General features: G+C 38.4%; 53 protein-coding genes and 3 tRNA genes (1 of these 56 running past the window's edge). 6 read left to right on the top strand and 50 right to left on the bottom strand.

What is annotated here, in order from left to right:
• Window positions 1-2: 2 nt before the first annotated feature.
• A complete protein-coding gene (pta, locus tag NFR27_RS01350; protein WP_251441660.1) occupies window positions 3-1,004 on the bottom strand; it encodes a phosphate acetyltransferase in 1,002 nt (333 codons plus the stop codon).
• Window positions 1,005-1,290: 286 nt separating this feature from the next.
• Here pta and NFR27_RS01345 point away from each other — a divergent pair, with 286 nt between their 5' ends.
• Genes NFR27_RS01345 through bioF form a run of 3 tightly spaced genes read left to right on the top strand, consistent with a single transcriptional unit; the run spans window position 1,291 to window position 3,806 of the window.
• Window positions 1,291-1,794 (top strand): hypothetical protein, encoded by a 504-nt coding sequence (locus NFR27_RS01345; RefSeq protein ID WP_251441659.1) that lies wholly within the window; start codon window positions 1,291-1,293, stop codon window positions 1,792-1,794.
• Window positions 1,784-2,575, top strand: a complete 792-nt coding sequence (locus NFR27_RS01340) for a 6-carboxyhexanoate--CoA ligase (RefSeq protein ID WP_251441658.1) — start codon at window positions 1,784-1,786, stop codon at window positions 2,573-2,575. Before NFR27_RS01345 ends, NFR27_RS01340 begins: the two co-directional genes overlap by 11 nt.
• A gap of 34 nt (window positions 2,576-2,609) precedes the next feature.
• Window positions 2,610-3,806: an 8-amino-7-oxononanoate synthase gene (gene bioF / locus NFR27_RS01335; RefSeq protein WP_251441657.1), complete on the top strand. Its 1,197-nt coding sequence runs from the start codon at window positions 2,610-2,612 to the stop codon at window positions 3,804-3,806.
• Here the strand turns inward: bioF and NFR27_RS01330 are convergent.
• From NFR27_RS01330 to NFR27_RS01320, 3 genes are all read right to left on the bottom strand, one after another.
• The gene (locus tag NFR27_RS01330; protein ID WP_251441656.1) at window positions 3,799-5,139 is read right to left on the bottom strand and encodes a purple acid phosphatase family protein; all 1,341 of its coding nucleotides are present in this window, start codon (window positions 5,137-5,139) and stop codon (window positions 3,799-3,801) included. The two genes, bioF and NFR27_RS01330, sit on opposite strands and share 8 nt — an antisense overlap.
• A gap of 468 nt (window positions 5,140-5,607) precedes the next feature.
• Entirely contained in the window at window positions 5,608-6,840 is a 1,233-nt protein-coding gene (locus NFR27_RS01325) for an alpha/beta hydrolase (RefSeq protein ID WP_251441654.1), read from the bottom strand.
• A 62-nt stretch (window positions 6,841-6,902) separates the two neighbouring features.
• On the bottom strand, window positions 6,903-7,637 hold the full coding sequence (locus tag NFR27_RS01320) for an MFS transporter (RefSeq protein WP_251441653.1): 735 nt from the start codon (window positions 7,635-7,637) through the stop codon (window positions 6,903-6,905).
• Window positions 7,638-7,850: 213 nt separating this feature from the next.
• Between NFR27_RS01320 and NFR27_RS01315 the strand changes: the two genes are divergently transcribed.
• Entirely contained in the window at window positions 7,851-8,726 is an 876-nt protein-coding gene (locus NFR27_RS01315; RefSeq protein WP_251441648.1) for a LysR family transcriptional regulator, read from the top strand.
• A gap of 60 nt (window positions 8,727-8,786) precedes the next feature.
• On the opposite strand, the gene NFR27_RS01310 is transcribed toward NFR27_RS01315, so the two are convergent.
• The 8 genes from NFR27_RS01310 to NFR27_RS01275 all read right to left on the bottom strand — a co-directional run bounded on the left by NFR27_RS01310 (window position 8,787) and on the right by NFR27_RS01275 (window position 19,015).
• Entirely contained in the window at window positions 8,787-10,097 is a 1,311-nt protein-coding gene (locus NFR27_RS01310; protein ID WP_251441646.1) for a purple acid phosphatase family protein, read from the bottom strand.
• Window positions 10,098-10,470: 373 nt separating this feature from the next.
• The gene (mglC, locus tag NFR27_RS01305; RefSeq protein ID WP_251441643.1) at window positions 10,471-11,478 is read right to left on the bottom strand and encodes a galactose/methyl galactoside ABC transporter permease MglC; all 1,008 of its coding nucleotides are present in this window, start codon (window positions 11,476-11,478) and stop codon (window positions 10,471-10,473) included.
• Window positions 11,479-11,490: 12 nt separating this feature from the next.
• Window positions 11,491-13,002, bottom strand: coding sequence for a sugar ABC transporter ATP-binding protein (locus NFR27_RS01300; protein ID WP_251441641.1), 1,512 nt, complete (start codon window positions 13,000-13,002; stop codon window positions 11,491-11,493).
• 66 nt (window positions 13,003-13,068) lie between these two features.
• A complete protein-coding gene (locus tag NFR27_RS01295; protein ID WP_251441640.1) occupies window positions 13,069-14,109 on the bottom strand; it encodes a galactose ABC transporter substrate-binding protein in 1,041 nt (346 codons plus the stop codon).
• A 67-nt stretch (window positions 14,110-14,176) separates the two neighbouring features.
• Window positions 14,177-15,361, bottom strand: coding sequence for an ROK family transcriptional regulator (locus NFR27_RS01290; RefSeq protein WP_251441638.1), 1,185 nt, complete (start codon window positions 15,359-15,361; stop codon window positions 14,177-14,179).
• A 20-nt stretch (window positions 15,362-15,381) separates the two neighbouring features.
• Window positions 15,382-16,536: a galactokinase gene (locus NFR27_RS01285; RefSeq protein ID WP_251441636.1), complete on the bottom strand. Its 1,155-nt coding sequence runs from the start codon at window positions 16,534-16,536 to the stop codon at window positions 15,382-15,384.
• Window positions 16,529-17,524, bottom strand: coding sequence for a galactose-1-phosphate uridylyltransferase (galT, locus tag NFR27_RS01280; protein ID WP_251441634.1), 996 nt, complete (start codon window positions 17,522-17,524; stop codon window positions 16,529-16,531). The genes NFR27_RS01285 and galT overlap by 8 nt, the downstream gene beginning before the upstream one ends.
• A 294-nt stretch (window positions 17,525-17,818) precedes the next feature.
• On the bottom strand, window positions 17,819-19,015 hold the full coding sequence (locus NFR27_RS01275; protein WP_251441632.1) for a helix-turn-helix domain-containing protein: 1,197 nt from the start codon (window positions 19,013-19,015) through the stop codon (window positions 17,819-17,821).
• Window positions 19,016-19,425: 410 nt separating this feature from the next.
• On the opposite strand from NFR27_RS01275, the gene NFR27_RS01270 reads away from it, so the two are divergent.
• The gene (locus NFR27_RS01270; RefSeq protein ID WP_251441630.1) at window positions 19,426-20,010 is read left to right on the top strand and encodes a hypothetical protein; all 585 of its coding nucleotides are present in this window, start codon (window positions 19,426-19,428) and stop codon (window positions 20,008-20,010) included.
• 144 nt (window positions 20,011-20,154) lie between these two features.
• On the opposite strand, the gene NFR27_RS01265 is transcribed toward NFR27_RS01270, so the two are convergent.
• The 8 genes from NFR27_RS01265 to NFR27_RS01230 form a co-directional block, all read right to left on the bottom strand.
• Window positions 20,155-20,937, bottom strand: a complete 783-nt coding sequence (locus NFR27_RS01265; RefSeq protein ID WP_251441627.1) for a cyclase family protein — start codon at window positions 20,935-20,937, stop codon at window positions 20,155-20,157.
• 157 nt (window positions 20,938-21,094) lie between these two features.
• Window positions 21,095-22,201, bottom strand: a complete 1,107-nt coding sequence (locus tag NFR27_RS01260; RefSeq protein WP_251441625.1) for an AAA family ATPase — start codon at window positions 22,199-22,201, stop codon at window positions 21,095-21,097.
• Entirely contained in the window at window positions 22,194-22,982 is a 789-nt protein-coding gene (locus tag NFR27_RS01255; protein WP_251441624.1) for a DUF6414 family protein, read from the bottom strand. The genes NFR27_RS01260 and NFR27_RS01255 overlap by 8 nt, the downstream gene beginning before the upstream one ends.
• 89 nt (window positions 22,983-23,071) lie before the next feature.
• Window positions 23,072-23,620: a hypothetical protein gene (locus NFR27_RS01250; protein ID WP_251441623.1), complete on the bottom strand. Its 549-nt coding sequence runs from the start codon at window positions 23,618-23,620 to the stop codon at window positions 23,072-23,074.
• A 44-nt stretch (window positions 23,621-23,664) separates the two neighbouring features.
• Complete coding sequence (locus NFR27_RS01245) at window positions 23,665-24,615, bottom strand: alpha/beta hydrolase (RefSeq protein WP_251441622.1); 951 nt, start codon at window positions 24,613-24,615, stop codon at window positions 23,665-23,667.
• Window positions 24,616-24,730: 115 nt separating this feature from the next.
• Complete coding sequence (gene iadA / locus NFR27_RS01240) at window positions 24,731-25,909, bottom strand: beta-aspartyl-peptidase (RefSeq protein ID WP_251441621.1); 1,179 nt, start codon at window positions 25,907-25,909, stop codon at window positions 24,731-24,733.
• A 20-nt stretch (window positions 25,910-25,929) separates the two neighbouring features.
• On the bottom strand, window positions 25,930-26,409 hold the full coding sequence (locus tag NFR27_RS01235; RefSeq protein ID WP_251441620.1) for a YjiG family protein: 480 nt from the start codon (window positions 26,407-26,409) through the stop codon (window positions 25,930-25,932).
• Window positions 26,409-27,062 carry a nucleoside recognition domain-containing protein gene (locus NFR27_RS01230; RefSeq protein WP_251441618.1) on the bottom strand — a complete coding sequence of 218 codons (654 nt, stop codon included), beginning with the start codon at window positions 27,060-27,062 and terminating at the stop codon, window positions 26,409-26,411. The genes NFR27_RS01235 and NFR27_RS01230 overlap by 1 nt, the downstream gene beginning before the upstream one ends.
• A gap of 290 nt (window positions 27,063-27,352) precedes the next feature.
• Here NFR27_RS01230 and NFR27_RS01225 point away from each other — a divergent pair, with 290 nt between their 5' ends.
• Window positions 27,353-28,819, top strand: a complete 1,467-nt coding sequence (locus tag NFR27_RS01225; RefSeq protein ID WP_251441616.1) for a catalase — start codon at window positions 27,353-27,355, stop codon at window positions 28,817-28,819.
• Between the two features lie 166 nt (window positions 28,820-28,985).
• On the opposite strand, the gene NFR27_RS01220 is transcribed toward NFR27_RS01225, so the two are convergent.
• The 30 genes from NFR27_RS01220 to NFR27_RS01075 form a co-directional block, all read right to left on the bottom strand.
• A complete protein-coding gene (locus NFR27_RS01220; RefSeq protein ID WP_251441614.1) occupies window positions 28,986-30,290 on the bottom strand; it encodes a YjiH family protein in 1,305 nt (434 codons plus the stop codon).
• 277 nt (window positions 30,291-30,567) lie between these two features.
• Complete coding sequence (locus NFR27_RS01215; RefSeq protein WP_251441612.1) at window positions 30,568-31,638, bottom strand: hypothetical protein; 1,071 nt, start codon at window positions 31,636-31,638, stop codon at window positions 30,568-30,570.
• Window positions 31,639-31,941: 303 nt separating this feature from the next.
• Window positions 31,942-32,661 carry a hypothetical protein gene (locus NFR27_RS01210; protein ID WP_251441611.1) on the bottom strand — a complete coding sequence of 240 codons (720 nt, stop codon included), beginning with the start codon at window positions 32,659-32,661 and terminating at the stop codon, window positions 31,942-31,944.
• A gap of 152 nt (window positions 32,662-32,813) precedes the next feature.
• Window positions 32,814-32,890: transfer RNA gene (locus tag NFR27_RS01205), tRNA-Arg, on the bottom strand.
• 129 nt (window positions 32,891-33,019) lie between these two features.
• Window positions 33,020-33,093: transfer RNA gene (locus tag NFR27_RS01200), tRNA-Gly, on the bottom strand.
• Between the two features lie 10 nt (window positions 33,094-33,103).
• Window positions 33,104-33,180: transfer RNA gene (locus NFR27_RS01195), tRNA-Pro, on the bottom strand.
• Between the two features lie 226 nt (window positions 33,181-33,406).
• Entirely contained in the window at window positions 33,407-33,670 is a 264-nt protein-coding gene (locus NFR27_RS01190; protein WP_251441677.1) for a VOC family protein, read from the bottom strand.
• Window positions 33,558-33,794: a VOC family protein gene (locus tag NFR27_RS01185; RefSeq protein WP_251441610.1), complete on the bottom strand. Its 237-nt coding sequence runs from the start codon at window positions 33,792-33,794 to the stop codon at window positions 33,558-33,560. Before NFR27_RS01185 ends, NFR27_RS01190 begins: the two co-directional genes overlap by 113 nt.
• 12 nt (window positions 33,795-33,806) lie before the next feature.
• Window positions 33,807-35,030 (bottom strand): chloride channel protein, encoded by a 1,224-nt coding sequence (locus NFR27_RS01180; RefSeq protein WP_251441609.1) that lies wholly within the window; start codon window positions 35,028-35,030, stop codon window positions 33,807-33,809.
• A gap of 98 nt (window positions 35,031-35,128) precedes the next feature.
• The gene (locus tag NFR27_RS01175) at window positions 35,129-35,503 is read right to left on the bottom strand and encodes a PaaI family thioesterase (RefSeq protein ID WP_251441608.1); all 375 of its coding nucleotides are present in this window, start codon (window positions 35,501-35,503) and stop codon (window positions 35,129-35,131) included.
• Window positions 35,504-35,598: 95 nt separating this feature from the next.
• Window positions 35,599-36,813: an o-succinylbenzoate synthase gene (gene menC, locus NFR27_RS01170; RefSeq protein ID WP_251441607.1), complete on the bottom strand. Its 1,215-nt coding sequence runs from the start codon at window positions 36,811-36,813 to the stop codon at window positions 35,599-35,601.
• Window positions 36,814-36,973: 160 nt separating this feature from the next.
• Window positions 36,974-38,425: an o-succinylbenzoate--CoA ligase gene (menE, locus tag NFR27_RS01165; RefSeq protein ID WP_251441606.1), complete on the bottom strand. Its 1,452-nt coding sequence runs from the start codon at window positions 38,423-38,425 to the stop codon at window positions 36,974-36,976.
• 17 nt (window positions 38,426-38,442) lie between these two features.
• Window positions 38,443-39,285: a 1,4-dihydroxy-2-naphthoyl-CoA synthase gene (menB, locus tag NFR27_RS01160; protein WP_251441605.1), complete on the bottom strand. Its 843-nt coding sequence runs from the start codon at window positions 39,283-39,285 to the stop codon at window positions 38,443-38,445.
• A 125-nt stretch (window positions 39,286-39,410) separates the two neighbouring features.
• On the bottom strand, window positions 39,411-40,325 hold the full coding sequence (menH, locus tag NFR27_RS01155) for a 2-succinyl-6-hydroxy-2,4-cyclohexadiene-1-carboxylate synthase (RefSeq protein WP_251441604.1): 915 nt from the start codon (window positions 40,323-40,325) through the stop codon (window positions 39,411-39,413).
• Window positions 40,315-42,066: a 2-succinyl-5-enolpyruvyl-6-hydroxy-3-cyclohexene-1-carboxylic-acid synthase gene (gene menD, locus NFR27_RS01150; protein ID WP_251441603.1), complete on the bottom strand. Its 1,752-nt coding sequence runs from the start codon at window positions 42,064-42,066 to the stop codon at window positions 40,315-40,317. The genes menH and menD overlap by 11 nt, the downstream gene beginning before the upstream one ends.
• 15 nt (window positions 42,067-42,081) lie before the next feature.
• Complete coding sequence (locus tag NFR27_RS01145) at window positions 42,082-43,245, bottom strand: isochorismate synthase (protein WP_251453874.1); 1,164 nt, start codon at window positions 43,243-43,245, stop codon at window positions 42,082-42,084.
• Between the two features lie 104 nt (window positions 43,246-43,349).
• Window positions 43,350-43,646: an ArsR/SmtB family transcription factor gene (locus NFR27_RS01140; RefSeq protein WP_251441601.1), complete on the bottom strand. Its 297-nt coding sequence runs from the start codon at window positions 43,644-43,646 to the stop codon at window positions 43,350-43,352.
• Window positions 43,647-43,719: 73 nt separating this feature from the next.
• On the bottom strand, window positions 43,720-44,346 hold the full coding sequence (locus NFR27_RS01135; RefSeq protein WP_251441600.1) for a hypothetical protein: 627 nt from the start codon (window positions 44,344-44,346) through the stop codon (window positions 43,720-43,722).
• Entirely contained in the window at window positions 44,336-45,829 is a 1,494-nt protein-coding gene (locus NFR27_RS01130; RefSeq protein WP_251441599.1) for a DUF2157 domain-containing protein, read from the bottom strand. Before NFR27_RS01130 ends, NFR27_RS01135 begins: the two co-directional genes overlap by 11 nt.
• A gap of 61 nt (window positions 45,830-45,890) precedes the next feature.
• Complete coding sequence (locus NFR27_RS01125; RefSeq protein ID WP_251441598.1) at window positions 45,891-46,340, bottom strand: universal stress protein; 450 nt, start codon at window positions 46,338-46,340, stop codon at window positions 45,891-45,893.
• Window positions 46,341-46,456: 116 nt separating this feature from the next.
• Window positions 46,457-47,695, bottom strand: a complete 1,239-nt coding sequence (locus NFR27_RS01120; protein ID WP_251441597.1) for a hypothetical protein — start codon at window positions 47,693-47,695, stop codon at window positions 46,457-46,459.
• A 16-nt stretch (window positions 47,696-47,711) separates the two neighbouring features.
• Window positions 47,712-48,470: an amino acid ABC transporter ATP-binding protein gene (locus tag NFR27_RS01115; protein WP_251441595.1), complete on the bottom strand. Its 759-nt coding sequence runs from the start codon at window positions 48,468-48,470 to the stop codon at window positions 47,712-47,714.
• 11 nt (window positions 48,471-48,481) lie between these two features.
• A complete protein-coding gene (locus NFR27_RS01110) occupies window positions 48,482-49,135 on the bottom strand; it encodes an amino acid ABC transporter permease (RefSeq protein ID WP_251441594.1) in 654 nt (217 codons plus the stop codon).
• A gap of 118 nt (window positions 49,136-49,253) precedes the next feature.
• Window positions 49,254-50,063 (bottom strand): amino acid ABC transporter substrate-binding protein, encoded by an 810-nt coding sequence (locus NFR27_RS01105; protein ID WP_251441593.1) that lies wholly within the window; start codon window positions 50,061-50,063, stop codon window positions 49,254-49,256.
• Window positions 50,064-50,485: 422 nt separating this feature from the next.
• Window positions 50,486-50,974 carry a hypothetical protein gene (locus tag NFR27_RS01100; protein ID WP_251453871.1) on the bottom strand — a complete coding sequence of 163 codons (489 nt, stop codon included), beginning with the start codon at window positions 50,972-50,974 and terminating at the stop codon, window positions 50,486-50,488.
• 114 nt (window positions 50,975-51,088) lie between these two features.
• On the bottom strand, window positions 51,089-52,075 hold the full coding sequence (gene trpS, locus NFR27_RS01095; RefSeq protein ID WP_251441591.1) for a tryptophan--tRNA ligase: 987 nt from the start codon (window positions 52,073-52,075) through the stop codon (window positions 51,089-51,091).
• 223 nt (window positions 52,076-52,298) lie between these two features.
• On the bottom strand, window positions 52,299-54,131 hold the full coding sequence (glmS, locus tag NFR27_RS01090; protein WP_251441590.1) for a glutamine--fructose-6-phosphate transaminase (isomerizing): 1,833 nt from the start codon (window positions 54,129-54,131) through the stop codon (window positions 52,299-52,301).
• 333 nt (window positions 54,132-54,464) lie between these two features.
• Window positions 54,465-55,820 carry a phosphoglucosamine mutase gene (glmM, locus tag NFR27_RS01085; protein ID WP_251441589.1) on the bottom strand — a complete coding sequence of 452 codons (1,356 nt, stop codon included), beginning with the start codon at window positions 55,818-55,820 and terminating at the stop codon, window positions 54,465-54,467.
• Window positions 55,820-57,445, bottom strand: a complete 1,626-nt coding sequence (locus NFR27_RS01080; protein ID WP_251441587.1) for an NAD(P)/FAD-dependent oxidoreductase — start codon at window positions 57,443-57,445, stop codon at window positions 55,820-55,822. Before NFR27_RS01080 ends, glmM begins: the two co-directional genes overlap by 1 nt.
• Window positions 57,429-57,671 carry the final stretch of a CdaR family protein gene (locus NFR27_RS01075; RefSeq protein WP_251441585.1) on the bottom strand. It continues 714 nt past the right edge of the window, so 243 of the gene's 957 nt are visible here — the last part of the coding sequence; its start codon lies beyond the right edge, outside the window — the gene reads right to left on this strand; the stop codon is at window positions 57,429-57,431. Before NFR27_RS01075 ends, NFR27_RS01080 begins: the two co-directional genes overlap by 17 nt.

Raw genomic sequence — 57,671 nt, 5'->3', positions numbered from 1 at the left:
AATTATTCAGCACTTTCAGCTGCTGCAATAGCTACTACATCAACAATATCAGTAGCAAAGCAACCACGAGATAAGTCATGAATTGGAGCACCTAGACCTTGAATCAATGGACCAAGTGCTGTAGCACCAGCAAAACGTTGTACTAATTTATAGCCAATGTTAGCTGCCTGAAGATCAGGGAAGATAAGAATATTAGCTTTACCTGCTACTTTGCTACCAGGCGCTTTACGTTCTGCAACAGAAGGCTCAATGGATGCATCCAATTGTAATTCTCCATCAAAGTCAAAATCTACATTGCGTTCTTTTAACAATTCAACAGCGGCCACAACTTTGTCAACTTCTGGGGAGGACGCAGAACCCTTAGTGGAGAAGGATAAGAAGGAAACACGAGGATTTGCCATGTTACCAACTTTGCGAGCTTTTTCAACAGAGGACATAGCAATATCTGCTAATTGTTCAGATGTTGGGTTAGGAATTACGCCGCAATCAGAGAATACGAGCATACCTTCATCACCATATTGTTTTTTGTCAGTAAATACAAACATAGAACTAGATACAGTTTTAAGACCTGGTTTAGTTCCTACTACTTGTAAAGCAGCACGTAATACATTAGCTGTTGGGCTAGCAGAACCTGCTACCATGCCGTCAACAACACCAAGATGTACTAACATAGCACCAAAGAATAAGCAGTCCCCAAGCATAGTTGCTTTTGCTTTTTCTGGAGTCATGCCTTTTTTAGCACGTTTTTCAACAAAAATATCAATCATTTCTGGTAAACGATCATACGTTTCAGGATTGATAATTTCAGCACCATCAATGTTGAAACCTTCTTTTTGTGCTAATGCTTTAACATCATCAGGATTACCAACCAATACTGGTGTAGCAAAGCCTTCTTTAAGAATCAATGCTGTTGCTTCTAATACACGAGCGTCTTCGTATTCTGGTAATACAATTTTTTTACCTAATGGTTTTACTTTTGCTTTTAAATTTTGTACTAATTCCACAATATCGTCCTCCTTGACTGTGAACAACCTGACCACGCAGGTTAGTTATTACTGTTTTATTATACCAAATTCGCAAGAGAGATTAAAGGGCTAGAGGTTATATTACTTTTTGTAAATTATCATGACTATTTGAGATACATAAAATTCCTACTAAATAAATTGAAATTTACAGGTATTTAACAGTAACGTATAATAAAGCCAATAAAGGTTAACCATAAAAATCAACAAGGTTAACAATGCAGATTAGGGATTAGGTATCAAAGAGACTATGAAGGGAAAAACCATTATGAAACAAATATCGATTCGTTCCATCTGTGAAATTGGCATTTTAGCTGCTATGATTGGCATTACAGGAGCTATCAAGCTTCCAAATGTCATCCCTGGTGTTGATTTTCAGCTATCTGCCCCATTAGCGGTTGCAATCTGTGCCGTCTTTGGCTTCAAACGATATATTATAGCAGGCTGTTTAGCCAGTCTTTTATCTTTATTATTAGGCACCCAAAACTTACTCAACGTGGCTATTGCCATGCAATTCCGTCTTATTGCCGGTGCCGTCCTGTATTTAGGCCGTAATACGATTTGGTCACAAATCATCGCAGGCCCTATCGCCTCTATTATGGCACGTCTAACCTTAGGTCTTATTTTTGGTAAATTAGCATATGCTATGATTCTCATGGCTATACCAGGCTATATTTTTACCGCTATTTGTTCACCCCTTTTAGTAAAAGTCCTTAGTAAAGTACGGCGAGCCGTTCCAGCTGCAGTAGGAGGTTCCACTCATGTACTATAGCATTCGCATGCGAGCAGCCCAAGGTGGGGCACACGAAAAAGGAGGGCATCATATTTCGGGGGCCGAACGAATTGTAAGGGAAAATGAATTAGAACAATTAGCATCTGAACTAGTACACCGAGCGCTCCATCACAGCAAAGGCCGTGCTGATTTTATTCGTCTCACCATCGACACTATCGATACTAAAAGTATTCAATATATTCCCGCCCTTACAGTGAAAACAACGCAAGCTAAATCGGTCATAGACGCCTATGCTATAGCTAACCAATTATTAACGAAACATGGAATTACAGCTGAAGCGCTACAACAAGGGCTTCATTTACTCAAAACACAGACAGAAGCTATGCGTGGCGCCATGCTCTGCAACGCCCTTACAGGCGAACGTATGGATATCTTAGGTAATCGTGGCCTACGAGTAAGTCGCATGGCCTTTGCCGATGAAACTAATGCTTGTAACTATTTTAAATCCCAAGGGCATGAAGGACTCCATTTTCAGGAAGCCCTAGTCCTAGCTAGCAAAGTTCTCAGTGCCCCCCAAGTAGTCGGGGAATTTTGCATTTCTGATGATCCCGACTACACCACTGGTTATGTAAGCTATGGCAACTCCTATCACCGTTTAGGTCCACTTAAAGAATTAGGCGATATTCGTGGCGGCCGAATATTTTTTGTCAAACCAACGACACAAGTAAGTGAATTGCAAAGCTATCTAGAAAATACAACAGTATTAGTAACGGTCCCTTCTGATAGTGTTAACGATTTAATACCGCCTGCTGCCCTTTAATTTTTTTATAATTTTAATAATTACGAGGTGTATTATGCTTTCATCTACGCTGCAGGAATTTTATGAATCACAACTAAATCAACTAACTAGCACTAACCAATTACGCCATTGCACAGCCTATGAGCCCATTGATAGTACCCATGTCCGTCTCCAAGGCAAGACTTATCTAATGATGGCCTCTAATAATTATTTAGGTCTCACTCATCATCCAGAAGTGCTTGCCCATGCAAAAAAAGCCCTTACCAATTATGGTACGGGCTCTGGTGGTGCGCGCCTTACATCAGGAACATATCCTGCACTCTCTCAATTAGAGGCACAACTTGCTAATTTTAAAGGTACAGAGCAAGCACTTATATTCAACACAGGCTATATGGCCAATGTAGGTACTATTTCAGGTTTAATGTCTAAAGGGGATCATATTCTAAGCGATGCCTTAAACCACGCCAGTATTATCGACGGTTGTCGCCTCAGTGGGGCTCATATACATATATATAATCATAATGACTGTAATCACCTTGAATCACTACTAAAATCACTACCGCCTACTGGCAAACGACTAATTGTGACAGATGGCGTTTTCAGCATGGACGGTGACATAGCGCCTTTACCAGACTTAGTGACCCTTGCCAAACGCTATGAAACCTTGCTCATGGTAGATGACGCTCACGCTACCGGGGTTATTGGCTCTGGTCGAGGCACCGCACATCATTTTAATTGCAGTCAAGAGGTCGACATTCAGCTCGGCACACTTAGCAAAGCCTTAGGCAGCGAAGGCGGTTTTGTCTGTGCCAATGAGCTCATCATTAATACGCTTATTAATCGGAGCCGTAGTTTTATTTTCTCCACCGCCTTAGTACCAGCGGCTATTGGCGCCGCACAGCAGAGTCTCACCCTATTATCGCAAGATGCTTCCATATACCAGCGACTACAACATAACATAGAGTATATGACTCAAGCTCTATTACAGAAAAGAATCACTGTGGCTCATAAAACAACAGCCACCAGCCTAGCAGCACAGTATCAACCAACACCTATTTTCCCTATCATCGTTGGCTCTGCCGAAACAGCCCTAAAATTATCTCAGGAACTATTTGAACGAGGTATTATTTTAACAGCTATTCGTCCGCCAACAGTACCACAAGGCGAAAGTCGTTTGCGCCTAACGGTAACGGCCGCTCACAAAGAATCGGATTTACAATATGTAGCCGATACCCTAAGCGAACTTATTTAGTGAGGGTAATGGTATCAAACTGTGTACCATCTGATAAATAAGCATCTACCGTAAGCGAATCCGCTTGCTTACGCAATACCAAATAATTATCGGCCTCTAAATATGGCGATTTATATTCATCTAAAGGATGATCAAGCCAAATATTTGCATATTTCACATCACCGGCTACCCCAGTAATAATATAATAAGGGCCTGTTTCACTGCGCTGAAAATTCTCTACATGACCACGACGTCGATACATGTGATAGTGAGCCGATAATACTAAGTCCACATTGTACTTTTCAAAGGTTGGCATAAACATGTAACCCATTTCATTAATACCGGCCGTTCTATTAGGAGCCTTCGTATGAGGGTAAGTAAATGCATCACGATGCATAAGCACGACTTTCCATGGCTGTTTTGTATCTGCCAAATCTTGCTCTAACCAAGCTAATTGTTCTGCTTGTACCGCATCACGATACATTTCATTCATCTCTTGAAACTGTGTATTCAACACAACAAAATGAACATCCCCATAATCATAGGAATAAAAAGCACGCCGTGATGAATCACCAGCAGCTGTACTTTCTAAGCCTACCGTAGGTGCTTTAAACTTGAAAAAAGCATCATAGGCGGTAGGCTCTTTCATTTGCCAATCTAAGGAATAATATTCATGATTTCCTATAACACCGGAAAAAGGAATATTGCTTATCATAGGTTCTACCGCATCAAACCAAGCATCCCACTGCGAAGCAGATTCACCATTGTCTACTAAATCGCCCATATTAATGAATAAGCCCGCCTCTGGATTATTAGCATATGCCGTTTTTACCAATTCATGCCACCCACGATAATCAGCTGACTGCGAATCAGGAAAAACTAAGGCCGTAAATGTATCATTAGCAGCTGTTTTTAATATGCGCCAATCTTTAGTCACTATATTTTGCCCAACTTGGTATTCATACGTTTTATTCGCTGCTAAGCCTGTTAATTCTGCTCTATATAAATAACGAATTGTATCATCTTCCTCAAATCGTACCCTTGTGGCTGCTACCGTCTGAATTTCACTGTCTGAAGCACCGGCTAGCTTATATAATACAACGGGGTCCTCTATAGGCTGTCTTGTTTCCCACATAATAATTCGTGAATGAGCCATATCAGGCGTAACTAATTGCCGCACATAACGAGCTTCAACACCAGCGTGTGGCATATACTGATAATACAAACTGCGACTTTGTCGCATAATATGAGCGCCCCAAGCAGTTGATGATACAATGGTGCCTAGCACCACAACTAACGCAATTACAGCAGACAGCCAAATGAACCACGGTTGTCTTTTTTTATGTCCTTCCATGTTATAGCCCCTCCAACATTCTCTTTATCTCTACTATTAACCTAATGGAATATATACGGCTAAATATTTCCTAGATCCACAATTAGATTAACTCAATACAATTAACTTTCAGTATATCGAATATACTCCATTTAATTGTATTATATAATTTAGAGTTAACTTCAAGTCAAGGCATTTTTTTACTACTTTGAGAATGTAATCGTAACATTCCCATCACCAAGCAATTCTTCCCAATCCATAGGATTAACCGCTTCACCTAAATCCGTATAAACATAGGAGCAGACCAAGATTGTCCGCCAAGACCACTTACAATCATACTCACTAGGACCATAATTTTAATAATTATTCTATTCATAGCTACTTATCTGTCCTCCTACTATTAAAGTTATTAATTTAGTAGCAACACACTAATTTCTAAAAAAATACTACTCATAAGTACTTAAATACCTACAAGTAGTATTTTATAAATTACTTCAAGTTTTTATGGAAGAATTCTGTAATTTCTTTAAATGGAATTACATCTGTCTTATCATATAAATCTACATGAGTAGCACCTGGTACAATAAGCAATTCTTTATTATCACCAGTTAATGCCTTCATTACATCTTCGGACATATAACGAGAATGAGCATTTTCACCAGTCACCAATAATACAGGACGTGGTGCGATTTCATCTAAATGCGCAGACATACTGAAATTCATGAAACCATACGGCATAATGTCTACCCAAGCCGTTGTAGAGTTAATGGAACGTGGATGATACCCTCGACCAGTGCGATAGAAATCAAAGAATTGTTTACCTACTGGATCCATATCTGGAGAAGCTACTTCTGGTAACAAATGACCATCTTCTAAGGTTATTAACTGTCCATCAATAATAGGTACCTCATGATAGCCAGGCGCCGTAGTACCTCTATCAACCATTTCCCAACGTTTATCCGCTAAGTATTGTAATACTTTATCACGATCATCCGCTGTATAATAATCATTTAAGCCTTGCCCAATCGAGCGGGACATATCATAAAGAACAGACGTAGCCACTGCTTTCACGCGTTTATCCATAGCCGCATCAGATAATGCCATACCGCCAAAACCACAAATACCCATAAGACCAATATTATCACGGTCTACATTGTCTAAAGTACCTAAAAAGTCAATGGCAGCACTGAAGTCTTCTGTATTAATATCTAGAGATGCCATATTACGTGGTGTGCCTCCACTTTCCCCCGTATAGGATGGGTCAAAAGCGATTGTTACAAACCCCTGCTCAGCTAATGCTTGTGCATATAAACCAGAAGTTTGTTCTTTAACAGCCCCAAAAGGCCCTGCAACGGCAATGGCTGCCATTTTACCAGTTCCAGCTTTAGGCGTATATAAGTCGGCTGCTAAGGTAATGCCATAACGATTGACAAAGGTCACTTTGCGATGATTTACTTTGTCACTTTTTGGGAAAATTTTATCCCATTTTGTTTCTAATTTTAATGCTTCTGGTTGATTCACCGGTGAATTAATTTTATCTTGTGCATCAGTTGTAGGCCTTACTTGTTGCTGTGCTTTAGCCACATGCGCTGCATTGCTCGCAATTGGCACATACTCTACCTCAGCTGCCAAAGCAGAATTATGACCACCACTCATACCATATACCGAGGCAACTACAGCTGCAATTACTGCTTTTTTCAAAAAAGATTTACTAAGTTTCATATATATCCTCCTTAAACACAATGACTATATAAATATTTAATAATTACGAACTTAAACGAGCTTCATATAGGCGCTGTCCTATAAAAATAATAGTAGCCACTACGACTAAACATATACCGCCATACATAATAGTTATATACACCATAAATAGAACCATTCAGTGCAATTACAAAGAAAATCGCTAGCCATAAAGAAACTTTACGCAACACCTGTAATTGTTCGCCATAAGAAATCTGCTCATGTGGTAATGAATCAGGAATCTGCCACAAGGTTAAAGCAAAAACTAAGGCGGTTACTAATGCCGAAAATAAAAAGGCAAAGCTCAAACCTAACTGAATTGTTAAAAAATTACTAATAGGGATACCTATAACCATACCAGCAGCCACACCCATATTAATCTTAGCCACTGCTTTTGGTGCATCTTTCTTTGCAACTGAACTAGCGGCCAAGGAAAATGCCATAGCACAATACACAGGATGTAGTAAGGCTGGCACTAAACGAGCTATAAATAAAGTCTCAAAATTAGGCGCCCACGCCGCCAAAATACTTGTGATCGTAAATACGGCTAATACGAATAACATTAGTGGTTTGCGTGGCCACTTTGATAGTAGTAAAGGCATCGTCGGCCCTGCTAAAGCGACACCTAAGGCAAAAACACTCAATAAGCTACCCGCCTGAATTAAGGAAATATTATATTGCGTGGCAATATACGGTAATACACCAATAATACCCATTTCTGTATTTAAAATACCGAACACGCCAATAGCTAGAATATAAACTAATTTAGACGATGTCATATCACCTCTCCTTTACAATTATTTACCTTGTAAATTTGCACTGCCTAGACCTTCTAATTTCTAATCTATACAGAAGCCGCTTAACAAAGTTTCGATACTTCTATTATATTCAGAGCAGTAAATATAGCAATTATTTATAATTTATATCTAGTTATGCTTTTAATCTATTTCTATTTAGTCTATACTATAAGTAACAAAAGAAAAGGAGGACCTATGGAAATACGTGTACTGCGCTACTTCTTAGAAATGGCTCGCGAAGGCAATATGTCACGAGCTGCACAAAAGCTTCATATTACACAGCCTACTATGTCAAAACAGCTTCGTGATTTAGAAAACGAATTAGGTGTTAAGCTCTACACGCGCACTAATTACAATATAGAGCTAACTGAAGCCGGCCATTTACTACAAAAACGTGCTCACGATATTGTAGATTTAACAGATAAAACTACCCTGGAATTCCAGAATTTAGCCACCCTAGCTGAAGGTACCATATATGTTGGCAGTGCTGAATCAGAATCGTTTACCACCGTAGCAAAAGCTATTAAAGAGCTACAATTAGTACATCCTAAAATTCAACTCCATGTTTTCAGCGGCAATATTCAAGATGTATTAGAACAACTCGATAAAGGCCTCTTAGATTTTGCTTTTATTATGGACTATCAAGACTCTACAAAGTATGAAAGCTATCCAATGCCTATGCCCGATCGATGGGGATTAATAGTTCCTCAAAATAATTCGCTGTCACAGAAAGACTATTTAACATTGCCAGAACTCATAGGTTTACCATTAATTTGCTCTCGTCAGAATATGATTATCGACTTTCCACGCTGGTTTGGTAATGCTAAATTACATATTGTAGCTACCTATAATCTACTGTATAATGCCATGATCCTAGTCCGTGAAGGCGTTGGCTACGCTCTTACCTATGATAAAATAGTCAATACGGCCTTAAATAGTGATTTAACCTTCATTCCCCTTAGCGATGTAAACATATCAACTATGTATTGCTTATGGCGAAAACAACACACCTTTAGTACAGCAGCTCAATTATTTTTAGATACCTTATCAAAACAAATCAAAAGCGTATAATAAAAGGACTGATACCCTCTCATTAAGGTATCAGTCCTTTTTAATTGCATTAGCATCACTTTATTTAGTTAACCGTAATTCATCAAATTGTACGCCATCATCCCAAAAGGCTTTTACTATCAAGTCATTGTTCTCTTTACTTAACACTAAATAGTTTGTTCTATCGTCTGATGGCGGCGCAAATTCATCGAGTGGATGAGGTTTCCAATGTTCATTATAAAAAACATCGCCCGCCACACCACTAACAATGTAATAAGGCCCTGTAGTGCTTCGACTATAATTAACAATATGACCATGACGCCGATACATATGATAATGGCCCGATAATACTAAATCTACATTATAGGCTTCAAATACAGGCATAAACATCCGGCCAATAACGGAAATGCCAGATTCACTACTCGGATTTTGAACCCGTCCATATTGCAATACATCACGATGCATTAGAACAACCTTCCAAGTTGCTTTAGATGCCTCTAAATCCGCTTTTAACCACGCCACTTGTACATCTTTCATATGTTCCCGCACCGCTTCAGGCACGGCTTCTAACTCTGTATCTAATACAACAAAATGAACATCCCCATAGTCAAAGGAGTAATATGGCTCACGTCGTAACGATGAATTTGCCTGTATAAAAGGAAAAAAATGCGCATAAGCTATAGGCGCACGTAATTTTAAATCCATCGTATAAAATTCATGTGACCCAATAACACCTGCGAAAGGCACTTCTGAAATCAGTGGCTCCACTGCTGTAAACCACTGATTCCATTGTGTCGCTGATTCACCATTTTCTACTAAATCACCTAGATTAGCAAAAAATTGAATATTAGGATTCTTTGTATAGGCCGTGTTTACTAAATTCGACCACTTCGTATAATCATTAGACTGTGAGTCTGGAAAAATAAGGGCCGAAAAATTAGCATTCTGCTTCGTACTCAACGAATGCCACTCATCATCAATATGACCTTCACGCCCCACTTGATACTCATATTCTTTATTGGGCTGTAAATCCCGCAAATCTACCCGATAAATATATCGCCGTTCCTTATCGTCTTCAAATAATTCTGATACAGCATACACCGTTTGAATGGTATCATCACTTTGCCCTTTTAATTTATACTTAACCACTGAATTGGCTTGTTGGGCTTTCGTTTCCCATAAAATAATACGCCGTGTACTCATATCAGGAGTCACTAGCTGACGTATATGTAATGGCTTGCTATCAGGAATTGGCATATATTTGTGGTATCCCGCCACAATTCGTTGCCAAATGCCTGCGTCCTTTTCATCTGCTCCACTATAGCTCCACCACACAAAAGCCATTATGAGGCACACAAAAATGGCGCTCACGGTTAATCCCGCACGCTTCATAGTCTTTTATTTCACTCCTATTTAATACTTTTCAAACTTGCCACCACAACACATACATAAATATACATACTATTTCCCGTTACAATACGCATATCTATATATACATTCAAATATCTCTATCATACTATACACTAATATCATTATATATCATTAGTTATATATAACGCAACATTTATAATAAACTTTCATTAATTACATATATATTCTTTCGCATACAACAAATACTGTAATAGATAGACAATTCACCTACTAAAATACCATATTTTTAATATAAAACATAAAAAAGAGAAACTAATGAATCGTAAAAATATTCATCAATTTCTCTTTTTTAAACATTTTGCAAAATAAACTTATTCAATCAGCTTATCAAATCTTATTTACGAGCTAAGTATTTACGTACGTCAACAGCTACTGCCACAACTATAATTAAGCCTTTAATGATGAGCTGCCAATATGGTCCCATACCTACGAATGTTAAGCCATAATTTATAACAGTAAAGATAAGTACCCCTGCAATAATTCCCGGCACAGTACCAATACCACCGGTAACAGATACGCCACCTACTACGGCAGCTGCGATAGCATCTAATTCATACATATTACCATAGTTATTGGTAGCCCCACCAGTACGAGCGGCTTCAAGAATACCACCAACACCATACAAAGCGCCCGCAATAACATAAATAGCAATTAAAGTGGCTGCCACATTAATGCCAGATACAACAGCGGCTTGCGGATTTCCACCAATGGCAAACATGTTTTTACCAAGTACTGTTTTGTTATATACAATCCACATAACAAAAGCAATAACCGCTGCAATCATAACAATATAAGGAATCGTAATAAAGCCTAAATCCAGTGATCCAGAGCCAAATATAGTAAACTCTGACCGCAAACCACCGATAGGTTGCGAATTATTTGGTTCCATATCAAAGTACAAAGAACATACCCCATAGGTCATAACCATCGTACCCAACGTAGCAATAAATGGTACTATTTTTAAATAGGCTACGATTAACCCTGAAATGAGACCTACCGTAGCGCCCACTGCGATAGCAATAATAATAGGTAAAAAGGTTGGCAACTCTGGCACCTGTGCAAAAAACGGATGCGGATAATTAGGCATCTGCGACAAGGATGCTGAAACAACCGCGGTTAAACCAACCACACGACCAGCGGACAAATCACAGCCAGCCGTGATCAAAATCATAGCCGAACCTAAGGCAATAATAACACGTGGTGATGATTGAATTAAAATATCACGAAAACTTGTCATCGACAAAAAGTTAGGACTATAAATTGAAATAGCCGCTACTAAAACAATCAATACAATATAAATAGCATTTTGCGTCATAAACTTGCTAATGCGTGATCCACTCATAGTTTTATCCTCCTATACTAAACCTGCCGTAGCAAGTTCCATGATTTTTTCTTCAGTTGCATCCTTCGCATCAATAATGCCTTCCATAATACCATTACTCATGACCATAATGCGGTCACTCATACCTAGTAATTCAGACATTTCCGAAGATATCATGATTACACTTTTACCTTGTGAAGCTAAACGATTAATAATCGTATAAATTTCATATTTAGCCCCTACATCAATCCCTCGAGTTGGTTCATCAAGCAGCAAAATTTCTGGATTTGTATTTAACCATCTTGAAATTAATACTTTCTGTTGATTCCCACCAGATAAGGATTGAATCCGAGTCTGTGTATCTGGAGTTTTAATACGCAGTGAATTAACCCCCTCTTGGGTGTCAATTTCACGCAATTTGTCATTTAATAGGCCCACCTTATTGCGATATTTTGGCATGCAAGCCATCGTATTATTATCTACAATATTAAGCATTGGGAAAATGCCAGTAGCCCGTCGTTCTTCTGTTAATAGGGCAATGTGATGTTTCTTAGCATCACGAGGGCTCTTAATCTTAACTTCTTTGCCATGAATAAAGATCTTGCCTGATGCTAAATGGCGTAATCCAAAGAGCGCTTCTATAACTTCCGTTCGTTGTGCCCCTACAAGACCACCAATGCCCAGCACTTCACCTCTACGCAACGAGAAATTCACATCTTTAAAGGAGTGATCTCGCACTGAGGTCATCCCTTCAACACGCAATACTTCTTCTCCTGGTTCATTCGTTTTCTCTGGGAAAAGCTGCGTCATTTCACGGCCTACCATCCGCTTAATAATTAAATCAGTCGTTAATTCTTCAGATGGCCAAGTTCCTATATAGTTACCATCACGCATAATCGTTACTTCATCAGATATGCGTAGGATTTCTTCCATTTTATGAGAAATATAGATGATAGCCACGCCTTTAGCTTTCAAGTTGGCAATAATTTTAAATAAGTGCTCTACTTCATCACTTGTAAGCGACGAGGTTGGCTCATCCATTACAATAATCCGTGCATTGTGTGATACGGCTTTGGCAATTTCAATACTCTGCAATTTAGAAACAGATAAATGTCCCGCTAACTCCTCAGGATCAATCGCCACATCTATCTCTTTAAACAGAGCTAAGGTATCCTCTTTCATTTTCTTATGATCCACTAATTTAAGCGGACCAAATTGCTTGGTTGGAAACCGTCCAAGCCATAAATTTTCCATTACATTTCGTTGTAGCACCGGATATAATTCCTGATGAATCATGGATATACCTAGCTCCAACGCAGTGCGTGAATCAGAAATGTCAACTGGTTCACCATCTAGTATAATTTGTCCCTCATCCTGTTTATATATACCGAATAAGCATTTCATCAAGGTCGATTTCCCAGCACCATTTTCGCCCATAAGCGCATGTACCGAACCTGGACGGAGCCGCAGAGATACATCATTTAGTGCCTTTACGCCGGGAAATGATTTAGTTATATGTTGCATCTCTAAAATATACTCACTCATGCTTGCCCTCCTACCAGTTATTAGTAAATGAGGGAGGCCTGCAACAAGCCTCCCCCCTCTTACTGACTATTTATCACCTAAGATTTGATCTGCATTGTCCTTTGTTACGATTTCGTAAGGAACCCAAATATATTGTTTGTCTACTAATTCAAATCCTACATTATCTTTTGTAGGAGTTTCACCTTTGGATAATACTAACATTAAGTTAAATACAGCATCCCCTTGTTTTTTTGCATTGTTAAGTACAGTACCTAATAAAGTGCCATCTTTTAATGCTTGTACTGCTGGTGCTGTCGCATCTACACCAACAACTGGCATGTATTTACCATCTTTAAAGTAGCCAGCTGCTTTTAATGCTTCAATAGCGCCTAAAGCCATATCATCATTATTGGAAATTACAGCATCAATTTTATCGCCATAGCTAGATAAGAAAGCAGCCATTTTTTCTTGACCTTTTACACGATCCCACATAGCTGTATCTTGTGCAATTTCTTCTACTTGAATACCTTCACTTTTGAGGGATTCAATTACATATTTAGAACGAAGTTCTGCATCTTGGTGACCTGGTTCACCTTTAATCAATACATAGTGTAATACATTGTCTTTGCTCTTATAAGCTTCTGGATGTTTTTTGAAGTAATCTGCTAAGATTTTACCTTGCATTTCACCACTTTGTTCAGCTTTAGCCCCTACATAGTATACTTTATCCCATTTTGCCATATCTTCTTTTAAAGGCTCACGATTTAAGAATACTACTGGTACATTAGCGGCTTTAGCTTTGTCGATAATCCCACCTGCTGCTGGACGGTCAACAATGTTAACACCAATTGCTTTATATTTCTTATTAAGGAATAAATCAACTTTTTCATTCTGTGTAGGTTGGGAGTTCTGGCTATCTACGATATCCACTTTTGCTTTCCCTTTAGCGTCTGCATCAATACGAGCACGCACGCCACTCATGAAGGTATCGTCAAATTTATAAATGGCAACCCCTACTTGTGGTAAATCGCCACCACCTGAACTACCAGAATCACTGCCACAACCACTCACTACCAACGCCCCTACTGCGAAGGTTGCTAACATTGCTGCTTTCCATGCCTTTTTCACGAGAAATTCCTCCTTTAAGATGAAACTGTAGACTCTATATTTCGCTATGAATTAGCGGTTCTACCAATTATCGGCCTCCATTGAGCCATACATCACTGGCACGGCGACTACTTAGAATATCTACCATGCCTAACAAAGTATAATAACTACCATTACCGGAATACACCAAATCCACAGACTGTGCACGATGTAAATTTTTCTCTAGCACCGTTCGTAAAATTGGATCCATAGTACCTACCGCATTGCCCATGGCACTACTCAAAATGATGCGTTGCGGATTAATCATGTTATATAAATTCGCTAAGGTAATTCCTAGATATTTCCCCACCCGATTCAAGGCTTCTAAACAAATCTCATCGCCTTCAACAGCGGCTTCATAAATAGGTTCCACACGGAATGCATCAGCTAAAATCTCTTGATTAGTCGCTACTTTAGATAGGCGACCTTTTTTAACTTCAGTCAATACATATTCCCGAATAGCCGTTTCAGAGGCTACCTCTTCTAATCGAGTAAAGGAATTCTGCTTAGTTTCGTCAATATCAATCACAGAATAGCCAATTTCACCAGCATAATCATTGTAGCCCCGATACAGCGAGCCATGATAAATCAAAGAAGCACCTAAGCCATAACTAAATTTTAAAACTAATAGATTTTCAATCCCTTTGCCACTGCCATAATAATATTCACCAGTTGATAAGCAGCGAACATCATTTTCTACATAAGTCGGCAATTGGAACCGTTCTTCTAAAATATATTTAAAAGGAATATTAGTCCATTTACCATTAGGTGAGTAAATGGATATACCTTTCTTAGAATCAACTGGGCCTCGCAACACTAAACCAATAGCAGCTATCGTCCAGCGCATATCTTCAATAATATCTTCAGCGCAATGATAAATTGTATTTAAAATTTCTTCTACGGTTAAACCAATAATAGACTGTTTCATCTGATGAAGTATAACCCCACCAGATTGCACAACATAACAAACTACATTGTGTGTACGCACATGAATAATGAGGAGCATCTCCTTTTGCTCATTAAATTTTAAGAGCATAGACGGGCGACCTAAAGCACTTCGTTCTTGACGATCCTCATAGATGAGACCTTTTTCTGCTAAGGTATTACAAATATTAGTCACTGTCGGTGGCGTAATTCCTGTATTACGTGCAATAATAGCCTTTGAAACAGAGCCATTACGGCGTATATAATTTAATATAATCTCATCATTATTCAATACCTGCTTAGATTGCATGCCTTCACCTCCTCAGGTATTTATAAACTGTAAACGCCATCACCTATTTCGGCATCGTATAAAGTAGGTTCTGTTCCAATAACCGCTTCATATAATTTAGGTACATTTTCTTTAAATGCCGCCACATCTTTAGTAGCCACCAAGGCAATTGCACAACCACCAAAACCGGCGCCTGTCATGCGAGAAGCTAAACAACCTGGTTGTTTGCGAGCAATCTCTACCATCGTATCTAACTCTAAGCCACTCACTTCATAATCATAACGCAACGATGTATGAGATGCCGTAATAATTTCAGCAATCTTTGCTGTATCACCAGCTTTTAAAGCCTCCATAAAGGCTAACACTCTCAGATTTTCTGTAATGACATGCCGTGCCCGACGACGTAATACATCATCAGCAATTAGATCTAAATCAGCTTCAGTTCCTAGCGCCAACGCTTCAAGCGGGTAATGTTTTTGAATCTCTGCCCACGCCGCATCACATTCTGCTTTACGCTCATTAAACTTAGAGTCTACTAAGCCCCGCTTTTTATTGGTATTCATAATAATAAGGTGATAATCACCCCAGTTGAGGGGCACATGCTTAAATTCCATAGCTGTACAATCGAGGAGTACGCCATGACCTTCTTTGCCATGACTAATAGCAAATTGATCCATAATCCCCACCTTGACGCCTACAAAGTTATACTCTACTTGTTGCGCCATTTCAGCAAGTTTAGTCCGATCAATAGGCGTTAATCCTAACTCGGTCCATAGCATATAACCAGTTAAATCTAAAATACAAGCCGAGGACGATAACCCCGCCCCTGCTGGCAAATTGCCACTGTAAAATAAATCCATACCAGACAATGTGTGACCTGCTTTTTTTAGAAACTCTATAATCCCAAGGGGATAATTAGCCCAATCATGGACTGGATCATATACAAAATCATCATGTATGTCGACCACCACTGTGGTTTCCATATTTTCAGAATAAAGACGAACTTTTGAATCGTCCCGTAGGCGCATAGCTCCCCAAATCCCACAGGTTAAGGCCGCAGGAAATACATGACCACCATTATAATCTTGATGTTCACCAATAATATTCACACGCCCAGGGGCGAAATAGCAATCAATGGGCTTTCCAGTATCTCCGAATTGCTCAATAAATTTAGCTATTAGTTCCGCTTTATTCATTATTCATATCTTCCTTTTCTAAAATTTGATCAACTAGCTTGCGTAGTACAGGGGCTGTTTCCTCTACTGCACTCGTATTGGCGGCCGCCCAAGCCCCCATTTCAGAAGATGCATAATATTTAATCTTATTAGCTTCTCTAAATGGTGGGTAAAACTCAATATGGAAATGGTAATAATCTTTAGCCTTAGCATATTCAGGACTATTCACTGGCATTTGATGATATACCATCATATATGGGAATGGCGCTTTGAATAATTCATCAAAAGCCTGTGTTACTACTTTTAAAATGCGTGCTAAATCTTCCCGTTCTTTAGCCGTACAATCTGATAGCATTCCCAAATGGCGCTTTGCTACGATAAATACACCATACGGATAATCTGTAAAGAACGGAATATAGGCAACAAAACTGTCATTTTCTGCAACAATACGTTTATCTGAATCTTTTTCTTCTTCGTTCATTTGGCAAAGTAAACAGCGTTTCCGTTTTTCATAGTGCTCTTTACAATTACGAAGCTCCGTTTCAATCTTCTGTGGCACAAAAGGATAGCCATAAATTTGGCCATGTGGATGCGGCATCGTTACACCCACCGCTTCCCCTTTATTTTCAAAAGGATATACATATTTAATGCGTTCATCTGCACTTAACGCCGTACAACGATCAGCAATTAAATCCAATAGTTCCACAATATGAGCCACCGACAAATCATAAAATTTCACATTATGTCGTGGCGAGTATAAAATTACTTCACATTTGCCATAATTTTCAGCACTTTTGTAGAAACCACCATCCCAATACGGCGCTTCAGGATGTTGGGTCAACGCAGGAAAATCATTATCATAAGCATATACAGTAAATTCTGAAGGTACCTTTTTCCCTTCCCCAGGGCAAAACGGACACCAATCTTTTGGCATATTGGGACGCAATTTACGGTTTGATGCGACCATCGTCCATGTGCCGAGCAATGGATTCCATCTTAATTCTGACATATTATCCGCTCCTCGCACTTAATAAACTACTTAAGAAAATATATTATAAATATATTTTTTCATATGTCACCCTTTTTTTCAAGCCACAAACAACAATAGACCATACCAATTTCACATACCACACAGACAATCAAAAAAGAGGCCATAAAGTCGCATAAAACTTGCAACTTTATAACCTCTTGACGATATATTTTATAACTTATCAACAAAAAAGTTAAGTATTTACTTAATTTCTTAATTAAGTATAACCTAAAAACATATATAAAAATTTACACGACTCTCATCTTAGCCCATTTATTTCTTTTCTTTACTGATTAAATCTGTTAAATCAGTTTCAATCACATTAGCCATTAAATCTTCGTATGAAATATCATCAGTTAAAGCCTCTTCATTTACGTGACCATATTCATTATTGGCTTGATCCCATTCTCGTCGCTCTGCTTTTAGACCATGTTCATCAAGAATTTCATCATCATAACCAGCTAAGAGTGGATTATGTCGTGATTGACTAGCCATAGCTTGTGTCGTTACAGTTTTTTCTTTTTTCGCCTTAGTTGAAACTTTGCCGTCCTTTTTAGCGCTTCCATTGGCTACGCCGTCCTTCACCTCTTGTAAAGCATTCAACAACGCACTGGTATCTGTATTTTCACCGATATTACGCCATACTTCCAATTCATCACTATCTACTAAAGTAAACAAATATGCCCATACAATACGATTATACCGTCTAAAGTCAGTGACTACGCGAGCTACTTTAGATTCAATTCCTACTTCTTTAGCCACTTCTTCAATAGTATGCAATAATTCTACCGTATGACCATTGGCAATAGATTTAACACAAGAAGTTACAATTTCACCCATTCGTTCGTGTAACGCCACTTCCGCTTTAGCGCCAGCCTTTGCTTCATAAATTTTACGCAGTTTAGAACGAACTAACATAGCTTCTTCGGAACCAATATGCATGAAAACAATGCTCATTCCCTGATCATCAAGGCGTTCACCGAATAAGCGAGTCATCCCCGCTTCGCTGATAAGAAATGTGCCATCACTTTCACGACATTCAGTTTCATTAAAACAATTAAGCCCCGTTCCTTGACAAGCTTTGATGACCGCAGTCAAACCAACTTCCCACAACTTAGCCGCCTCGCTATCGGTAAAGACTTGATCAACCACCGGAACGGCTTGTTTTTGAGTCGGCTTTTTAATAGCTAACTCAGCTAAGGTGCTGGTGCTATGAGCCTCGAAATAAGGCTTTTCAAACTCATAACGAGCCTGCCCTACCATCTGAAGCAATACATCTTCAGGTTTCTCATAATACCGCCCGTGAAACGGATCCTTCCCATACCAATTAACCACTACATCATCAATGACTACGAGTTGAAGTGTATCATATACGGACAACGTCCCTTTTTCAATGGCTTTACTTACTTGCGCAGCTAACGCCAAATACCCCTTCCTCATAGCCTCTGAATCACAACGGAATTCTCGCATTCTACACATCCTTCCTGTCAAACCCGCAAATCCGTCAATCCTTTTATAAGTTATATAAAGATAACTCTCTATATAATTAATATAATAGATATTCTTCCATATCCTATAATAACAATAAAATTTAATATATGCTAGAGTTAATGTCATAAAAATCATATATATTATACATTTTTAGAATAATAATTGCAGCAAGTATTCATTTTATGAATTCCAACTAATTTTTCTCAAATTTTAGACTATTTTTGTCAGTAAAATCTTCGTTAACCAAAGGTCAATCTAGCAATTAAATTGTTAAAAACTAATTTTTTCGTCCATTCCCTTGAAATTATTGTTCTTTTTGTGTTATAATAAAAACATAGAAAATAATCGATATTCAAATTGATGTTCATTTTGAAGGGAGTTTAGATATTATGAAATTACAAAAAACATTACTTTTAGGTTTAGCATTCGCAACAGTAGCAGGTGCAGCTTCTGCAAAAACATTACCAGCTGATCAATGGTACTGGGTACATTCTGACAAAGATTACACAACTCGTGTTAATGTACAATCCATTAACTACGATGTAAATACTGATACAGCTGATTTCCAAGCAGCTGCTGTAAACCCTAACACTGGTCTTACAGATGTTGTTACTTACAAATTAGACTTTGCTAACAACACAATTTACACTTACCAAAAAGATGTGTACCCTAACAACTCTGAAAACGTACAAAGCACTTCCAATGCTAATGGTGCAGGTCATGCAATCCAACCTAACACAGCTGACGCTGCTTTAGAAAACGTAGTAGCTAACCTTGCTAACCGTAACTATCAGTTAAAAAACAAACCTGATATTGCAATCACACCAGCTGAAGCACAACAGAAAAAAGTAGAAGATGCTAAAATCGCTGCCACTTGGCAAAACGCTAAAGTAAAAAGCGCTAACGAATTCCAGAAAACTGATGTAATCATCGAAAACACTGACACTGAAGCAGCTCAACCTGAAAAGAAATAAGCTTGCTTTAAACAAATAAAGTAGTTAACCTACTTCACCTTACACCTTACCACATATGAATAGTGAATAGGCAAGTATAACAGTTGTATGCATTGCTCACTATTAGTAAAGCCCCCTCGGCCTAGGCCGAGGGGGCTTTTGTGTTTATTCATTTTCAACCAATGCAAATACGCGCGCTGTAAAGCCTGTACCATTCTTTAACCGTGGGAAGGTTACAAAAATAATCGTACCTACTGGTGGCAACTCATCTAAATGAGCTAACACTTCTACTTGTATTCTATCTTGAGATAAAATATATTGTTCAGCGGGCAATGGATGGCAGTCTGGTTGAAATGCACGAATCGCTGCATCCGTATCTGCTGTTTCATGACCAATAGCGCCAATATTACGCTCTTTTACCAAAAATTCTAATGTAGGAATAGGCCAACCTGGAGAATGTGGCTTTCCTTCCTCATCTTTATTTTCAAAATCATTGGCCGGGCGTTTATACCAATCTGTTCGAAAGGCTACAAAAGCACCTTCAGGAATCCGACCATGTTCCGCTTCAAAAGCTAGAATATCTTCAACCGATAATTCATAATCTGGATTTTTTGCCACTGCACTAGATTTATCTATAACAACTAATGGATATACCATTTCTTCAACACGAAGTTGATCTTGAGTTCGTCCTTTAGGGTCAAAATGAATGGGTGCATCTACATGTGTACCATATTGCCCTACCACAGTATATTCTTTAATCTGCATAGGCGCTGCAGTCCAAGTATCCCCTTCTTTTTTGTTCTCAGGATAATCATACAGCACGGTTTCTTTTAAAGGCTGGAATCCCCACCAATGCGGCGTTTCAGGACTTAATTCATGTGTTAAATCAACAAATCGATATTTTGGCGATTTCCATGCCGCCACCTGTTCCCATAAATGTAAACTCATAGTCTCTCCTCTTTTCTCTTGATAAAATTGATAAAAAATTCTCTTTTCTCTATGTTTACCTTGTTAGGTAAACATCCGTTTGTATACGGTAGATATATTATAACATTGAGGGAAGAAAATAGAAATTCATTTATAAAAACTGCACTATAAATTACCTTTACTTATACTTTTCACTAACTAATTTTGTAAATACAAAATCATTTACGACCCTCTCTATTTCTCTAGAATTCCTTAATCGATTTGCATTTTTTAATAGTACATCCAAACACTCTTTATAATTAAGTAGTTGTTTATCCATTTCACCTAATCTCGCAAATAATTCAATAAACTTCTTACCAATCAGCTCTTTTACATATATTTCCGATAAATTTCTATATTCAATAAAAGCATCAAACCGATTATAAATAGCATCTCCAACAGCATTTCTAATCTCTGCTAAATCCAAAAAATTAGACGTGCAAATAATTATACTATTCTTCAAATTCACTTTATAATTTTTATCGCTAAATGAACCTTCATCAAACATTTCATAAAATGCACTATAAAAAATATTATTAGCCTTATCAAATTCATCAAATAAAATTACATTACTTTCTCTATTAAGTAAATCTTGGGCAAGTGATGAGCTTGTATGTTTTGAACCAAAAACATAATTAGAAAACGATTCATTTTGATACATTGAAAATTGTCTTCTAAAAAGTTTCTCTCCGACCAAATTTGAAATAAACTTTGCAGTCTCAGTTTTCCCAACCCCAGAAGGACCATAAAACAACATCACTAATGGTTTTTCTTTATTATATCCTTCTGACAATTTATAAAAACTTGTCATTAATTTATTCTTTACGTTTGTCTGCCCCAATATTGTTTTTTCAAAGCTTTGATTAAAAACATCGATATTGTTCGCTGTAATTTTTTTGTACTCATATACTTTTATATTTATTTTCTGATAAAAGCTATTAAGTTGATTCAAAATTATTTCTGGTGGATTTTGAAAATACAGATTTTTAATCTTTACTTCTTTAATTATTGATAAAAAACCATACAAACCAGAATCACTTAATCTTGAATATTCCTCAGAAAAAACCACTAGATTATTTATACTTCTCTTCTTTCTTACCTCTGGTTTCATCTTGTCTGTTACAAATCGATATTCTTTATTTTTCTCATCCAGTTCCTGTATTAACTTTGATAATGACTTATATCTAATATTTTTAGGTAAAATATCTTTAAACCCTTCAGTTGGCCCCCAAAAAACATTAATCATTTGCTACTCCTGCCAATATTACATCATAAACATCAGCTTTGAACTCATTTTTTCTATCATAACTTTCACTAGCCAGTTCATAACCATCAACTTCATTAATTTCATTTACATATTGAAACTCCTTTTCCCCTTCTAAACTACGTAAATCAATACACCCAACTTTTACCGCATGATAATCTAACTCCATTTTCACTAAATCCGCCAAAGAGTAAGAATTTTTAAACGACTTTAAATTAAATCGCAAAACATCTACTCTATCATGTGTCTTTAATATCATTTCAAAATAACCTTTTCCCTTAACTATTGCCTCATCCATCATACCAATATTAAGATTAAATTCACCTAACTGCATCTTCCCCTCAGTCATAATCATATAAGGGGTTAACAATTTCATATGACTTAATGATTTTGGATATGGATATACATTTGCCCTATTAAATTTTTTAATACTAATATCATTCTCAACTAATTCTAAATAATCAGTTAAAACTGTATTTGTTAAAACCTGATTTATCAGCCTTTTTGAATTATACCCCATAGCCACAGTAGCGCTACCACTAACTTTGGTTTCACCTTCAAGCCCCAATAAAAAACTCACTAAATTTCTACCAAATCCGGCACTAAAGCCGCCTTTAATCTTTCCGCCCCCCTCTAATTCTCTTTCTCTATTAGCAGTTTCTTGTTCCAAAAATGCGCCCTTATTTTTCATATAAATTAAATCTGTTGCAGCTTCTTCATCAAAATACACAATCTTCAAAAATGGTATTTTTTCCTTATCCATAACCTAAACTCCTATTATATGCCTAAAAAATTTAATTAATTATAGAACAACATTGGACATAAAATTAAAAATATCTAAACATACTAATTTCATAACATACAGTCCCACTTATTTCGATTATTTTTAATTTCCCTTTTTAAGCTATCATCATGGCAAAAATAAACTAAAAGCCAACATAAACATTGCAAGGCATTTCCTATAATTTTCATATCTTTTTTATCATATGCATGTTTAGATCCATGAAATAAATTACATCTAACACCGTAGATAATTTTTAAATATCCCTTAAGCCATTTTCTCAACTCACAGGAATAAATATCATAACCTCTATAAGGAGCTGTTAAATACCAATTTCGTTGCATATTCTTTATATCATTTTCAGTAAAAAATTGGAAACATTCTTTTGATTTAAAAAAATTAATATCTATTGTATGATGAACATTTAATGATTTTATTATCGCAGATAATTCATTACGAGATTTTACCTCTCCAGTATCCCCATCCTTAACAAATAAATATTCACCATAGTAAGAATTAAATGCAAACCAAACATAAATAAATTTCTCTATAACCCCCTGTTCTCTATCTTCTGTAAAAGCATATTTAATCCAATTTAATTGTAAATTTGATTCTAACATATTTAGCCCCCTCAAACTCATACTAATCATTTCAATAACTACTTTCATTTAACTAATGATAATATTCTATAAAACCAACTCCTTATTTGTTCCCACACCGATAGAGCTTTATCATCTTCTAATCTCCCCTTTACGACATCTGAATTTACAATAAACTTCGTCACTATGTCCGCTACTGCTGGCATATTCTGGGTAAATTCATGATCATAGCCATCAAGAATTTCTAATTCCACATTATCATACATATTAGCAAATTCCTTACTATAACGAGTAGGCACCATTTCATCTTGACTACCATGAATGATTTTTACTGGGCCTGTATATTCCTTTGCCGTTTCATAAATTGGCAAGTTATATGCACTTTTAAAATAATTTCGTCCTACTCGCACACCGCTAGGTAATTCAATATATTCAGGCATTGTATCCACATTAAATTGAATCCCGAATATACCGCTCCCCAAGGCCCCATCTTTGATATTACTAGCGGGGGCTAATAAAACTAAACTCTGAATTGCTGTTTTACCTTCTTCTCTACTTAATTCACCCGCTAACATACTAGCCACCACGCCACCTTGCGAATGACCTACCAAAGAAATCGTTGTGACTGCTGGCAATTGTTTCACATACGTGTATATCCTCTTAGCATCCTCTATTTCATTTGGTACAGTCATATCTTGAAAACGCCCTTCACTTTCACCATGTCCATTAAAATCGAAGCGAACAGAGGCAATTCCATTAACCTCTAATCCATTAGCAATGAGCTCTAATAATTTGTAATCTTTGCTCGCAGAAAATCCATGCATAAGAATAACCATAGGGTAATTTTCTAAACTATCAGGTGTTTGTATAATAGCAGCTAACTCACCATGATCACCAGCAATTGTGGTATTAACGGTTTTTGCACTAACATTAGATATACTACAAAGTACAACAGCCATAACTATACTGATCCCTAATACTAATTTTTTATATATGCTCTGTATGACGTGTCTCAAATTAATGGCCTCCTACAATATTATTCAGCTAACTATTATCATAAAATAAATTATAACATAGAAAAGCGAGCCCTTTCTGAGCTCGCTTTTTATCAGTTAAATTTCTTCAAAATCATTATTCAAAGGTTCCTTTAACAATTGGACACCCTTTATCAACCATTAATCGCCCTTTTGCCCATACTTGATTAATTTCAAAACTATCATCAATAACTACAAAGTCTGCATCTTTTTGTTCTTCTACATATCCTTTCCTACCACTAAGTTTTAGTGCATCCGCTACATTTGAAGTAATTGTGCATATTGCTGTTTCAAGAGGAATCTGTTCTAATTGGACCATATCTCTCAATTCTGAAAAAATAGAACTTTGATCTCCAACACCTACACCAATTGTATTCCCTGCTTCATCAAAAATTGGCATACTCCCCATTCCATCAGAACTCATTAGAATCTGTTTTAATGGGACTCCACTGTCTAAGGCCCTCTTTACTGCCGTACTAGGTTTTACAGCAGTGCCCGTCTTGCCAGGCACAATACCAGAGGTTATATCCATATATCCTCCATCTTTTGCCCATTGAATGCCTTCTTTAAATAAGTTTTCATTTCTATTTATATGAGTTGGTATAAATTGAGTTCGAGGAATTTCACCTTCATCAGCAATAGCAAACAAATAGGATAGACCCGTTTTACCATCTCCCATATGAATATTTAGCACACCAGCTTTACCACTTAACATTCCCCCTACACGAGCTTCCCCAGCTAACCGCTTATAATCTTCTAATGTAGGTTGAGAGGATCGATGATCGCTCATAGCAATTTCCCCTGGACCAATAACTTTATCTATCATCATTATATCTTTTAAAACACTCCCAGTTATGGTCGGTGTAGGTAACTGATAAGCTCCAGTATAAATATAAGTAGTTAAACCTTCTTGTTCCAAGCCATATGCTTTAGCTAATAAACTTTCCACATGACGAGCTATTCCATCCGTGCCTAAAAGTCCACAAACAGTTGTTACTCCACAAACTGTAATTTTAGATAGTACGGCTTCAGGTGTTCTTGTTTGAAATCCACCTTCTCCACCACCACCAATAATATGAGCATGAGAATCTATAAAGCCAGGAACTAAACGTTGACCTTCCAATTCATATATTTTTACTTGTGGCAATGCGTCAAATTCTCCACTATTCCCAATTGCCGCAATCTTTTCACCTGCAATCAAAATATCTTTCTTACCAAGAGCTGCTGGTGCGTATACATCCACATTTTTCAATAGTTTAAAAAAATTTTCAGTCATGACTCCACCTCCAAAGCATTTTATAATACCATCATTAATAGTCTCGTAGCCCAAATCGCTAATAATGCATTAATGTAACAGATTATTACTATAGCAACATAATGTTTTGAATTAACTCCTGCTATCCCTAAGCATCTACCAATATTCTGTATTGGATTACCAATTAAATAAATAGCTGGCACAAGTGAACTCAACTGAATAGGATCCACAATATTACTCGTATATAAACTCACCAAAACACCAATGCCACCACCCATACTCATAAAGGCAGCTACTAAAACTGTTGCCGCTTCACCTGGTAGTCCCCATAAAGCCATAACAGGAGTAAATACTTCGCCAATAATTTTTAGTAAACCTGTCACATCTAAAATTCTAATTAGCACAAACGCCATTAATACATTTGGCAAAAGACTTTTTACCCCTATATCATAGCCATTTCGGGCCCCTTCAATAAATAAATCTAATAAGTTCTTTTTTACTACTGTCTCTTGATTAGCCATTAGCTTACCTCCTTATGAGATGATTTACTTATCATGGCAAGATATATGCGTAGTAAGTTAGCTCCTACAATTTTAAAGACCAACATTATTACAATAGGTGCAATAATAGGAATTTCCATAAAACCAAATACGGCTGCACCTGAAGAAAAATAATTCGTCACAAAAGCACTCGCGCTTGTCTGGTACATAATAACTATCGAACGTTCTTCATCTGTTATCTGTTTTGTATCAACCAATTCTTTAACCATTCCAGCCGCCGCATCCGTACTTTGCATATTGGCAATATTAGCTAATGCGGTAATACCTGAAACACCTAACAATGGTTTTAAAATTGGTGTCATTAGTTTTTGAGCCGCCTTTAATCCGCCAAGGCCGTCAACCATATTAACGATTCCCAATGCTAAAATTACAGTTGGAATTAAAGTAATAGCAAATAAAAATCCATCTTTGGCTCCATATCCACCACTCCCCCTAAAATCAACTGCTTTCTCAGCTATAATACCAGTCTTACCAAACGAGCCAGCTAATACATTAAAATCCAATACTTTTAACCAGGAGTCCACATTCGAAAATATTCCTGAAAATAATATAATTGCGACAAAAAAAGCAATATATCCTTTTATAGGGACTTTTAGTTTTTCTTCCTTTTCCATACGCCGTACCTCCTAATACCAATTAATTACCTACATCATTTACACTTATTAATTCCCTCCCCTCAAACTAAGTTTTTATCCAGTGTATGATTGTATATTACTACTAATACAAAATAATATCAAATTTAATATATTTCACATATTTTATCGAAATGCATTCGTCACTCCCACATTTTGCATAACCTCTTGTACATCGAAAATATTAATGCTATAATATTATTAACAACGGATAATAATTATCCATTACTTAGACATTAATAAACTAGTAAGTACTAAGGAGGACAGACAAAATGAGTGACAAAAAGAAATTAACCACTGCTTTTGGTGCGCCCGTGCCGGACAACAATAATAGCATGACTGCCGGTAAGCGTGGTCCCGTTTTGATGCAAGATGTGTGGCTCATGGAAAAATTAGGCCACTTTGCTCGTGAAGTAATTCCTGAACGTCGCATGCACGCCAAAGGCTCTGGTGCTTTCGGCACCTTTACTGTAACAAACGACATTACCCGATACACAAAAGCTAATATCTTCTCAGAAGTTGGCAAAAAAACTGATTTATTTGTTCGCTTCTCCACAGTAGCCGGTGAACGTGGCGCTGCCGATGCAGAGCGAGACATTCGTGGTTTTGCTGTTAAATTCTACACCGAAGAAGGTAACTGGGATTTAGTTGGCAACAATACACCCGTATTCTTTATTCGCGATCCATTACAATTCCCTGATTTAAACCGTGCTGTAAAACGCAATCCTAAAACTAACTTACGCGATGCTACCGCTAACTGGGATTTCTGGACCAGCCTTCCCGAAGCCATTCATCAAGTCACCATCGTAATGAGTGACCGTGGTATTCCATCTTCCTATCGCCATATGCACGGTTTTGGTAGCCACACTTACAGTTTAATTAATGCTAAGGACGAACGGGTTTGGGTAAAATTCCATTGGGTTTGCCAACAAGGTATTGAAAACTTAACCGACCAAGAAGCAGCCAATCTAGTAGCCAACGATCGCGAAAGTCATCAACGTGATTTATTTGATGCCATTGAAAATGGCGATTTTCCAAAATGGAAATTGTTCATTCAAGTCATGACTGAAGAACAAGCGAAACAGATGCCTTACAATCCATTTGATTTAACCAAAGTTTGGTACCATGATGAGTTCCCTCTAATCGAAGTGGGCGTAATGGAGTTGAATCGCAATCCAGAAAATTATTTCCAAGATGTAGAACAAGCAGCTTTCGCACCGTCTACAATCGTACCAGGTATCAGTTTCTCGCCAGATAGAATGTTGCAAGGTCGTTTATTCTCCTATGCTGATGCACAGCGTTACCGCTTAGGCACTAACTATCACCAAATCCCTGTTAACGCGGCTAAATGTCCTGTTAATATGTATCATCGTGATGGCCTTGGCCGTGTAGATGGTAACCATGGTAGCACTATTGGTTATGCGCCAAATAGCTATGGCGAATGGGCTAATCAGCCAGAATTTAAAGAGCCCGCCCTTGATGTAACTGGTCCGGCCTACCAATATGATTTCTACGAAGATGATTCTGATTTCTTCACCCAACCAGGCAAGTTATTCCGACTTATGAAACCAGAGCAGCAACAAGCGCTCTTTGAAAATACAGCACGAGCTATGGATGGTGTACCTGATTTCATTAAAGAACGTCATGCTAAACATTGCTATCAATGTGATCCTGCTTATGGTGAAGGTATTGCCAAAGCTCTAGGTATTACCGTTGACTTTTCAAAATTAAATGACTAAGGTAAGTTAGATATTAATTACCCATAAGAAAACCGCCTTATAGTTGTGTAAAACAACTATAAGGCGGTTTTTAATATTTATTTCAAAATACTTTTACTATCTAAGCACTTTCATTATCTAAGTACCTTTAACTATCTACGTACTTTTAACTACATACGTACCTTTACTACATAAGTAATTTCACTGCATAAATAACAGGCACAGAAATTAAAACTGATAAAGCTACACGTTCGAACCAAATGATAAAGTAATCACTTAATTTAATTGGAATCTCAGTAGCCATCATACATGGAATCGAAGCAGAGAAGAACAATACTTCGGAAACACAAGTAATAGCAACTAACATGCGCGCTTCAAAGCTTAAATGAGTAACTAACACAGCTGGTAAGAACATTTCAGCAATCCCCAAAGATAACGCTTTCGCTACAAGGAATGGCTCTTCAAAGCCCGTAACAAATGTAAATGGATATAAGAGATAAGCGAGTACATTAAATACCGGCGTGTGGTTAGCAATAACAATGCCAAGCACGCCAATAGCCATCAAGGACGGAGCAATTTTGAGGGCCAAATTTAAACCATCACGTAAATGGTGATATGTACCTACAATAATACCATCTGCTTGAGCCGCTGTTTCCATAGCCTCTTCAAAAGCTACTTTAAATTTATCTTGAACTACTGTCTTTTCGACATTGCCTTGCACACCTTGATAGTATTCATCAGCTTTGCGACTGATTGGATAAATACGTGCAGTCACTGCGGTTACTAAGAAAGTAACAATAACCGTTGCCCAGAAATATAAGTTCCATACATCTAATAAATTAAGAGTTTTAGCAACGATAATCATAAACGTAGCTGATACCGTGGAGAATCCAGTAGCAATAATAACTGCTTCTTTTGCGGTATATTTACCTTCTTTATATACACGATTCGTAATTAATAAGGCTACAGAATAACTACCAACGAAAGAGGCCACCGCATCAATGGCTGAACGACCAGGTGTTTTCCAAAGAGGGCGCATAATTGGCCGCATAAATACACCAACAAATTCCATAAGACCATAGTTAATTAATAAGGCCAAAAAGGCTGCCCCAATCGGCACAATTGTAATTACAGGCACTACAATTTTAGAGTAAATAAAAGGAATCGTGTCTTTATTCATCAAGAATTCTGGGCCTGTTTTCATCAGTGCCATATATACAAAAGGAATGGCCAAAATATTTAAAACAGAAAAAATTGTAGTCGTTGTATTTTTGTTCCACGTTCTAGTAATAAAGGGCAATAAGGCTCCAATAACAACTAAAAGCCCGCCATATACTTCCTGAAAATATGGGATTTTTAAAATATAGGAAACTACGTGATCTAGAGGAATTGTTGATTTTCCACCGATAGTTACGGGTATGAAAAATATAATAATACCTAAAATACTAAAAATAACAAACCTCATCACATGTTCCATTGAATACTTTTTCATAATCATCACCCTTAATTATAAACTACTTACATTAAAAATCCTTCCTTTACTACAAAACATTAATAGCAATTCACTATGTATAATCTATATCAGAATAAATCTTGATACCTTAAGTCCATTTTACTGTACTAAAGTCTATACATAGTCAAATAAATAAACCACTATTTTCAATTTTTTAATAGTTTAATAAATTATTCTGATAATATTAAAAATTATATTATTTGCCATCTAATATAAAATAGTCGTTTTTTTGACATTATGTGATATATATTATCTACTACTTATTCACTGATTCCGTCATATCATATAACTTATACATCACCTCTTCGTATACAGCAAGTTGTACGTCTTTTTTAGTGACTACACAATCTATAAACAGCCAAGTATGATCAACTAACTCTACACTTGCATAATAACCGTCCTTATAAGGACCTACATATATACAATCGCGTTCTCCAAAGCGAGGTGCCAGCCACACTTCCTTTATATCCTCTTGATTTCCCCCTACTACAGCCCCCGGTTGTACATGTCTCACTTGTGAATTAGTGTCCCCTATTTTCCTATATTCATATCCTCGTTCTTCTAAATAGAGTTTTACTACATCCTCTAACATGCGTACTGTGGCGGCTCGAATATTAACCAATCGACCATTTAAAATCTGTAGTGCTTCCGTGTACTCTAATTTATTTTGTGCTTTTTTATCAATACTGCGCAGTACCGTTTCAGCTTGTTTAAAGATAGCAACACCTAACCGTGGTGTTACAGGCTCTTGATGACAAGCAATAAAATATTGTTCACTCTGACTCCGATAATATGTATCTTCACTCGTATCTTCATTGCGATGCTTATAAATACTGGTAAATTTTTCATCGTCCCCTAAAAATGTTTTAATAGCTTCTGAAAAAATCGTCTCTCGCTCACCACTAATCCCTGTGAAACGCCGTACAGTATATCCCTCTATAATGTGCAGTGCCCGCTGATGCTCAAAGGTTTTCTCCAAAGCTAGTAATAAATCTCGTTTCACCGCTTTAGTCATCCCCTTTAATACATGTGTCTTCGTATCAATACAGCACAAAAAAGCTATGCCCTGCACATCTCGTTTAATTAATTTGGAAATAATCGGATTGTGCTTCAGATGATATAATTCCGCAGATGAAGGATGTGTGTCCATAGTATTGGTATCCATATAAACCGCCACTACTTTATCCGCACTACCTTTGATAGATGCTAACTCTTGAATACTAAGTTGAGCCTCATCAATATAATAATGAATATATGATTCTATATTCTGCGGATTAAAGTCTTCAATACATTCAACAGCAATCGTATCCTCTGAATCTACTTTCATAATATAAAAGAGATCCCTCTTAATTTCTGTTAGCTTTACTTGATGAAATGTTGGTTGCTCACTTTTTAGTAACACCATAGTCATCACACTCTCTCATAGCAATCACTACCTGTACAAATTTTATGAATATTACAATTCTATGTTATATTACAAATTTTATATTATACTATTCTCCATTAACCTATATAAATTCCTTTTTTACAAATATATAAAATATGCAAAAAAGCCCTCAAATGTGATGTATTTCTCTCACACTTGAGGGTTTTTATATTGAAACTACTTAATAGAATCTACTTCAATCTATTAGTAGCCTACTTGTTTTGCTAATTCAATCATTTCATCATGAACAGCTGGTAATGATTCAGTTTCTACAGAATCAAATGTTTCCACTTCCGTTGTTTTCAATGTATTAGCATCATAATTTAAACGGTATTTACTGTAATATACAGTATCAGTTTTTAAGTCATATGCCATATAACGGGCAAACATATCTGGCGTATTATCCGTTAAGAAGCCATAACTAACTAATTCTAACACATCTTTATTTACTCGAATTGGTTGTACATATAATCTAAAATCAGAATTTACGAAACCTGTATCAAGTACATACTTTGATAAGTCAGTAAAGTTATTTTGAATATACTGTTTGTCATATGATGCTGGTAAATTTGCTCGTGATGTTAAAGTCATTGGCAATTTTCCATTAGCCTCTTGCTTCTGAACTTGAGCTTGCTGTTTCTTATCTGCTTTATCATTTTGTTGTTGCAAGCGCTCATTAAGCTGCTCATTAATAGAATCTAAATTCCCACGCAATAGCTGTTCAATAGCTTTTGCCTGCCATTCTAAATTCTTCTTATCATTGCCAGAATTATAATTTGCATTATATTTTGCATTAATATTTGCATTTTCATTTGGTTTAGTATTATCTGCAGCCTTAGCTGTATCATTCAATAACGGAGTTGCCACAACTGCCAATAATCCTGCCGCCATAAGGCTACGTTTTAAAGCATTAGTCATTTTCATATATTGTTCCTCCCTTAATTAACTATATCTATATTTTACGATATAGTTATGAAGATATCATGGAGATGGAAATACAAAAAAATCACCGAAAAAATTACCGAAAATTACAAAAATAGCGAATAGCTCAACTCGAACTATCCGCTTATTTACTGTGGTGATCCAGGAGAGATTCGAACTCCCGACCCACGGCTTAGAAGGCCGTTGCTCTATCCAACTGAGCTACTGGACCATATGAAATTAAAAAAAGAATTTTTCACCGTATATATTATACACTAACCATTATAAAAAATGCAATTCAAGTCAGTTTGAATTACTATAATTTCAGCATAATATACAGAAAAAATTCCACATAAAAAAATGGAGCGGGTGAAGGGAATCGAACCCTCGCGACCAGCTTGGAAGGCTGGGGCTCTACCATTGAGCTACACCCGCAATAAAAAAATGGTCGGAGCAGCAGGATTCGAACCTGCGACCCCCTGGTCCCAAGCCAGGTGCGCTACCAAACTGCGCTATGCCCCGATTTAAAAGAAATACTATTCTTTTCGTCGTGCTTGTTATTTACTCTTTCGCAACAACAAAGTTATTTTATCACAAGTAAAAAATGTGTGCAAGTACTTTTTTTGAAAATTTTTAGTTTTTTCTTATTCGCTTACGAACCTCATTGCAAAGTAAAATTTAAATTTATTTTTAAATAAACAACTCTCCTGAATAAGCTACAACTAATTAGCTTATCCCCTACTATTTTTTATTTCACGCCCTCATAACAACACAATTCCACTAAATTCCCATCCCCATCGCGCAAATAAACGCTTTTCATCGGTCCTAAAGCACCATTCCGGTCTACAGGACCTAATTCAATTGGATATCCTTTAGTAGTAATATCATTAACTACTGCTTCAATAGGCCCTTCCACAACTAAGCACAAATCTAAACTTCCATAAGTTGGATATTGCGCAGCTGGTAAAAATTCTGCTTTTTTTCGTATGAATATTAAACTTTTGACTCCCAAAGTGCAAAGCATAACGCCCTTTACTTTCTTGAACAGTCATCCCCAGTATATCTACATAAAAATGTAAACACTTAGCTAAATCTTGCGTTGTAATAACTAAATGATCTAAGCCTTTAACCTGCATAGCTAAACCTCCCTACACTTTTTCTTTAAACCACTGCTGTGTCAACATCCCCATCCCCATAGCTAAGGCAATCGGGAATAATAGTTCCACAGAAAAACGTGATAATTCAAGCATAAATACCGCTGATGTAAGTGGCATTTTTTGTGCCAGGCCAAGAAATACAACAGCCCCTAAAAAAGCAGCTAAACCAATGGAAATAGGGCCAACCATAGCACTCCAGGCTACCGCTAATGCTAATGCTAATGTACTTCCTAACATCATGGATGGTGTGATTTTACCACCATAGGCGCCTGCTACCAAAGCCAATAATACGGCAACCCACTTAGTAGCAAATAAACCTAACGCATATTCCCAACTAACTAATTCAGCAAAAGTTAACTGATTGCCTGGCTTACCATTGCCTAAAATAGCAGGAAAATACATAGCCATTACACCAACTAAACCAAAAGCTACTACTGCCAAAGCAATCATCTTAGGGCTTTTACAATCAAATTTAGGTAATTTAGCCTGTGATTTATCAAAAAAAACAACCGTAAGACCAATAATAATCCCTAATACAACAGCAAATTCAGCAAAAGCACCCACTATAGCCGGCTGTGGCATATCGTACTGAATCGTATCACCTAAACCTAAACGAACGATAAATGTAGCCACCCCACAAGCAACAAAAGCTGAGCTTAATGCTCGCATATTCCAAGTTAATAATAGTGTTTCTAACACGAAAATAGTAGCTGATACAGGCGAATTATACACTGCCGCCAAACCAGCCCCAGAAGCACAAGCTATTAATAAGGCTTTATTCTCTTTAGTTACCTCTACATACCGCATAACCCAGGTAATCAAGGCCGAAGTCGCTTCTCGAGGCGCCACTTCTCGTCCAAGCGGTGAACCCATCCCTACAGTGATAATCTGCAAAGTAGCATGCAACAAAGTAGTGATTGGTGGCATTTCCTTTGTCACATCTTTGACAGCATCCTTAACATCTACTAATTTTCCACCATAGCGATGAATCAATACCCAACCTACACCACCTACAAGGCCACAGGCTAACAGTGCCCACAGTCGATGCTCACCACTCACTTGAGCTACACCCATACCAAAGCTATAGCCATCAGCACTGCTATAGTTATACATAGCATGTTGAATGACATGTAAGAGGTTCGTAAATACTATCCCTACTATCCCTGCCAAAATTCCAACTAGCACCACTAGGCTAAATGTCTTACGTTCTAACATACAAACTAAACTCCTATACTTATTTTGCTGTACTAACAAACTATTTAGTCTTTTCTATCATTACTTAATCTTTTATTACACTAATAAATGCCACAAGCCTATTTTTCCATACGAATCAATGCATTCACAACGGTTACCTGAGAAATAAGTTCATCTTGTTCATTCGTCAACTTAATCTCCCATACATGATTTCGCTTGCCATTATGTAACAAGGTTCCTTTAGCTTTTAATACACCCTCAGCTTTCATAGCCTGTAAGTGCTGGGCTGTAACAGTCTGACCTACCCCAACATACATACCTTCCCCCATATGATTACTAGCCATACCAGCAATCGCTTCACAAAAAGCGATGGTAGCACCACCATTTAGGTAACCAAAAGGTTGTGCATGAAAAGTAGATAACTGCATAGCACTTTCAAAGCCTGTATCGGTCATATTCACATATTGTATCTGTAACTGATCAACTAAATTCATTATTTTATCCTTACATTTATATTTATATTTATATTTACATCTATATTTATCTTTATCTTAGCCTTAGCTCTCATTTCACGAGCAAACTAATACAGCTAACAAAATTCTTGACAATCTAATGCGTACGCCTTCAACTGCTTTGTATCAATCGCCGTTCCTAAACCCGCTTCAAAATCAACAGGCATATAGCCTTTTTGAAATTGAATCGGTGTTGTAATAATATCTCGTTCAAAATAACGGTTCATGTCAGACAAATCGCCGGCCATCCAGGTATCTGCTAAGGCTGCCAATTGTACATGCATATATTTTGAAATACCACTTTCCACCATGCTACCAATCCAATAGCCAATCTGCTTTTCACGACAATATGCTAAGCAACGCAGTGTTTCACGTAAACCACCTAAACGACCAATTTTAATGTTCAACAGATCTAGCCAACCCGTTTCATACATAGCTTGCAACTCTCGAAGTGATTGTACACTTTCATCAAAGCATATAGGACTTTGAATAGCCTTACGCAAACTTTGAGGCAACGAAGCATACACTGTAACCCCCGTCTCGCCTTTTGGTATCTGAAACGGCTCTTCTAAGGAGCGTAAATTATAGGCATTTAAGGCTATTATATCATCCACTTGTTCAAGAGAAAAACTGCAATTAGCATCGCCAGCTAATATAATCTGGGGAAAGGCTTCACGAACAGTTTGCACCCGTAAAACCGCATCACGAGGTGTCAATTTTAATTTAATTCGGTCACATCCCTGTGCCTCATGAGTGGCTACTGCTGTTAATAATTCACTAATCGGCATATCTCCTAAAACAACACCAGATGCTATATTTCCATTCTTATGACCAGGTACTAATTCATCAATAGTAGACAAACCTTGTTCCCCATAATAGGCGTGAAGCAAGGCATTTTCAAGACCAGCCCAAGCCATAGGATAGTGAACACGCAAAGCATTAGCCTCTATTGGCAAGACATGATAACAGTCCCAGGGGCTCTGCAAAGTTTTACCAATGAAGAACGGCAGCCACGTAGTCTCCAGTATTTGTTTACTCTTAGACAACGTCTCTGCCGTATAAAAGGGATCCGTAAATGCCACTACTTCACCATAGCTGGTATAACCTGTAGTCGTAGTCACTTCAATAATTAAACTTTCTCGTGTCTTTACAGTGCCTTGAGCTGTTTTAAAAGTAAAGCGCAAGGGCAAAGCAATATGCCACAACTTAATAGTTGCTATAGTAATTGCTGGCTTATGAGTGACTGCCTTATTGTCTTTACCACCTGTCCCTATAATTTCTAGTTTCGCCATGCCCTCACACCTCCTTTTGTATAATAAATCCTTCAGCAATACAGTAAAACAATAACATAACCAAGATACTAAGAACCTGACTGTTAGCTATTGCGATTGGCGATTTACTATTAGCTATTGCCTATTGCCTATTACCTATTACCTATTGCCTATTGTCTGATTACATATCTGCCGCTTCTTCCATTAAAGTACGACGCATAATTTTACCTGAATTATTGCGTGGTAATTTAGCTAAGCGACAAATCGCTTTTGGTTGTTTATAACGCCCTAAATGATTGAGTAAATGTTCTTTAACCGCTTTCACAGACGCCTCGCCAGCGTAATACAAAATAGGAACCTGCCCCCACCGTTCATCAGTCTTAGGCACTACTGCACATTCTGTAATCCCCACTAGACGATATAAACAGTCTTCTAATTCTTTAGGATAAATATTTTCACCACCAGAAATAATAATATCTTGTCGGCGATTGACTATATATAAATAGCCATCTTCGTCTAAATATCCCATGTCATCCGTATTGAAAAAACCTACAATAGGCGGTTGCCCTAAATAGCCCGTCATCAGCATAGGTGACTGCAACCAAATCTCACCAATCCCCGCTTCATCAGGATTACGAACTTCAATGACAACCCCCGGCAGCGGTTTACCTACTGCTTCACATTTGGCAGGCTTAGCCAACACATTAACCGTTGCACTTTGGGCAAATGTCTCTGTCATGCCATAGGTTTTAAAAATTGGCATCTGCTTAGCTAAACACACATCTACCAAAGTATTAGGAATAAATTCGCCCCCTAAGAGAACAACGCGCAACGCATGCGTAGTAATTCGATCTACAATACGTTGTAACACGGTGGGCACTAATGAAACCATGGTTAGTTTACCAGAAGTAATTGCCTCTACCACACGGTCTTCCTCAAAAGAAGACATAATCGTAGCCGCCGTACCATTATACAGAGTGCGCAAAATAATAGATAAACCCGAAACATGAAACATAGGTAACACAGTTAACCAATTATCCTGTGAATCTACCCCTAAAACTTGAGCCGATGCCTTCACATGGGCTTCAATTTGCCCCCACCGTAAAGGCACCGATTTAACGGTTCCTGTTGTAGCACTAGTATTCATAATCGCCGCTATGGCTTGATCCATTAAAGGCGGTACCAAAAGGCCTTCAAAGCATTGAACTAACCGAGTCCGTGTCGCCTTATCCATAGGAGGTAACTTAGGCCAAGTGCGCCAGGCCACTTCATTAACAAAGCTATGATGAGGCCGACAAAAACGACCATTGCAGGTTTCTTCTACCTTTTCTTGCACCCTTGGAGAGGCAAAAATCAATTTTACTCCCAATGCTTGTGCCTGTTCTTCTTGTTCAGCAACCGTCAAATGAGGATTAACTAAAAAGACTTCTTTTCCTAAAGACCATAAAGCAAATAAAGTTATGGCCATATCCACAGAATTTTCACTACAAAGGCCTAAGCGCATATCGTCACGCACGACGGACTCTAAAAAGCCCGCTTGCAATACAGTGCATTCATAAATCGTTTTATAAGTATAGCCATCAAGAAAGGGCTGGTTTGGTGTTGCTTGCGCCCGCTCGCGTAACCATCGCATATACTAAGGGCCTCCTATCAAGGGAATTTAGGGAATTGTTTGAAATTAGGTTTACGTTTTTCTTTAAAGGCATCACGGCCTTCTTTAGCTTCATCAGTAGTGTAGAACATAAGCGTAGCATCACCACCAAATTGTTGTAACCCAGCTAAACCATCTGTATCAGCATTGAAGGAAGCCTTTAAGAAACGAAGTGCCATTGGGGACAATTGAAGAATTTCTTCACACCATTTTACCGTTTCTTCTTCCAATTGTTCAAAAGGAACTACTGTATTAACAAGACCCATATCTAAGGCTTCTTGCGCTGTATATTGGCGACATAAGAACCAAATTTCACGCGCTTTTTTATGACCTACTAAGCGGGCTAAATAGCCAGCACCATAGCCAGCGTCAAAAGAACCTACTCGAGGACCTGTTTGACCAAATTTAGCATTTTCAGAAGCGATAGAAAGATCACATACAATGTGAAGCACATGACCCCCACCAATAGCATAACCATTAACCATAGCAATAACTGGTTTTGGCGTAATGCGAATCAAATGTTGTAAATCAAGAACATTCAAACGAGGAATGCGATCTTCACCTACATAACCACCATTACCGCGTACACTTTGGTCACCACCAGAGCAGAATGCTTCTTTATTCACATCGCCACCATGGTTAGCACCGGTCAAAATAATAACACCCACTTCGGTATCATCACGAGCAATCGTAAATGCATCAATTAATTCCACCACCGTTTTAGGACGGAATGCATTGCGAATCTCTGGACGATTAATAGTAATTTTAGCAATGCCATTATATGTTTCATAAATTACATCTTCATAACCACGATCTAATACTTGCCAATCAAATTTGCTCATAATAAGCCTCCTTTTAAATCAAAACAATATATATAATTACCTTTATCATTTTGCACGTATATTATGTATAGCCTACTACAACTATCACTCCTAGAGGGAAACGCTATAGGCATAGTTAATAAACGTTAACTAATTCGTTTGTCATTATAATCAGATAAAAATAAATTTACAATTTCATTAAATGCTTGTGGTGCCTCTACATGTACATTGTGACCTACATCTGGCACAATAACATGCGATACATTTTCACAAATTCCAAAAATGGTCTGCCCTATGTCCGTATATTTAGTATCTAACTCACCGGACACGTAGAGAATTTCTAATTCTAAATCAGCAATTTGATTACCTACATACAGCGTCATACCCTGACCAATACCACGCAATGTATGAGCGAGTACCTCAGGCGTATTACTTAAGCGCCGATCTTTTATAGTCTGTTGCACCGCTGGTGATAATTTTTGTTGCGTCTTAAAAATGGGCAGTTGTGACCACATGGCTTCAAACCATTCAATGGAATGCGTTTCTATTTTATTAGCCAATTCCTTATCTGCCATAGCCCGTTCTTGACGCACTTGCATATCTTCAATTCCTGGTGCAGCTGATTCCAGCAACAAAAACATCAATCGCTCAGGCTCATACATAGCCGCATATTGTAAGGCAATGCGACCACCCATTGAATAGCCCAAAATACCATAGGATTCATGACCTACTAACGTATGAATCAAGGTATACAAATGACGTAACACTGTATCTAATTGGTACATAACAGGATCATTGGAACGATCAGATACACCATGACCTAGAAAATCAACACAATATAGACGAAAACCGGGAATATTCAGTTTATCCCATGTATCACCAGCTTCAGCAAAACCATGTAAGCAAATCAATGGCATACCTTCCCCCCGTAAAGAAACATGGTAAGATACATTATCAATATTGATATATACATCATCGGCTGCTTCTAAAACCGCTTCTACCTCCGACCGCTCACCTTGGTCATACACATGTGTTTCGTCTGTATCAAATTCATTTTTCATACACACTTACCGTATACTTTCTGTGAAGTTCACGACTGACTTCACGATTTGTTTTTACTTCTAATATATGGATACCACCTATTGCCAGCGCCTTTTGTACGCTTTGAGGGAAAGTTTCATAATCAGTAATCACCTGATATTGAACGCCCATCAAGTCAGCTAAAGCACTATAAGTAAGGCCTTGGGGGGTACCAAATAAATATTCAAAATTAGGAACCCCTTTTTGCGGTAAATATTCAAAAATACCGCCCCCATCATTGTTAAATAGCACGATTAAAAGATTGAGCTTCTCAGTCTGTCCCATCACAAGACCATTCATATCGTGGAAAAAGGATAAATCGCCAGTTACCAATACAGTAGGTTCTCCATAAGCAGCACCTACACCTAAGGCAGTGGACTCTACACCATCAATACCATTAATGCCACGATTGCCATAAATTTTTATTTGGTCTGTACCTTGCGACCAAAAATAATCAAAATCACGAATAGGCATACTATTGGCAACAACCACATTAGTACCACTAGGTAATACTTGCTGTAATTCATAGACAAAGCGACCTTCAAATAAAGTACCTTCTGTAGCCACCTTATTTAATTGTTTGCGCATAAGGCGCTGTGCCTGTTGCCAGCGATTGACAAAATCAGCTACGTCCTGTGTTATAGGCTGCTCTTGCCCATTATCATTCACTAAGTCAGCGCCAGCCTTCATCTTAGTTAAGCTAACTACCATTTGTTCTGCCCAGGCTTTAGGGTCTACCTGAATCACGATATTCGTAGTCAATGCGCCATTACGATAAGCTGCACCAGAATCTATTTGGTAACATACAGCTTGCGTTTGCTGTTTTACAAATTGTTGTAAACGCTTTGAAACGGGAATTTGACCAAATAGAAGAATATAATCTGGTCTCAACGCCTCTTGCCAATCAGGATTACTCAAAAAAGCATCATAACTATCTATAAGTAGTTCATCACTGACAGCCCGCATAGGTGATAAGGGATCTGCTAAGATTGGTGTTTGTAACTGCTGTGCTAAGGCTAATAAAGCTGTCCGGTAATCCAATGACCAACTTTCATGACCAGTAAGGGGGCCACAAAGCATAAGACCACGCTTACCTTGCAATTCCGCGGCCAACGTTTCACCCTCAGCTATACTAAGTTGACCTTGTCCCAATAATTTTTGGAACGGTTTTGATTGACGGCCTTTTTCAAAATAAGTAGCTTCTGTATAAGGCACCAAAGGTTCTCGCAAAGGTACATTAATATGAACTGGCCCAGGCACTACATCTGTAGCCGCCATGTAGGCTCTAGCCATAACTTGGCGTGGATATATAAAATCGCCCTCACAAGGACTTAAAGTTTCAAAATGCTTTACATAAGAGCCAAAAAGCTTTATTTGATCCATTGTTTGCGGTGCCCCTATAAACTGAGCCTCCGGTGGTCGATCAGCGGTTAATACAATTAACGGCACTCGACTATAGTACGCCTCAATAAGCGCTGGATAATAATGAGCGCCCGCCGAACCTGAGGTGCATACTAAAACAACAGGCTGTTGAGTCCGCTTAGCAATTCCTAAAGCAAAGAATCCTGCCGAACGTTCATCAATATTCATATATGTTTTGTATTGACCTTGCGCCATAAACAGCATTGCCATAGTTGTCGACCTAGAGCCACCGCTAAAGACTACATGACGGGCCCCTAACTGATATAACTCATCGACAGCAGCTGCTATATATTCATTCATAGTCATACCTCAATATCATAATGCGTTTAAAATAGTTTGCAATTTTGTAGCTGTTTCGGTATATTCCGCTTCACAGTCAGATTCTGCAACTACACCACAACCAGCATAGGCATATAAATCTTGTCCCTGAATCAAGGCAGAACGAATGCCTACAATCAATAAACCATCGCCCGCTTCACGAAATAATGGCGTATTACCACAGACCCAACCTAGAGGAGCAGCATATAAACCACGCTCATAAGGCTCATATTTTTTCAATACCGCTAAGGCTGCCTCGCGAGGCTCTCCGCCCATAGCCGGCGTAGGGTGTAAAGCTTTAGCCATAGTTAATATAGAATCTTTAGTATCATGCCCATATAATAACGTTCGTAAATGATATAAATTAGGCAATTCCATAATATGCGTTTCTTGTACATCAACCTTATCACACAAGGACAGCATGGTTTGGCGAATACGGTCAATCACAATTTGATGTTCCCGCAAATTTTTTGGGTCCTCCAATAGACGAGCGCCACCATCTTGAATATGGTCTTTTTTGAGGGTTCCTGCTAAAGCATAACTCATAAAATCTTGACCACGCTTACGAACTAATACTTCTGGCGAAGCACCTAGAAAAACAGCCTCCCCTTTCCCATACGCAAAGATAAAGGCCCCTTGATTTTGAGCCACTAAATTACCAATAATCGACGTACTTTCAAAGGGGCGTTCACTATGAAAGGCCACTTTCCGTGAAGCTACTACTTTGGTAACTTCACCGCTATGAATAGCCTGTTGAATGCCTTCAAAGAGTTGCTCCCACGCTGGATAATCACCAGTGGTCACCATTTCATAGGCATGCTGTACGTGAGGTATTGCACTTTCGCTCACAGTTGGGGCTTCACTATTAATCGTTACCCAATACGCTTTTCCTTCTTCTTTTACATAGTAGTGCTTAAACACTACTAATTCATTGCCCATGCCTTGCCAACTATCATCGTTAATCGTGTCAAAAAAACTTTGGCTATACCACGCCCAAGGATAATCAGCTAATTCGGCTTCCGTAATAGCTCTCACTCGTTCAGCGGCTACAATAACACGATTTACTTGCGTGTCATGCCAGTAAACACGCTCACTTCCATCAAAGTGTTGCCATACGGCCAATGGATTCGTTATGTCTGTAGAAAAAATTGTATATTTCATAAAAATCCTCATTGTTAAACTATGTTGACAATTTATTATACCATTGTCACGGACTAAAAGAAAACCGCCTACCTAGGCGGTTTATCTCGTATATACAATTGTCCTTATTGATGTGAAACGTGTTCAATACCTTGACTTAATAGTACAACCACATGCTCATCATTTAAACTATATAAAGCAGTCTTGCCTTCTTTGCGAAATGTAACTAAACGAGCTTGTCGCAACACACGCAATTGATGAGAAATGGCTGATTGCCCCATCCCCATAGCCTCTGCTATATCGGTAACACACATTTCCTTATTCAATAGCTGTTGCACAATGCGTATCCGTGTTGGATCACCTAATACTTTAAATAAATCAGCCAACTGTTGTACATCTACTTGCCCATGACTTACATCCATGACCCCACTCCTATACTCTACGAATTTTATTTGCCTTTTATTATATACCTAAAAGTAGGTCTTGAGCCAGTCTTTATTCACCGACCGTCACCATTACACCACTAGCAGCGGGTTCACCAATCTGTTCAACAGGCGTACGACTATCCAACTCTTGTTGCGCTTCACTTTCTGGCGTTGCCATCTCTAAGGCCACGCCCCGTGAATAAACGCCAGTTACAATACCATAGCCATCTTTAATTTTTAAAGTCGCCAATAAGGTTCCCTTGTACGTAGTATAAAATTGAGGATTCACTTTATTTAAGTCTAATGTGACCCGATTAAATAATAGTTGAAATTCTACATCAGTGCCATCAATTTTGGTAACGCGGGCTAAAATATAATCCCCAGAAGTTGGCTTTGTATCCGCTACGCCTTTCACTTCTAAAATCCCATTAGCCTTAGGTATCACCCACACATATACTTCTTGATTCACCGCCGGCAAAGTTGTCCCTTGCCAAGGAGCTCGGCTTCCTAAAAACTTCACCTCTAAATAATCAGAAGGTATCCAACTAGCCGTTCGTGACAAGGACACTGGCCACTGATATTCTCCACCGCCTTGTAACAGCGAAGTAGACCTCTGTTGAATAAAGAAGGGCGATACTAAGGTCACAATGGCTACCACTAAGAAAAGCAACCATTTTACATACACTTTATTCAGCATCGTTAGCCCCCTCCTTTCGACCTACGGAATCTGTAGCTATTCGGTTTTCCTCACTGGTAGTACCGAATTGCTCATTGGGAGTTATCTTATTGTCCTGTACTAACTGACTATCCTGTATTTCAGGTTCATCGTCATTCATTTGACTCGACCGCCGTACGCGACGATTCGCTTTTGCTACGGATGAATTAATTTGTACCTGCTGAGCTTGTTTTCGCCACATATAAAATAGATTTACTACAAAAATAGCACTACCTACTACAATGAAGGTGAAACCACGCTCTACAAAGGTAAACGCAGGATCAAAGAAGCGAGCGCCAATCATCGCAAGGAAGGTAAAAATACAACCATTTACTAATGCTACTCGTTTAGACATAGTGCCTTGCCATAATAATACTATCGCCAAACAAATAACATATAAATTAAAAATAATAGAAACTGTCAACGGTGTTATGCCCGCATGAGCTAGCCCCATAAGTATACCAACTACGATAGGGCATAGAACAATTAGCATCTCAGGGCCCTGTCGTTTTTGCCACAATGCATTTAGTGACCCTAGCACTAAAGCTAAGGCTAACACAGCTAGTACAATACTGAGCCAATTTATGTTCGCCACAGCTTCATCTTGCCAAGTCTGAAGGAAGGTGCCATATACAACAACATACATGAGACCTAACACACCTACGCCACGGAATGGGAGTGACCAAATTCCCTGTTCACGCGATAAACTTCCTAGAGCATAAGTAGCTGCTGATAAAGCCGCCACAAAGAATAGACCTAAAGATAACTGATAGGAATTAATGGTGAAGAAAATAGCACCAAAAATAGCGCCTACATATACCCAAGAGAGCCATAATAACGATAAATATGACTGACTTTGTTTACGTAATTGCTCTGCAAAAAACGGACTTCCCGCAGCTAATAACAGCCACAGCCAAATAGGTTCGCCCCAAATGGTCACATCATGAGCAGATACACTCCAAGCCAAGCCGATAAGCAAATAGGCCATCATAGTAAAATGAGAGCCCAACAAATACACCACGGGCAATATTAAGACCATACACAAAAGAGCGTAAAATCCAAGCCCTTCGCCTGTATAATACGTATCCCCCATAAGCCACGTAGATAACAGTAAGGCTAATGTATAAAAAAGCCCCACCCCTTCGGCATATAAGCTACTGCGCGGTGCTTTCCACACGCCAAGACCGAGGGCAATGACAGCTACTAATAAAAGGGCTATACACCAATCCATACGACCAGCCGGCGAAAAGCTATACCAATAGCCGGCAAATAATAAAAATAAACCTAAACTAATTAATAATAAACCTAGCAATAATACCAACAAGCGACGCCATGAAGGCCCTTTTTTAGTTTCAATGGTACCGTAGAACACTTTCATTTGAGCGGCATGTTCTTTGGTAATCCACCCCTTTTCTTCCCAAGTTGGTAGTTGCTCATGAAGCCAGACAACACGTTGTTTATTCATAGCGCCTCCATTCCAAAAAGAGGCTTTGCCCTCTGTGAGCAAAGCCTCTTTTGTGACAACCTTATTTTACAACGAGCACTGGGCAAGTAGAATGACTCGTTACATAACTACTTACGCTGCCCATGAATAAGCCTTTCAAAGGTCCTAAGCCACGGCTACCCATAACAATTAAATCAGCATTAAATTTCTTTGCTACAGCTAAAACAGCAGGACCAGGTGAGCCTACTTCAAACACATTTTTCACAGTAATGTCTGCTGGCACATCCTTAGCCACTTCTTCAAGGATTTTTTTGCCGGTTTCTTCCATATCTTCTGCAATTTGTTCTGACACATACCCACCGCTAATTGGTGTTTGGTCAAAATTAGAAATAGCAGATACAATATTCGCTACATGTACGATAATAAGCTGTGCTTCATTGCGTTCACAAATAGACACGGCATGTTGTAAAGCTCGTTTAGAGTTTTCAGAACCATCAGCTGGTACGACAATTGTTTTGTATTCTACTTTCATGTGAATCCCTCCCACTGGTGAATGAGCTTAAATCATTCACTCTGACTTCTTCTATATTTAAGTATTCTCTATAAATATATAAAAGTCCTTTTTTCTTATGAAAAAATTTTTATTTTTTATAAAACAATAGTGCCACTCGTAGTAAGACCCTTATGCTGAATCCGTACCCCTTCTACGAGCTTCATTAATTCTTCTATAGTCTGGCCATTATCCGGAGTCATAACGCGAGCCACTACAGCTTCCCCTTTATCAGTCAAGGTAATGTAAGAAGCAAATTTAATCGCACTACCTTCACCACGTTGCAACGTACCTGCAATCAAGCTTCCTGTATTATGATTATCAATCAATGTTTTGTACGCTTCAATAGTGGCGCCATAATTATTTACTAACTCTTCTACATAGTAATCAGCCATTTCTTGGCGCGCTGTCATAGTTGGATAAGCCGAAGCGCCATCTAAGGCCACCGTTTTTTCCATAGAGAATAAACCTACTTCAATGCGATAACTATCTTTAGATAACACTGCACCCGTATTACCCTTCGTCAATACTTTAAAACCCTTTGGCTTCACAAAACTAATTTCATCATTGAGCACTAAGTCCCCCACATTACGATATTTTTCTTTTAATAATTTAAAAGAAGGCAATACAGTTTTAACAATCCCCTGATTCATGTAGTCCGTATATTTACTTGGGTACATCATAGTCAATGTATAACGCTGAGTTGGATCTTGGGACATAATAAATTCAGCGTCAAAGAATGTAGAGCCTGTATCACCAGCATCACTGCGTACGAATGAATCCCAACGAGCTGTGGTAGCCCCTTTATAATCAAATAAGTCACCGTCTAAGGTGTACCCTTTAAGATCTGAGCGATTTTCACGCCATAATGCTAAATAGCGCTCTTTTGTCATATTCGTGACTGACTCATTATACCAAGTGGTATTCCATTGGGCTAAGCTCACATTGCCTTCTACAATATTGTCACGTTTTGTAAAAGATAATAAAAACGGCTCAGCAATGGAACTTTCTGCTAAATTAAAGAAATAGCCTCGTTCTGTACTGCCATCATCTTTGGCTTGCGATTCATAACGGCCATTCGTCAAACGCCAAGGCACAGTAAAGGTAAACCCTTCATGATAATCACGAACTTCAGTAGTAACTGTAGTCGCATACGACTGATACGCCGCTGGTAAGCTAGCTTCACTATGAACCCCTCGCGCTTCAAAGGTCTGTGCCTGCGCCGTTGCTTTCGTTGTATCATACGTTGGTAAACTCTTTGCATAGGCTGTCCCCATTACACCTAATAAAGCGCCTACTGCTAAAGTAGCCAGTTTTGCGTGCCAATGTTGCTTCATAATATAAGTCTCCTTTTTATAGCATAGAATCTAAAAATGCTTTGGTACGTGGTGACTTAGGATTGGTAAAGACTGCTTCTGGTTCCCCTTCTTCTTGGATAATACCATCAGCCATAAAAATAATGCGATCTGCTACTTGCCGCGCAAAAGCCATTTCATGAGTAACAATAATCATCGTCATATGTTCCTCCGCTAACTGCTGAATGGTGCGAAGCACTTCACCAGTCAACTCAGGATCCAAAGCTGAAGTTGGTTCGTCAAAAAGCATAATGCTTGGATTCATCGCCAAGGCACGAGCTATGGCAACACGTTGTTTTTGACCGCCTGATAATTTAGCAGGATACACATCGCGCTTTTCCCACAATCCAACTTTTTTCAATAGTTGCTCCGCTATGGGTGCAATATCTACTGTCTTCATGCCTTTTACCATTTGTGGCGCAATTAAAATATTCTCCCATACCGTCATATGAGGGAATAAATTGAATTGCTGAAACACCATGCCCATTTGTAACAATAGCTGTTGCTGTGTTTTTTTATCACTATACACAGCCGGACCATCTCCTGTCGTTTGTACCAAAGATGTACCATCTACTACTATTGTACCACGGTCTATCATTTCTAGCTGGCCTAAACATCGTAAAAAAGTAGATTTTCCTGATCCAGAAGGGCCAATAATGGCTACTACTTCCCCTTTTGCCATAGATAAACTTACATTTTTCAGAACAGGTAAGCCATCAAAGCTTTTTTCTATATTCTTCATTTCAATAAAGCTCATATGTATCGCTCCTATTCATCATACACAGCATAACGCTTTTCTAAGTAGTTAAAAATATTTGTCAACACAAAGGTCATAATTAAATAAAACGCCCCTGCTACAATAAAGGCTGATGTATCAAAGTCACGTTGGACGATGCCACGAGTAATGCGCAATACATCATTCATAGCCAAAATATACACTAAAGACGTGTCTTTTAATAAATTAATTGTTTCATTCGCGAGAGGGGGCAAAACGCGTTTAATTACTTGCGGTAAAATAATTTTACGCATCGTTTGTACATAAGTAAAGCCTAGTACTTTAGCCCCTTCATACTGCCCTTTAGGGATGGATTGAATCCCACCACGGAAGATTTCACATAAATAGGCCGCATAGTTTAAAACAAAGGAAATCACGGCTGCCGTTGTATCATCCAACTGAACGCCTACATAGGGAATGAAAGGCAGACCATAGTAAATGAATAAAATCTGTAACATAAGTGGAGTTCCACGCATTACATATACGTAAAACGCCATAATTTTGCGAACAATACCGATAGGTGATAGCCGTAGTAGAGCGGCTAAAATACCCCCTGGTAAGGATAATACCAAGACCACTGTAAATAGTGATATTGTCACGCCTAAGCCATTAGCAATCACAGGCGTAATCTTCAATAAATAGTCCATGTAACTGACTCCCTTCAAAGAAAGAAAGGAGGTAAGGTTTACCTCCCTTCTTACACTGTTCTTATTTACATATCCTTGTAAATGCTCACAGCGCTTACGCCGTTATGCTCTCTGGATATTATTTAAAACCATCTTTATTTAATAAATTACTATTACCGAACCATTTTTCAGCAATTTTATCTGCTGTACCATCGTTCATCATTTCTTTGAGCACATCATTCATCTTAGCTTGCAACGCCTTATCATCTAAACGGAAGCCAACGGCCATTTTATCAGCACCGTAATCCCCATTAGCAACGCGGAACACGCCAGGTTTCTGAGTCATTGTATATTGACCGACAATGCCATCTACCACCAAGGCATCAATACGACCTAATTCAAGATCCATGAAGGCATTAACAAAATCACCATATTTTTTAACTTCTTTAATACCACGTTCTTGTGCATCCTTATCAAGAATTGGTTCTACATTACTACCTTGTTGAGTACCTACGATTTTACCCGTTAAATCTTCTTTGCCTTGAATGGCTGAATCATTACGTACCACAATAATTTGTTTATCTTGCACATATGGAGTGGAGAATAAAATATTCTTTTCCCGATCTGGTGTAACTGTTACACCATTCCACAAGGCATCAATACGTTTACTCTTAAGTTCAGCTTCTTTACTATCCCAATCAATGGCTTTAAATTCTACCTCCATGCCAGCTCGCTTAGCAGCTTCTTTTGCTAGGTCAATATCGAAGCCTACGATTTCACCTTTGTCATCACGGAAACCCATTGGTGGGAAATTGTCGTCTAAGCCAATAATCATTTTCTTAGGTAACTCCCCCGCTCCATTGCTACTTGTATCAGAACCACAACCAGCGGTGAAAGCTACTAAAGCTAACATGGTCATCCCTAAAGCTGCTAATTTTTTCATATTCATAACTAAGTCCCCTCTTTCTTTTTAGTCGGTACATTTAAAATTTATGAACTTATTTTACTTCATCTAGCTAAAGTTGTAAAGTATTAAATTTTAATTTTTAAGATATATTATTCATAATTAAATGAACTAAAACGCATAAGTAGGGTATAAACCCCTCTACAGTGAATCAAGCTTTGTATACGGGAAATCAACTTAGGATAGGAGTGAATTAAAATTAACATGCAAGAAATCAAAATCAACATACAAAGAATTAGACTTAACATACAAAGAATTAAACTTGGTATACAAAACATCAACCTTGGCATATTAAAAAGGCCCAACATATGTTGGACCTTAGATTATAACTAACTATGTAATTACTTTTTAAATGTACAATCATTAACTAAATGTGCTACCTCTTACCCACTATGAAGTACAAACCCTTATGAGCCACTATGGCTACGCTCATCAATTAAGGTCAACAGTTCTAACTTCTGATTGTACTGCACAAATTGTAAATCCACCATAACAATTAAGATACCACCCGTATCGGTAACCATATGAATTTCTTCCCAGTTAGCAGTAAATCCCATAATTTGACTATAGGGAATAAAGGTGTAATAATTATCGCCATTCCACAGCATATCAATGCATTCCCATAGGCTAGCCGGACGACGCCGTATGACAATCCCCTTTTCACAAACATACACCAAAGGACGGCGTTGGCGGGTCATACGCCATACACAAAAACCTACAATAAAATAGTCAATGGCAATCTGATTCCACACAACCCCTCTTTGGGCATGCCACATAGCCCATGTAGCTACAGCCCCAAAGAATAGCCACATAACCCAAGATACTACTATATAGTCGGCAAACGTTCCCTCAACCTCGCCACAAGGAAAGCGTTTAGCTACTTCTTTTTCATCCATAGCCACACCTCCAGCCCCAAGCCCGTATAGCTCAGCTAATCAAAACCCCTACTAGCATGCTATTAACCGTACTCAACACTACCATACCAAGTATGTAAATTTAATATATTACCTTTATTTGCGATGTAAACCCATAGCTAACTCTACTTCGCGGTAAGTTTTGCTAGCTTTTTCACGAGCCTTTAAAGCCCCTTCGTCAAGAATTCGATCAAGTTCTGGGCTATCAATTAAATCATTGTAACGTTCATGAATTGGTTTTAATGTATCCACTAATAGTTCTGCCACATCTTTCTTAAAGGTACCATAGCCTTGCCCTGCATAACGCTGTTCAATGGTTTCATAAGACTCTTTGGTAATTGCCGCATAAATTCCCATTAAATTAGAAATGCCAGGCTTATTTTCTTTATCGTAATGCACTGAATTGTCAGAGTCAGTTTGAGCACGTTTAATTTTTTTGACGATAGAGGCTTCATCATCTAATAAATGAATAGTCGCCATTTGATTATCATCAGACTTACTCATTTTTTTAGTTGGCTCTTGTAAACTCATTACACGAGCACCACCTACACCCAATTTTATTTCTGGCACAGTGAACACTTCGCCATATATACGATTAAAACGTTGTGCTAAGTCACGAGTCAATTCCATATGCTGTTTCTGGTCTTCCCCAACTGGCACATAATTAGTTTGATATAACAAAATATCCGCCGCCATCAATGGTGGATAGGTCAATAAACCAGCAGGGATCGAATCACCACGCTTCTGTGATTTATCTTTATATTGCGTCATTCGTTCCAATTCGCCTACATAGCTAACAGTAGTCATAACCCAGCCTAAGCGCACATGTTCAGGCACTTCAGATTGCACGAATAAAGTTACTTTCTTAGGATCTAACCCAACTGCTAAATAAAGCGCTGCTAAACGACGTGTATTAGTAAATAATTCTTTAGGATCTTGTGGCACTGTAATCGCATGTTGATTAACGATACAGTAATAGCACTCATCACTATCTTGATAATCTAAAAAATTACGCAATGCTCCTAAATAATTACCTAAGGTTAATTCCCCACTTGGCTGAATTCCAGAAAAAATAACTGACATGAAAAATTCCTCCTATAATTGTCTCTGACAAAAGATACATGTTTTATCAGAGTGTATATTTATATATTCATTTACTATTGTACCCCGAATATGTCATTCTGTACATGAAAAATAACCGTGGCTACATAAAATAGCCACGGTTTAAAGAATCAACAGACGACCTGTGACTCTATGATACATACATTATTTAGCCCTAATGCCTATCATAAGCAAAGGCTAGCACTTATTCTACAGTTACTGATTTCGCTAAATTTCTTGGCTTATCTACATCAGCACCACGAGTAATGGCTGCATAATATGCTAATAATTGTAGAGGCACTACTGCTAAAATTGGCGCCGCATATTTGTCTGCACGCGGTACAAAAATTGTATGGTCTACATACTTTTCAAGCTCTGTATCACCAGCTAAGCCAAGACCAATTACAACAGCGTCACGAGCTTTAACTTCTTTTACATTGCTCATCATTTTTTCGCGCACATCATCTTGCGTTGCAAGGGCAATCACTGGAACGCCTTCTTCAATAAGCGCTAACGTACCATGTTTTAATTCCCCACCAGCATAAGCTTCTGCATGAATGTAGGAAATTTCTTTTAATTTTAAAGAACCTTCCATAGCAACAGCGTAATCGATAGAACGTCCTAAGAAGAACGCATCTTCGCGGAAACCATAATTACGAGCAAAAGCTTTAATATCATCTACGGACTCAAAAATTTCATTACATAAATTAGGTAATTCATGTAAATCTGTTAAGATTTGTTCCCGTAAAGTCGCATCCAATTTGCCATTTAATTGGCCAAGATATACAGCTAATAATAATAATGCTACCAACTGAGTGGTATAGGCTTTAGTAGAGGCTACGGCAATTTCAGGACCAGCCCAAGTATAAATTACTTGATCCGCTTCACGAGAAATAGACGAACCTACCACATTGGTAATTGCTAAAGAACGAGCGCCTAAACGTTTAGCTTCTTTTAAAGCAGCCAAAGTATCACTAGTTTCACCAGACTGACTAATTACGATAGCCAATGTATTTTTATCCGTCAATGGATTGCGATAGCGGTATTCAGATGCAATATCTACTTCAACAGGAATACGTGCTAACTGTTCAATATAGTATTTAGCTACTAAACCAGCGTGATATGCCGTACCACAAGCAGTAATTAAAATGCGATTAATTGAAGCAACATCAGCTGGTTCCCAACCAAGTTCTTCATAGATTACTTCTTTATTATCTTTAGAAATACGCCCTGTTAAAGTATCACGAATCGCTTTAGGCTGTTCGTAAATTTCTTTAAGCATAAAATGCTCAAAACCACCTTTTTCAGCGGCTTCTGCATTCCAAGTTACATGGAACACTTTTTTATTAATTGGATTACCAGCTCGGTCACTAACACTTACAGAGTCTTTAGTTACGATAGCTACTTCGCCATCATTTAAAATGTAAGTATCACGAGTATGATTAATAATAGCTGGAATGTCAGAGGCAATAAAGTTTTCTCCTTTGCCAAGGCCAATAACTAATGGATTATCCTGTTTTGTACAAATAATACGATTTGGATCATCGGCACACATAATAACTAAGGAGTAAGAACCTTCAATGCGGTCTAACATACGACGCACAGTGCCTTCAAAGTCACCGTCATACATGTCAGCTAATAGGTGAGCTACTACTTCAGTATCTGTTTCAGATTTGAATTCATAACCTTTTTTAAGTAACTCTTCTTTGATTGGTAAATAGTTTTCTACAATACCATTATGAACTACAGCGAATAAACCTTTTGCATCTGTATGCGGATGAGCATTCATATCAGATGGGCGGCCATGAGTCGCCCAACGAGTATGACCAATCCCCATGAAACCAGGATTTGGATCCCCTTTTACTACAGCCTCCAAATTAGCTAAACGACCTACTTTTTTCTGTACCTTAATTACATTATCTGGGCCCAATACGGCAATCCCAGCTGAGTCATAGCCACGATATTCCAACTTAGACAAGCCGTCTAACATAAACGTGGACGCATCCTCAAATCCAATATATCCTACAATACCACACATGGTTGTTTTCCTCCTAAAAATAGACATACTTCATAGCTTCTTATAAACTTTTTGTTCCTCTGTCACCAAAAGACTTTGTAGTTTATATAACGACTGAAGCTGGCCGAGAGGCATCCGCTGATTCTTCGATACTCCTCTACCTCGTCTACTGAAACGGCTGTCTCCGCTCAGTGCTTGCGCTATTCGCCTTTACGAATTAGGGTCTCTCCTTTATATTTGATTCGACAGTCTACATAGTTTCTGTCACATAGACAGACTACGTTACAGTATATTATACGGTATAGACCTACAAATTGTAAAGAAGGGGCCCGAAAGCCCCTTCCTAGCTTGTTTTTATTCTTCTACTAAGCCTTGCTCACGCCCAATTGTATCAGCAATGGTGTGACAAAGTCGTTCCAATTGTTCTTGATTTGGCCCTTCTGCCATAACTCGAATTAATGCTTCCGTTCCTGATGGACGTACTAATACACGACCATTTTCACCAAGTTCACGAGCGGCTTCAGAAATCTCCGCTTTAATTAATGGATTTTCATCCCAACCAGTTTTAGTCGCCACATGGACATTGATTAATAACTGAGGATATTTCACCATTACATTAGCCAACTCAGATAAACTTTGGCCGGACTTTTTAATAAGGGCTAACATCTGCACAGCTGTCAATAAGCCGTCACCAGTGCTATTATAATCTAAAAAGATTACATGCCCTGACTGTTCACCACCAATAGAATAGCCTTCAGCACGCATTTTTTCTAATACATATCGGTCACCCACAGCGGTGGAGCAAGTTTTCATACCTAAATCGTGAGCCGCTTTATGGAACCCTATATTACTCATAACGGTGCCTACAATCATATCATCTTTCAAATGACCTTGCTCTTTTAATTGTTTCGCACAGAGCAACATAATTTGGTCCCCATCTAAGGTCTGACCTTTTTCATCAACTAATAAACAGCGGTCTGCATCGCCATCGTTAGCAATCCCTACATCAGCGCCATATTTAATAACCGCCGCCTGTAAGCCTTCCATATGTGTAGAACCGGCATTTTCATTAATATTAATACCATCAGGATCTACATTAATAGCAATGACCTTCGCGCCTAATTTTTCAAATACTTCAGGCCCTACAGCAGATGCTGCACCATTAGCGCCATCATATACAACGGTTAAACCTTCTAGCGACACATCGACAGTGCTTTCTACAAAACGAGCATATTCATGCGCTAATTCACGACTATGTAAAATACGTCCAATATCAGCCCCCGTCGGCCGTTCTAAGTCATTTTCACTACTCTTTCGGCATAAATCTTCTAATTCATCTTCTACTGCATCAGGTAATTTGAAGCCTTGACCATCGAAGAATTTAATACCATTATCAGGGAATTTATTATGGGACGCAGAGATTATAACACCAGCATCCCAGCCATGCTGACGCACTAAGTACGCCACCGCTGGCGTAGGCACAACACCGGCTACTACTACATCCCCACCAACAGAACAAATACCTGCGGCCAATGCATTTTCAAGCATAGCCCCAGAAATACGAGTGTCGCGGCCAATTAAGAATACAGGACGCTTTTTTTGACGCCCAAAATAGGCCGCCGCTGCGCGCCCTAAATGATAAGCCAATTCAGGGGTTAAAAATGCATTCACTACCCCACGTACACCATCAGTACCAAACAATCTAGACATTATGCTTCTCCTTCCTGTGCCATTAACGGCTTATACGCAACCATAACACGAATGGCTGTTTCCGCACCATCTAAGGCAGCACTCATGATTCCACCTGCATAACCAGCACCTTCACCCATAGGATATAACCCTTTAATGGTCGGTGACTGTCGATCTTCATCACGTAAAATACGAAGTGGTGACGATGTTCTTGTTTCTACACCAGTCATACAAATTTGTGGTTCATCAAATCCTTTAATACGGCGTCCAAAATACGGCAACGCGCGTTCCATTACTTCCGTCACATACGTTGGCAAACAAGCATGCAAGTCTGCTGCTACTACACCAGGACGATACGAATGAGGCGCATTTGCTTGATTAAGAGGTACCGTACCTACTTGATGTGCTAAAAAGTCGCCCACTGTTTGCAATGGCGCTTTATAATCACGGCCCCCTAACTCATAAGCTTTCGCTTCCCATTCTCGTTGAAATGCTACGCCACCTAAGGGATGAGTTCCAAAATCATCGGGTCCCACAGTGACTACTAAGGCACTATTAGCTACGCCACTAGCACGAGCATACAAACTCATACCATTAGTAACTACATGACCTTCTTCTGAAGCTGAGGCCACCACTTCACCGCCAGGGCACATACAGAAACTATACGCTGTCCGGCCTGATTCTTTATCATGATATACTACGGAATATTCAGCAGCGCCTAAGCCTAATTCAGCTGGTTCTATGCCATATTGTGAAATATCAATCATCGACTGCGGGTGTTCAATACGAACGCCGACTGCAAAAGGTTTACTTTCCATGGCAATCCCTGCCTGATACATCATTTCATAAGTATCACGGGCACTATGGCCAATCCCTATTAGCACTAAATTTGTAGTAATGGTCTCACTATCATTGACCACCACACCAGTTACATGCGCCTGTTCAAGGCATAACTTAGTAACTTTAGCGCCAAAGCGCACTTCACCGCCCCAAGCAATGATTTGCTCCCGCATCGCTTTTACCATACCGCGCAACACATCAGTGCCTACATGAGGTTTATGTTTGTATAAAATCTCTGCTGGTGCCCCAAAGCGTACAAAATATTTAGCAATTTCATGAAGCCGTGGATGCGTTACACGCGTAGTTAACTTACCATCAGAAAAAGTGCCAGCACCACCTTCGCCAAATTGTACATTAGACTCTGGCTTAAACTGCCCAGAGGTCCAAAACTCTTCTACATCTTTAGCTCGTTGGCCCACATCTTGTCCGCGCTCTAATACAATCGGGCGATAGCCTTCACGAGCCAAGTAAAAAGCAGCTAACATACCAGCTGGGCCAAAGCCGACTACTACTGGCCGATGGGCTAAGCTCTGCTTGCCATGTACAATCGGTTCTGGCTCCACAGGTTCCATAGTGCTTACATTTTTGTCCCGTCCCAAGCGTTTCATAACCAACGCTTCATCACGAACTTCCACAAATAACGTATATACAAACGTAATATGAGGTTTTTTACGCGCATCCACAGCTCTTCTTACTACATGGATTTGCTCAATCTGACCTTTTAAGACAGGAAATTTATGAACAAGTAAGGCTTCTAATGGATTTTTAGCAGTTACATCCACTCGAAAATTAATTATTCTTAGCATTAGTGTCTCCTAAATATTTTTTTACAATTTCCACAATTACATGTACTTTTGTAGGGTTAACTGCATAATTATCGCTCGACACTATATCATAGTCGCCTTCAATATTAGCAATCTGGCCATTTAACGGAATATCTACGGTCCGTAATTCTGACAAGTTTTTAAGGTCCCCTTCTTTACCACTTACTAGCACTTGCTGTGGCTCTACAGTAATACTTTTAATGGCATA

Source organism: Veillonella intestinalis, assembly GCF_943192895.1.
Classification (GTDB): Bacteria; Bacillota; Negativicutes; order Veillonellales; family Veillonellaceae; genus Veillonella_A; species Veillonella_A intestinalis.
This window is presented reverse-complemented; position numbering and strand designations above follow the sequence as displayed.

What these genes read in the sequence shown, in the direction of transcription:
- galT (WP_251441634.1), bottom strand. Translation starts at nt 17,524, where the DNA reads ATGTCAGAATTAAGATGGAATCCATTGCTCGGCACATGGACGATGGTC.
- NFR27_RS01225 (WP_251441616.1), top strand. Translation starts at nt 27,353, where the DNA reads ATGAGTGACAAAAAGAAATTAACCACTGCTTTTGGTGCGCCCGTGCCG.
- NFR27_RS01175 (WP_251441608.1), bottom strand. Translation starts at nt 35,503, where the DNA reads ATGAATTTAGTTGATCAGTTACAGATACAATATGTGAATATGACCGAT.
- NFR27_RS01270 (WP_251441630.1), top strand. Translation starts at nt 19,426, where the DNA reads ATGAAATTACAAAAAACATTACTTTTAGGTTTAGCATTCGCAACAGTA.
- NFR27_RS01235 (WP_251441620.1), bottom strand. Translation starts at nt 26,409, where the DNA reads ATGGCTAATCAAGAGACAGTAGTAAAAAAGAACTTATTAGATTTATTT.
- NFR27_RS01125 (WP_251441598.1), bottom strand. Translation starts at nt 46,340, where the DNA reads ATGAAAGTAGAATACAAAACAATTGTCGTACCAGCTGATGGTTCTGAA.
- NFR27_RS01285 (WP_251441636.1), bottom strand. Translation starts at nt 16,536, where the DNA reads ATGAATAAAGCGGAACTAATAGCTAAATTTATTGAGCAATTCGGAGAT.
- NFR27_RS01115 (WP_251441595.1), bottom strand. Translation starts at nt 48,470, where the DNA reads ATGAGCTTTATTGAAATGAAGAATATAGAAAAAAGCTTTGATGGCTTA.
- NFR27_RS01210 (WP_251441611.1), bottom strand. Translation starts at nt 32,661, where the DNA reads ATGAAAATGACTAATGCTTTAAAACGTAGCCTTATGGCGGCAGGATTA.
- menE (WP_251441606.1), bottom strand. Translation starts at nt 38,425, where the DNA reads ATGCGATGGTTACGCGAGCGGGCGCAAGCAACACCAAACCAGCCCTTT.
- bioF (WP_251441657.1), top strand. Translation starts at nt 2,610, where the DNA reads ATGCTTTCATCTACGCTGCAGGAATTTTATGAATCACAACTAAATCAA.
- NFR27_RS01345 (WP_251441659.1), top strand. Translation starts at nt 1,291, where the DNA reads ATGAAACAAATATCGATTCGTTCCATCTGTGAAATTGGCATTTTAGCT.
- NFR27_RS01250 (WP_251441623.1), bottom strand. Translation starts at nt 23,620, where the DNA reads ATGTTAGAATCAAATTTACAATTAAATTGGATTAAATATGCTTTTACA.
- NFR27_RS01330 (WP_251441656.1), bottom strand. Translation starts at nt 5,139, where the DNA reads ATGGAAGGACATAAAAAAAGACAACCGTGGTTCATTTGGCTGTCTGCT.
- menB (WP_251441605.1), bottom strand. Translation starts at nt 39,285, where the DNA reads ATGAGCAAATTTGATTGGCAAGTATTAGATCGTGGTTATGAAGATGTA.
- NFR27_RS01300 (WP_251441641.1), bottom strand. Translation starts at nt 13,002, where the DNA reads ATGAGTGAGTATATTTTAGAGATGCAACATATAACTAAATCATTTCCC.
- NFR27_RS01325 (WP_251441654.1), bottom strand. Translation starts at nt 6,840, where the DNA reads ATGAAACTTAGTAAATCTTTTTTGAAAAAAGCAGTAATTGCAGCTGTA.
- NFR27_RS01135 (WP_251441600.1), bottom strand. Translation starts at nt 44,346, where the DNA reads ATGCTGAATAAAGTGTATGTAAAATGGTTGCTTTTCTTAGTGGTAGCC.
- NFR27_RS01320 (WP_251441653.1), bottom strand. Translation starts at nt 7,637, where the DNA reads ATGACATCGTCTAAATTAGTTTATATTCTAGCTATTGGCGTGTTCGGT.
- iadA (WP_251441621.1), bottom strand. Translation starts at nt 25,909, where the DNA reads ATGACTGAAAATTTTTTTAAACTATTGAAAAATGTGGATGTATACGCA.
- trpS (WP_251441591.1), bottom strand. Translation starts at nt 52,075, where the DNA reads ATGTCAGTTATTTTTTCTGGAATTCAGCCAAGTGGGGAATTAACCTTA.
- NFR27_RS01130 (WP_251441599.1), bottom strand. Translation starts at nt 45,829, where the DNA reads ATGAATAAACAACGTGTTGTCTGGCTTCATGAGCAACTACCAACTTGG.
- menH (WP_251441604.1), bottom strand. Translation starts at nt 40,325, where the DNA reads ATGAAAAATGAATTTGATACAGACGAAACACATGTGTATGACCAAGGT.
- NFR27_RS01180 (WP_251441609.1), bottom strand. Translation starts at nt 35,030, where the DNA reads ATGTTAGAACGTAAGACATTTAGCCTAGTGGTGCTAGTTGGAATTTTG.
- NFR27_RS01230 (WP_251441618.1), bottom strand. Translation starts at nt 27,062, where the DNA reads ATGGAAAAGGAAGAAAAACTAAAAGTCCCTATAAAAGGATATATTGCT.
- NFR27_RS01140 (WP_251441601.1), bottom strand. Translation starts at nt 43,646, where the DNA reads ATGGATGTAAGTCATGGGCAAGTAGATGTACAACAGTTGGCTGATTTA.
- NFR27_RS01265 (WP_251441627.1), bottom strand. Translation starts at nt 20,937, where the DNA reads ATGAGTTTACATTTATGGGAACAGGTGGCGGCATGGAAATCGCCAAAA.
- NFR27_RS01290 (WP_251441638.1), bottom strand. Translation starts at nt 15,361, where the DNA reads ATGCAATCTAAGCAGGTATTGAATAATGATGAGATTATATTAAATTAT.
- NFR27_RS01340 (WP_251441658.1), top strand. Translation starts at nt 1,784, where the DNA reads ATGTACTATAGCATTCGCATGCGAGCAGCCCAAGGTGGGGCACACGAA.
- NFR27_RS01315 (WP_251441648.1), top strand. Translation starts at nt 7,851, where the DNA reads ATGGAAATACGTGTACTGCGCTACTTCTTAGAAATGGCTCGCGAAGGC.
- mglC (WP_251441643.1), bottom strand. Translation starts at nt 11,478, where the DNA reads ATGAGTGGATCACGCATTAGCAAGTTTATGACGCAAAATGCTATTTAT.
- glmS (WP_251441590.1), bottom strand. Translation starts at nt 54,131, where the DNA reads ATGTGTGGTATTGTAGGATATATTGGATTTGAGGATGCGTCCACGTTT.
- NFR27_RS01105 (WP_251441593.1), bottom strand. Translation starts at nt 50,063, where the DNA reads ATGAATATGAAAAAATTAGCAGCTTTAGGGATGACCATGTTAGCTTTA.
- NFR27_RS01120 (WP_251441597.1), bottom strand. Translation starts at nt 47,695, where the DNA reads ATGAAGCAACATTGGCACGCAAAACTGGCTACTTTAGCAGTAGGCGCT.
- glmM (WP_251441589.1), bottom strand. Translation starts at nt 55,820, where the DNA reads ATGTCTAGATTGTTTGGTACTGATGGTGTACGTGGGGTAGTGAATGCA.
- NFR27_RS01185 (WP_251441610.1), bottom strand. Translation starts at nt 33,794, where the DNA reads ATGCAGGTTAAAGGCTTAGATCATTTAGTTATTACAACGCAAGATTTA.
- NFR27_RS01080 (WP_251441587.1), bottom strand. Translation starts at nt 57,445, where the DNA reads ATGCTAAGAATAATTAATTTTCGAGTGGATGTAACTGCTAAAAATCCA.
- NFR27_RS01215 (WP_251441612.1), bottom strand. Translation starts at nt 31,638, where the DNA reads ATGAAAGTAGATTCAGAGGATACGATTGCTGTTGAATGTATTGAAGAC.
- NFR27_RS01100 (WP_251453871.1), bottom strand. Translation starts at nt 50,974, where the DNA reads ATGGATGAAAAAGAAGTAGCTAAACGCTTTCCTTGTGGCGAGGTTGAG.
- menD (WP_251441603.1), bottom strand. Translation starts at nt 42,066, where the DNA reads ATGAATGAATATATAGCAGCTGCTGTCGATGAGTTATATCAGTTAGGG.
- NFR27_RS01110 (WP_251441594.1), bottom strand. Translation starts at nt 49,135, where the DNA reads ATGGACTATTTATTGAAGATTACGCCTGTGATTGCTAATGGCTTAGGC.
- NFR27_RS01145 (WP_251453874.1), bottom strand. Translation starts at nt 43,245, where the DNA reads ATGAAATATACAATTTTTTCTACAGACATAACGAATCCATTGGCCGTA.
- NFR27_RS01275 (WP_251441632.1), bottom strand. Translation starts at nt 19,015, where the DNA reads ATGCGAGAATTCCGTTGTGATTCAGAGGCTATGAGGAAGGGGTATTTG.
- menC (WP_251441607.1), bottom strand. Translation starts at nt 36,813, where the DNA reads ATGGCGAAACTAGAAATTATAGGGACAGGTGGTAAAGACAATAAGGCA.
- NFR27_RS01255 (WP_251441624.1), bottom strand. Translation starts at nt 22,982, where the DNA reads ATGGATAAGGAAAAAATACCATTTTTGAAGATTGTGTATTTTGATGAA.
- NFR27_RS01220 (WP_251441614.1), bottom strand. Translation starts at nt 30,290, where the DNA reads ATGAAAAAGTATTCAATGGAACATGTGATGAGGTTTGTTATTTTTAGT.
- NFR27_RS01260 (WP_251441625.1), bottom strand. Translation starts at nt 22,201, where the DNA reads ATGATTAATGTTTTTTGGGGGCCAACTGAAGGGTTTAAAGATATTTTA.
- NFR27_RS01310 (WP_251441646.1), bottom strand. Translation starts at nt 10,097, where the DNA reads ATGAAGCGTGCGGGATTAACCGTGAGCGCCATTTTTGTGTGCCTCATA.